At 69.0% G+C, this 55298-nt stretch carries 63 protein-coding genes (2 of these 63 cut by a window edge); 44 read left to right on the forward strand and 19 right to left on the reverse strand.

Annotation, left to right across the window (positions count from 1 at the left end; all coding sequences use genetic code 11):
• The 14 genes from fadD5 to ACZYYX_RS04370 form a co-directional block, all read left to right on the forward strand.
• Positions 1–640, forward strand: the final stretch of a protein-coding gene (gene fadD5 / locus ACZYYX_RS04305; protein ID WP_463813183.1) for a fatty-acid--CoA ligase FadD5. It extends 1010 nt beyond the left edge of the window; the window shows 640 of its 1650 coding nt (coding positions 1011–1650); its start codon lies beyond the left edge, outside the window; its stop codon occupies positions 638–640.
• A gap of 218 nt (positions 641–858) precedes the next feature.
• Positions 859–1656: an MlaE family ABC transporter permease gene (locus ACZYYX_RS04310; protein ID WP_335329831.1), complete on the forward strand. Its 798-nt coding sequence runs from the start codon at positions 859–861 to the stop codon at positions 1654–1656.
• 1 nt (position 1657) lies between these two features.
• Positions 1658–2527 carry an MlaE family ABC transporter permease gene (locus tag ACZYYX_RS04315; RefSeq protein ID WP_463813184.1) on the forward strand — a complete coding sequence of 290 codons (870 nt, stop codon included), beginning with the start codon at positions 1658–1660 and terminating at the stop codon, positions 2525–2527.
• A gap of 2 nt (positions 2528–2529) precedes the next feature.
• A complete protein-coding gene (locus tag ACZYYX_RS04320; protein WP_463813185.1) occupies positions 2530–3747 on the forward strand; it encodes an MCE family protein in 1218 nt (405 codons plus the stop codon).
• Positions 3744–4775 carry a virulence factor Mce family protein gene (locus ACZYYX_RS04325; protein WP_463813186.1) on the forward strand — a complete coding sequence of 344 codons (1032 nt, stop codon included), beginning with the start codon at positions 3744–3746 and terminating at the stop codon, positions 4773–4775. Before ACZYYX_RS04320 ends, ACZYYX_RS04325 begins: the two co-directional genes overlap by 4 nt.
• Positions 4772–6355: a virulence factor Mce family protein gene (locus ACZYYX_RS04330; RefSeq protein WP_463813187.1), complete on the forward strand. Its 1584-nt coding sequence runs from the start codon at positions 4772–4774 to the stop codon at positions 6353–6355. The genes ACZYYX_RS04325 and ACZYYX_RS04330 overlap by 4 nt, the downstream gene beginning before the upstream one ends.
• Before the next feature lie 16 nt (positions 6356–6371).
• A complete protein-coding gene (locus ACZYYX_RS04335; RefSeq protein WP_463813188.1) occupies positions 6372–8012 on the forward strand; it encodes a virulence factor Mce family protein in 1641 nt (546 codons plus the stop codon).
• A gap of 2 nt (positions 8013–8014) precedes the next feature.
• Positions 8015–9160 (forward strand): virulence factor Mce family protein, encoded by a 1146-nt coding sequence (locus ACZYYX_RS04340; RefSeq protein WP_463813189.1) that lies wholly within the window; start codon positions 8015–8017, stop codon positions 9158–9160.
• Positions 9161–9163: 3 nt separating this feature from the next.
• Positions 9164–10726 (forward strand): virulence factor Mce family protein, encoded by a 1563-nt coding sequence (locus ACZYYX_RS04345; RefSeq protein ID WP_463813190.1) that lies wholly within the window; start codon positions 9164–9166, stop codon positions 10724–10726.
• Positions 10696–11337 (forward strand): hypothetical protein, encoded by a 642-nt coding sequence (locus ACZYYX_RS04350; protein ID WP_463813192.1) that lies wholly within the window; start codon positions 10696–10698, stop codon positions 11335–11337. The genes ACZYYX_RS04345 and ACZYYX_RS04350 overlap by 31 nt, the downstream gene beginning before the upstream one ends.
• Positions 11334–12323 (forward strand): RDD family protein, encoded by a 990-nt coding sequence (locus ACZYYX_RS04355; protein WP_463813193.1) that lies wholly within the window; start codon positions 11334–11336, stop codon positions 12321–12323. The genes ACZYYX_RS04350 and ACZYYX_RS04355 overlap by 4 nt, the downstream gene beginning before the upstream one ends.
• Positions 12320–12871: a mammalian cell entry protein gene (locus ACZYYX_RS04360; protein WP_463813194.1), complete on the forward strand. Its 552-nt coding sequence runs from the start codon at positions 12320–12322 to the stop codon at positions 12869–12871. Before ACZYYX_RS04355 ends, ACZYYX_RS04360 begins: the two co-directional genes overlap by 4 nt.
• Positions 12838–13767, forward strand: coding sequence for a mammalian cell entry protein (locus ACZYYX_RS04365; protein ID WP_463813195.1), 930 nt, complete (start codon positions 12838–12840; stop codon positions 13765–13767). Before ACZYYX_RS04360 ends, ACZYYX_RS04365 begins: the two co-directional genes overlap by 34 nt.
• A 13-nt stretch (positions 13768–13780) precedes the next feature.
• Entirely contained in the window at positions 13781–14548 is a 768-nt protein-coding gene (locus tag ACZYYX_RS04370; protein ID WP_463813196.1) for a fructosamine kinase family protein, read from the forward strand.
• Here ACZYYX_RS04370 and ACZYYX_RS04375 read toward each other — a convergent pair.
• Positions 14541–15623 (reverse strand): phosphodiester glycosidase family protein, encoded by a 1083-nt coding sequence (locus tag ACZYYX_RS04375; protein ID WP_463813197.1) that lies wholly within the window; start codon positions 15621–15623, stop codon positions 14541–14543. The genes ACZYYX_RS04370 and ACZYYX_RS04375 overlap by 8 nt on opposite strands.
• A gap of 162 nt (positions 15624–15785) precedes the next feature.
• Here ACZYYX_RS04375 and ACZYYX_RS04380 point away from each other — a divergent pair, with 162 nt between their 5' ends.
• A complete protein-coding gene (locus tag ACZYYX_RS04380) occupies positions 15786–16241 on the forward strand; it encodes an SRPBCC family protein (RefSeq protein WP_463813198.1) in 456 nt (151 codons plus the stop codon).
• On the opposite strand, the gene ACZYYX_RS04385 is transcribed toward ACZYYX_RS04380, so the two are convergent.
• Both ACZYYX_RS04385 and ACZYYX_RS04390 read right to left on the reverse strand, forming a co-directional pair.
• Positions 16217–17530 carry a PQQ-dependent sugar dehydrogenase gene (locus ACZYYX_RS04385; protein WP_463813199.1) on the reverse strand — a complete coding sequence of 438 codons (1314 nt, stop codon included), beginning with the start codon at positions 17528–17530 and terminating at the stop codon, positions 16217–16219. The two genes, ACZYYX_RS04380 and ACZYYX_RS04385, sit on opposite strands and share 25 nt — an antisense overlap.
• A complete protein-coding gene (locus ACZYYX_RS04390) occupies positions 17508–18275 on the reverse strand; it encodes a pirin family protein (RefSeq protein WP_463813200.1) in 768 nt (255 codons plus the stop codon). Before ACZYYX_RS04390 ends, ACZYYX_RS04385 begins: the two co-directional genes overlap by 23 nt.
• A gap of 94 nt (positions 18276–18369) precedes the next feature.
• On the opposite strand from ACZYYX_RS04390, the gene ACZYYX_RS04395 reads away from it, so the two are divergent.
• Positions 18370–18810 carry a MarR family winged helix-turn-helix transcriptional regulator gene (locus ACZYYX_RS04395; protein WP_463813202.1) on the forward strand — a complete coding sequence of 147 codons (441 nt, stop codon included), beginning with the start codon at positions 18370–18372 and terminating at the stop codon, positions 18808–18810.
• A gap of 1 nt (position 18811) precedes the next feature.
• Here ACZYYX_RS04395 and ACZYYX_RS04400 read toward each other — a convergent pair whose 3' ends face one another.
• The 3 genes from ACZYYX_RS04400 to ACZYYX_RS04410 all read right to left on the reverse strand — a co-directional run bounded on the left by ACZYYX_RS04400 (position 18812) and on the right by ACZYYX_RS04410 (position 20669).
• The gene (locus tag ACZYYX_RS04400) at positions 18812–19135 is read right to left on the reverse strand and encodes an ArsR/SmtB family transcription factor (protein WP_463813204.1); all 324 of its coding nucleotides are present in this window, start codon (positions 19133–19135) and stop codon (positions 18812–18814) included.
• Complete coding sequence (locus ACZYYX_RS04405; RefSeq protein WP_463813206.1) at positions 19126–19605, reverse strand: SRPBCC family protein; 480 nt, start codon at positions 19603–19605, stop codon at positions 19126–19128. The genes ACZYYX_RS04400 and ACZYYX_RS04405 overlap by 10 nt, the downstream gene beginning before the upstream one ends.
• A gap of 71 nt (positions 19606–19676) precedes the next feature.
• Positions 19677–20669: a sigma-70 family RNA polymerase sigma factor gene (locus tag ACZYYX_RS04410; protein WP_463813207.1), complete on the reverse strand. Its 993-nt coding sequence runs from the start codon at positions 20667–20669 to the stop codon at positions 19677–19679.
• An 83-nt stretch (positions 20670–20752) separates the two neighbouring features.
• Here ACZYYX_RS04410 and ACZYYX_RS04415 point away from each other — a divergent pair, with 83 nt between their 5' ends.
• The 5 genes from ACZYYX_RS04415 (at position 20753) to ACZYYX_RS04435 (ending at position 24603) form a co-directional block, all read left to right on the forward strand.
• Positions 20753–21592, forward strand: a complete 840-nt coding sequence (locus ACZYYX_RS04415; RefSeq protein ID WP_463813208.1) for an alpha/beta hydrolase — start codon at positions 20753–20755, stop codon at positions 21590–21592.
• Positions 21593–21621: 29 nt separating this feature from the next.
• Positions 21622–22587, forward strand: coding sequence for an alpha/beta hydrolase family protein (locus tag ACZYYX_RS04420; RefSeq protein ID WP_463814800.1), 966 nt, complete (start codon positions 21622–21624; stop codon positions 22585–22587).
• A gap of 79 nt (positions 22588–22666) precedes the next feature.
• Entirely contained in the window at positions 22667–23419 is a 753-nt protein-coding gene (locus tag ACZYYX_RS04425; RefSeq protein ID WP_463813209.1) for a DUF2786 domain-containing protein, read from the forward strand.
• Positions 23416–23916, forward strand: coding sequence for a TIGR04338 family metallohydrolase (locus ACZYYX_RS04430; RefSeq protein WP_463813210.1), 501 nt, complete (start codon positions 23416–23418; stop codon positions 23914–23916). Before ACZYYX_RS04425 ends, ACZYYX_RS04430 begins: the two co-directional genes overlap by 4 nt.
• A 27-nt stretch (positions 23917–23943) precedes the next feature.
• The gene (locus ACZYYX_RS04435) at positions 23944–24603 is read left to right on the forward strand and encodes an O-methyltransferase (RefSeq protein WP_463813211.1); all 660 of its coding nucleotides are present in this window, start codon (positions 23944–23946) and stop codon (positions 24601–24603) included.
• Here the strand turns inward: ACZYYX_RS04435 and ACZYYX_RS04440 are convergent.
• From ACZYYX_RS04440 to ACZYYX_RS04465, 6 genes are read right to left on the reverse strand one after another with little or no spacing between them, the layout of a single operon-like run.
• A complete protein-coding gene (locus ACZYYX_RS04440; RefSeq protein ID WP_463813212.1) occupies positions 24600–25373 on the reverse strand; it encodes a TauD/TfdA dioxygenase family protein in 774 nt (257 codons plus the stop codon). The two genes, ACZYYX_RS04435 and ACZYYX_RS04440, sit on opposite strands and share 4 nt — an antisense overlap.
• Before the next feature lie 8 nt (positions 25374–25381).
• Positions 25382–26389, reverse strand: a complete 1008-nt coding sequence (locus tag ACZYYX_RS04445) for a D-alanine--D-alanine ligase family protein (RefSeq protein WP_463813213.1) — start codon at positions 26387–26389, stop codon at positions 25382–25384.
• Between the two features lies 1 nt (position 26390).
• Entirely contained in the window at positions 26391–27752 is a 1362-nt protein-coding gene (locus ACZYYX_RS04450; RefSeq protein ID WP_463813214.1) for an ATP-grasp domain-containing protein, read from the reverse strand.
• Positions 27753–27762: 10 nt separating this feature from the next.
• A complete protein-coding gene (locus ACZYYX_RS04455; protein ID WP_463813215.1) occupies positions 27763–28560 on the reverse strand; it encodes an O-methyltransferase in 798 nt (265 codons plus the stop codon).
• Positions 28553–29770: a sedoheptulose 7-phosphate cyclase gene (locus ACZYYX_RS04460; protein WP_463813216.1), complete on the reverse strand. Its 1218-nt coding sequence runs from the start codon at positions 29768–29770 to the stop codon at positions 28553–28555. Before ACZYYX_RS04460 ends, ACZYYX_RS04455 begins: the two co-directional genes overlap by 8 nt.
• A gap of 22 nt (positions 29771–29792) precedes the next feature.
• Positions 29793–30458, reverse strand: a complete 666-nt coding sequence (locus tag ACZYYX_RS04465; RefSeq protein ID WP_463813217.1) for an HAD family hydrolase — start codon at positions 30456–30458, stop codon at positions 29793–29795.
• A gap of 201 nt (positions 30459–30659) precedes the next feature.
• On the opposite strand from ACZYYX_RS04465, the gene ACZYYX_RS04470 reads away from it, so the two are divergent.
• The 13 genes from ACZYYX_RS04470 (at position 30660) to ACZYYX_RS04530 (ending at position 41873) form a co-directional block, all read left to right on the forward strand.
• Positions 30660–31232 carry a TetR/AcrR family transcriptional regulator gene (locus tag ACZYYX_RS04470; RefSeq protein WP_463813218.1) on the forward strand — a complete coding sequence of 191 codons (573 nt, stop codon included), beginning with the start codon at positions 30660–30662 and terminating at the stop codon, positions 31230–31232.
• Positions 31229–31996 (forward strand): DAPG hydrolase family protein, encoded by a 768-nt coding sequence (locus tag ACZYYX_RS04475; protein ID WP_463813220.1) that lies wholly within the window; start codon positions 31229–31231, stop codon positions 31994–31996. The genes ACZYYX_RS04470 and ACZYYX_RS04475 overlap by 4 nt, the downstream gene beginning before the upstream one ends.
• A gap of 24 nt (positions 31997–32020) precedes the next feature.
• Positions 32021–32404, forward strand: a complete 384-nt coding sequence (locus tag ACZYYX_RS04480) for an SRPBCC family protein (RefSeq protein ID WP_463813221.1) — start codon at positions 32021–32023, stop codon at positions 32402–32404.
• A 39-nt stretch (positions 32405–32443) separates the two neighbouring features.
• Complete coding sequence (locus tag ACZYYX_RS04485) at positions 32444–32725, forward strand: GlsB/YeaQ/YmgE family stress response membrane protein (RefSeq protein WP_463813222.1); 282 nt, start codon at positions 32444–32446, stop codon at positions 32723–32725.
• Complete coding sequence (locus tag ACZYYX_RS04490) at positions 32726–33166, forward strand: SRPBCC family protein (RefSeq protein WP_463813223.1); 441 nt, start codon at positions 32726–32728, stop codon at positions 33164–33166.
• 195 nt (positions 33167–33361) lie between these two features.
• Positions 33362–34963: a thiamine pyrophosphate-binding protein gene (locus tag ACZYYX_RS04495; RefSeq protein ID WP_463813224.1), complete on the forward strand. Its 1602-nt coding sequence runs from the start codon at positions 33362–33364 to the stop codon at positions 34961–34963.
• A gap of 9 nt (positions 34964–34972) precedes the next feature.
• Entirely contained in the window at positions 34973–36448 is a 1476-nt protein-coding gene (locus ACZYYX_RS04500; RefSeq protein WP_463813225.1) for a sodium:solute symporter family protein, read from the forward strand.
• A gap of 94 nt (positions 36449–36542) precedes the next feature.
• Entirely contained in the window at positions 36543–37565 is a 1023-nt protein-coding gene (locus tag ACZYYX_RS04505) for a substrate-binding domain-containing protein (RefSeq protein WP_463813227.1), read from the forward strand.
• Entirely contained in the window at positions 37562–38557 is a 996-nt protein-coding gene (locus ACZYYX_RS04510) for an ABC transporter permease (RefSeq protein ID WP_463813228.1), read from the forward strand. Before ACZYYX_RS04505 ends, ACZYYX_RS04510 begins: the two co-directional genes overlap by 4 nt.
• Complete coding sequence (locus tag ACZYYX_RS04515; RefSeq protein WP_463813230.1) at positions 38554–39342, forward strand: ATP-binding cassette domain-containing protein; 789 nt, start codon at positions 38554–38556, stop codon at positions 39340–39342. Before ACZYYX_RS04510 ends, ACZYYX_RS04515 begins: the two co-directional genes overlap by 4 nt.
• The gene (locus tag ACZYYX_RS04520; protein WP_463813231.1) at positions 39320–40228 is read left to right on the forward strand and encodes a PfkB family carbohydrate kinase; all 909 of its coding nucleotides are present in this window, start codon (positions 39320–39322) and stop codon (positions 40226–40228) included. Before ACZYYX_RS04515 ends, ACZYYX_RS04520 begins: the two co-directional genes overlap by 23 nt.
• The gene (locus ACZYYX_RS04525) at positions 40225–40875 is read left to right on the forward strand and encodes a nucleoside/nucleotide kinase family protein (protein ID WP_463813232.1); all 651 of its coding nucleotides are present in this window, start codon (positions 40225–40227) and stop codon (positions 40873–40875) included. The genes ACZYYX_RS04520 and ACZYYX_RS04525 overlap by 4 nt, the downstream gene beginning before the upstream one ends.
• Entirely contained in the window at positions 40872–41873 is a 1002-nt protein-coding gene (locus ACZYYX_RS04530) for a LacI family DNA-binding transcriptional regulator (RefSeq protein ID WP_463813233.1), read from the forward strand. The genes ACZYYX_RS04525 and ACZYYX_RS04530 overlap by 4 nt, the downstream gene beginning before the upstream one ends.
• On the opposite strand, the gene ACZYYX_RS04535 is transcribed toward ACZYYX_RS04530, so the two are convergent.
• Positions 41870–42484: a LysE family translocator gene (locus ACZYYX_RS04535; RefSeq protein ID WP_463813234.1), complete on the reverse strand. Its 615-nt coding sequence runs from the start codon at positions 42482–42484 to the stop codon at positions 41870–41872. The genes ACZYYX_RS04530 and ACZYYX_RS04535 overlap by 4 nt on opposite strands.
• A gap of 7 nt (positions 42485–42491) precedes the next feature.
• The gene (ilvD, locus tag ACZYYX_RS04540) at positions 42492–44204 is read right to left on the reverse strand and encodes a dihydroxy-acid dehydratase (RefSeq protein WP_463813235.1); all 1713 of its coding nucleotides are present in this window, start codon (positions 44202–44204) and stop codon (positions 42492–42494) included.
• 78 nt (positions 44205–44282) lie between these two features.
• Between ilvD and ACZYYX_RS04545 the strand changes: the two genes are divergently transcribed.
• Positions 44283–44846, forward strand: a complete 564-nt coding sequence (locus tag ACZYYX_RS04545; protein WP_463813236.1) for a DUF305 domain-containing protein — start codon at positions 44283–44285, stop codon at positions 44844–44846.
• Complete coding sequence (gene ricR / locus ACZYYX_RS04550; RefSeq protein WP_463813237.1) at positions 44843–45157, forward strand: copper-sensing transcriptional repressor RicR; 315 nt, start codon at positions 44843–44845, stop codon at positions 45155–45157. The genes ACZYYX_RS04545 and ricR overlap by 4 nt, the downstream gene beginning before the upstream one ends.
• On the opposite strand, the gene ACZYYX_RS04555 is transcribed toward ricR, so the two are convergent.
• From ACZYYX_RS04555 to ACZYYX_RS04570, 4 genes are all read right to left on the reverse strand, one after another.
• Entirely contained in the window at positions 45154–46419 is a 1266-nt protein-coding gene (locus tag ACZYYX_RS04555) for an HNH endonuclease signature motif containing protein (RefSeq protein ID WP_463813238.1), read from the reverse strand. The genes ricR and ACZYYX_RS04555 overlap by 4 nt on opposite strands.
• A 69-nt stretch (positions 46420–46488) precedes the next feature.
• Positions 46489–46794, reverse strand: coding sequence for a hypothetical protein (locus ACZYYX_RS04560; RefSeq protein WP_463813239.1), 306 nt, complete (start codon positions 46792–46794; stop codon positions 46489–46491).
• A 68-nt stretch (positions 46795–46862) separates the two neighbouring features.
• Positions 46863–48086, reverse strand: a complete 1224-nt coding sequence (locus ACZYYX_RS04565; RefSeq protein ID WP_463813240.1) for an esterase/lipase family protein — start codon at positions 48084–48086, stop codon at positions 46863–46865.
• Between the two features lie 71 nt (positions 48087–48157).
• Positions 48158–48457 (reverse strand): thiamine-binding protein, encoded by a 300-nt coding sequence (locus ACZYYX_RS04570; protein WP_463813242.1) that lies wholly within the window; start codon positions 48455–48457, stop codon positions 48158–48160.
• 174 nt (positions 48458–48631) lie between these two features.
• On the opposite strand from ACZYYX_RS04570, the gene ACZYYX_RS04575 reads away from it, so the two are divergent.
• The 8 genes from ACZYYX_RS04575 to ACZYYX_RS04610 all read left to right on the forward strand — a co-directional run bounded on the left by ACZYYX_RS04575 (position 48632) and on the right by ACZYYX_RS04610 (position 55074).
• A complete protein-coding gene (locus ACZYYX_RS04575) occupies positions 48632–49645 on the forward strand; it encodes a L,D-transpeptidase (protein WP_463813243.1) in 1014 nt (337 codons plus the stop codon).
• Positions 49646–49717: 72 nt separating this feature from the next.
• Positions 49718–50647, forward strand: a complete 930-nt coding sequence (locus ACZYYX_RS04580) for a DUF4129 domain-containing protein (protein WP_463813244.1) — start codon at positions 49718–49720, stop codon at positions 50645–50647.
• A complete protein-coding gene (locus ACZYYX_RS04585; RefSeq protein ID WP_463813245.1) occupies positions 50644–51126 on the forward strand; it encodes a hypothetical protein in 483 nt (160 codons plus the stop codon). Before ACZYYX_RS04580 ends, ACZYYX_RS04585 begins: the two co-directional genes overlap by 4 nt.
• Positions 51123–52088, forward strand: a complete 966-nt coding sequence (locus ACZYYX_RS04590) for an AAA family ATPase (protein WP_463813246.1) — start codon at positions 51123–51125, stop codon at positions 52086–52088. The genes ACZYYX_RS04585 and ACZYYX_RS04590 overlap by 4 nt, the downstream gene beginning before the upstream one ends.
• Positions 52085–53293, forward strand: a complete 1209-nt coding sequence (locus ACZYYX_RS04595) for a DUF58 domain-containing protein (protein WP_463813247.1) — start codon at positions 52085–52087, stop codon at positions 53291–53293. Before ACZYYX_RS04590 ends, ACZYYX_RS04595 begins: the two co-directional genes overlap by 4 nt.
• Complete coding sequence (locus ACZYYX_RS04600) at positions 53290–53715, forward strand: hypothetical protein (protein ID WP_463813248.1); 426 nt, start codon at positions 53290–53292, stop codon at positions 53713–53715. Before ACZYYX_RS04595 ends, ACZYYX_RS04600 begins: the two co-directional genes overlap by 4 nt.
• 65 nt (positions 53716–53780) lie before the next feature.
• On the forward strand, positions 53781–54197 hold the full coding sequence (locus ACZYYX_RS04605) for a thiol-disulfide oxidoreductase DCC family protein (RefSeq protein WP_463813249.1): 417 nt from the start codon (positions 53781–53783) through the stop codon (positions 54195–54197).
• A gap of 25 nt (positions 54198–54222) precedes the next feature.
• Complete coding sequence (locus ACZYYX_RS04610; protein ID WP_463813250.1) at positions 54223–55074, forward strand: Vgb family protein; 852 nt, start codon at positions 54223–54225, stop codon at positions 55072–55074.
• A gap of 4 nt (positions 55075–55078) precedes the next feature.
• Here ACZYYX_RS04610 and ACZYYX_RS04615 read toward each other — a convergent pair whose 3' ends face one another.
• Positions 55079–55298: the 3' portion of a M13 family metallopeptidase gene (locus ACZYYX_RS04615; protein ID WP_463813251.1), read on the reverse strand. It continues 1763 nt past the right edge of the window; the window shows 220 of its 1983 coding nt (coding positions 1764–1983); its start codon lies beyond the right edge, outside the window; the stop codon is at positions 55079–55081.

A 55298-nucleotide genomic window follows, 5' to 3' on the forward strand; every position in this document is an offset into this window, starting at 1 on the left:
GCGCAAGCTCGGTTCGGTGGGCAGGGTGATCCCGACGGTGTCGGCGCGTGTCGTCGACGACGAGATGAACGACGTCCCCGTGGGTCAGGTCGGCGAGATCGTCTACCGTGCCCCGACGCTGATGGCCGGCTACTGGAACAACCCGGAGGCCACCGCGGAAGCGTTCGCCGGGGGCTGGTTCCACTCCGGGGACCTGGTCCGTCAGGACGACGAGGGCTATGTGTGGGTCGTCGACCGCAAGAAGGACATGATCATCTCGGGCGGGGAGAACATCTACTGTGCCGAGGTGGAGAACGCGCTCGCCGCGCACCCGGACATCGCGGAGGCCGCTGTGATCGGCCGCCCGGATCCGAAGTGGGGAGAGGTACCGGTTGCTGTGGTCGCGCTGCGAGCTTCGCTGACGGCGGCGGGGGGTGCAGAGTTGTCGCTCGCCGATCTGGACGAGTTCCTCACCGAGCGGCTGGCGCGCTACAAGCACCCCCGAGTCCTCGAAATCGTCGCGGCACTGCCCCGCAACCCGGCGGGCAAAGTGCTCAAGACGGAGCTGCGGACCCGCTTCGGATCCACGCCAGCCGGAGGGCCCGGGATTGACGCCCACGAAAGTTCCACGCGGACAACGGTTTCGACGGGACAACGATGAAAGCGGCCGGAGGGGGAGCCAGTGCTAACGGTTGAGTGCGCAATCCCGCCGATGCGGTACGAAGCGTCCCCACCATCGGGTACAGTCCGGTGGTCCGTCTTACTACTGACCGGTAGTAGGACGTGTCTCACACGTTTTGGGTCGGGGCGGGAAGGGAGCGTGCGACAGGTGCTGCCGGTGCGCTACATCTCCGACGGTCGCGTCGCGGAGACTTCGCGGTGACGACCAATTCCAACCTGACGGGCTACGTGCGCGATCAGGTCAGGCCCGCGCTGACTGCGGTCGGCGGCTTCGTGCGTATGTGCGTGCTGGTCGGCAAAGCCCTGCTGCGGCCGCCGTTTCAGTGGCGCGAGTTCATCCTGCAGAGCTGGTTCCTGCTGCGGGTCGCGTTCCTGCCCACGGTCGCGGTGTCCATCCCGCTGACCGTGCTCCTCATCTTCACGCTGAACATCCTGCTCACCGAGTTCGGCGCGGCCGACATCTCCGGTGCCGGTGCGGCACTCGGCGCGGTCACTCAGCTCGGCCCGCTGGTGACGGTGCTGGTGGTCGCCGGCGCCGGATCGACCGCGATCTGCGCCGACTTGGGTGCACGCACCATCCGCGAGGAGATCGACGCCCTCGAGGTGCTGGGCATCGACCCCATCCACCGCCTGGTGGTGCCCCGCGTGATCGCTTCCACGTTCGTCGCGATGCTGCTCAACGGCGCGGTCATCACGATCGGTCTGGTCGGCGGATTCATCTTCGGTGTGTACCTGCAGAACGTCTCCGCGGGCGCCTACGTGTCGACGCTGACCCTGGTCACCGGGTTGCCCGAGGTGCTCATCTCGCTGATCAAGGCCCTGACGTTCGGCCTGATCGCCGGCTTGGTCGGTTGCTACCGCGGGCTGACGTGCGCCGGCGGCGCCAAGGGCGTCGGGACCGCGGTGAACGAGACCCTGGTGCTGTGCGTCATCGCGCTGTTCGCGGTGAACGTCGTGCTGACCACCATCGGCGTCAAATTCGGAACGGGGAGCTGACATGTCCACTGGCGCCGTCCTGCGCTCCAGGTTCCCCCGCGGGGTCGCGACTGCCCAGAAGGTGGCCGGCGCGCCCGCGCGCGGGTTGGACTCGATGGGTCACATCGCCTGGTTCGTGGTCACCGCTGTCGGCTCCATCGGGCACGCCATGCGCTACTACCGCAAAGAGATGCTGCGCCTGGTCGCGGAGATCGGCATGGGCACCGGCGCCATGGCCGTCATCGGCGGCACCGTCGCCATCGTCGGGTTCGTCACGCTGTCGGGGTCATCGCTGGTGGCCATCCAGGGCTTCGCCTCGCTGGGCAACATCGGTGTCGAGGCGTTCACCGGCTTCTTCGCGGCGCTGATCAACGTGCGCATCGCCGCCCCGGTCGTCGCCGGCCAGGCGCTGGCGGCCACCGTCGGCGCCGGCGCCACCGCCGAGCTGGGCGCCATGCGCATCAGCGAGGAGATCGACGCCCTCGAGGTGATGGGCATCAAGTCCATCTCGTACCTGGTGTCCACGCGCATCGTGGCGGGTTTCGTGGTCATCATCCCGCTGTACGCGATGGCGATCATCATGAGCTTCCTGTCGGCACAGGTCACGACGACACTGATCTACGGGCAGTCGACCGGAACCTACGAGCACTACTTCCGCACGTTCCTGCGCCCCGATGACGTGTTCTGGTCGTTCGTGCAGGCCGTGATCATCTCCGTCATCGTCATGCTCAACCACTGCTACTACGGCTTCTACGCCAGCGGCGGCCCCGTCGGCGTCGGCGAGGCCGTCGGCCGCTCGATGCGCGCCTCGCTGATCGCGATCGTCTGCGTGGTCCTGTTCGCTTCGTTGGCGCTCTACGGCGTCGACCCGAACTTCAACCTGACGGTGTAGCCATGACCGCACCGGTGAACAACCCACGCACGCCGCCCTACAAGCTGGCGGGCCTGGTGCTGGCGCTCATCACGATCGTGGTGCTGGTGCTGGTGTTCCTGCAGTTCCGCGGTGACTTCCTGCCGCGGACCCAGCTGACCATGATGGCGGCGCGGTCCGGTCTGTCCATGGACCCGGGTTCCAAGGTCACCTACAACGGCGTGGAGATCGGTCGGGTCGGGGAGGTCGAGCAGGTCACGGTCGGTGACGAGCCCCGGGCCAAGATCATCCTCGACGTCGACCCCAAGTACATCGACCTGATCCCGCAGAACGTCAACGCCGACATCAGCGCCACCACGGTGTTCGGCAACAAGTACGTGTCGTTCTCGTCGCCCAAAGACCCGTCCCCGCAACGGATCACCAGCTCCGACGTCATCGACGTGACCAAGGTGACCACCGAGTTCAACACCCTCTTCGAGACAGTGGTGTCGGTCGCCGGTCAGGTCGACCCGATCAAGCTCAACCAGACGCTGACCGCGACGGCGCAGGCCCTCGACGGGCTCGGCGACCGATTCGGCCAGTCGATCGTCAACGGCAATCAGATCCTCGGTGAGATCAACCCGCAGATGCCGCAGCTGCGTCGCGACAACCAGCTGCTCGCCGACCTCGGCGAGGTGTACGCCGACGCGGCCCCCGATCTGTTCGACGGGTTGCAGAACGCGGTGACCACCGCGCGCACCCTCAACGAGCAGCAGGGCAATGTCGATCAGGCGCTGATGGCTGCGGTCGGATTCGGCAACACCGGCGGCGACATCTTCGAGCGCGGGGGTCCCTACCTGCAGCGTGGTCTGAAGGATCTGGTGCCCACCTCGGCGCTGCTGGATAAGTACAGCCCCGCGTTGTTCTGCACGATCCGCAACTACCACGACGTCGAGCCGAAGGTCGCCGCATCGCTGGGCGGCAACGGCTACTCGCTGCGCACCCACTCCGAGCTGATCGGGTTGGGCGCCGGAAACGCCTACGTCTACCCCGACAACCTGCCGCGCGTGAACGCCAAGGGCGGACCCGAGGGCCGCCCCGGCTGCTGGCAGCCCATCACCCGCGACCTGTGGCCGTCGCCGTACCTGGTGATGGACACCGGAGCTTCGCTCGCGCCGTACAACCACCTGGAACTGGGCCAGCCGCTGCTCACCGAGTACGTGTGGGGCCGCCAAGTCGGGGAGCACACGATCAACCCATGAAAATCACCGGTACCGCGATCAAGCTGGGGGCGTTCTCCCTGGTGCTGCTGCTGTTCACCGCGCTCATCATCGTGGTGTTCGGCCAGATGCGCTTCGACCGCACCAACAGCTACTCGGCGGTCTTCACCAACACCAGTGGCCTGCGCTCCGGGCAGTTCGTCCGTGCCTCGGGTGTCGAGGTCGGCAAGGTCAAAGACGTCAAGCTGATCGACGGCGGCACCAAGGCCCGGGTGGACTTCGATGTGGACCGCTCGCTGGACCTGTTCGACGAGACGACCGCCTCGGTCCGCTACCTGAACCTCATCGGCGACCGCTACCTGGAGCTCAAGCGGGGCGACAGCAACACCCGGCTGCAGCCCGGCGGCACGATCCCCGTCGAGCGCACGGAGCCGGCGCTCGACCTCGACGCGCTCATCGGCGGTTTTCGTCCGGTGTTCCAGTCGCTGGATCCGGACAAGGTCAACACCATCGCGCAGTCGATCGTGACGGTCTTCCAAGGGCAGGGCGGAACCATCAACGACATCCTGGACCAGACGGCCTCGCTGACGTCCGCGCTGGCCGATCGCGACCAGGCGATCGGCGAGGTGATCAAGAACCTCAACACCGTGCTGGCCACCACCGTCAAGCACCAGCAGCAGTTCGACGACACGGTCAAGAACTTCGAGACCCTGATCACCGGGCTGAAAAATCGCGCAGACCCGATCGCCAAGTCCGTCGCCGACATCAGCGACGCCGCCGGGACGATCGCCGATCTGCTGGCCGACAACCGGCCGCTGCTGCAGCAGACCACCAGCAAGCTCGAGATCCTCCAGCAGCCGCTGGTCGATCAGAAGGACCAGCTCAACGACCTGCTGGTCCGGGTTCCGACCGCGCTGAAGATCATCGGCCGCGCCGGTGGCATCTACGGTGACTTCTTCAACTTCTACGCCTGCGACGTGACGCTCAAGCTCAACGGGCTCCAGCCCGGCGGGCCGGTGCGCACGGTCAAGGTGTGGAGCCAGCCCTCGGGTAGGTGCACACCGCAATGAGAGTCCTCGAGGGTTCCAATCGCGTCCGCAGCGGCTTGATGGGCGTCATCCTGCTGATCATCGTCATCGGCGTGGGGCAGAGCTTCACCAATGTGCCGATGCTGTTCGCGACACCCACGTACTACGCCGAGTTCTCCGATACCGGCGGCATCAACGCCGGCGACAAGGTCCGGATCGCCGGCGTCGACGTCGGCCTGGTGCGGTCCACGGAGATCTCCGGCGACAAGGTGGTGATCGGCTTCGGGTTGGGCGGCACCGAGATCGGCACCAAGAGTCGCGCCGCGATCCGCACCGACACGATCCTGGGCCGGCGCAACATCGAGATCGAGCCGCGCGGTGACGAGGCGTTGTCCGCCGACGGCACCTTGCCGCTGGGTCAGACCTCGACGCCGTACCAGATCTACGACGCGTTCTTCGACCTGAGCAACTCGGCGTCCGGGTGGGACACCAAGACCGTGCGTGACTCACTCAACGTGCTGTCGCAGACCATCGATCAGACCTACCCGCACCTGAGCGCTGCGCTCGACGGGGTGGCCCGGTTCTCCGACACCATCGGCAAGCGCGACGACCAGATCAAGACGCTGCTGAGCAACGCCAACCGGGTCGCCGGGGTGCTGGGCAACCGCAGCGAGCAGATCAACGCGCTCTTCGTGAACGCCCAGACGCTGCTCGCCGCGGTCAACGAGCGCAACTACGCGGTCAGCCAGCTGCTGGAGCGTGTGGGCAAGTTCTCCGCCCAGGTGAAGGGCTTCATCGACGACAACCCGAACCTCAACCATGTGCTCGAGCAGCTGCGCACGATCAGCGACGTGCTCAACGAGCGCAAGTTCGACCTCGTCGACGTGCTGACTACGCTGTCGAAGTTCACCGCTTCACTGGGTGAGGCGATCGCGTCGGGTCCTTACTTCAAGGTGATGCTGGCCAACCTGGCGCCGTACTGGATTCTGCAGCCGTACGTCGACGCGGCGTTCAAGAAGCGCGGCATCGACCCCGAGCAGTTCTGGCGCAATGCCGGCCTCCCCGCGTTCCGGTTCCCGGATCCGAATGGCACCGGCTTCCCCAACGGCGCACCGCCGCCCGCCCCGACCCCGCTCGAAGGCACTCCGGACAATCCGGGACCTGCTGTCGTGCCCGGCTCGCCGTGCTCGTACACCCCGCCCGCCGACGGACTGCCCCGGCCGGGGAACCCGCTGCCGTGCGCCGGTCTGAGCGTCGGCCCCTACGGCGACAACCCGTACGGCCCGAACTACGAGGGCCAGGGCCCCAACGTCGCGACCTCGGCACCCAATCCGAACGGGCCGCAGCCCGGTCCGGGTGTGCCGGCCGCCGCGATCCCGGGCCAGCTGTCGCCGAACGTGCCCGGGGCGATGCCTCCGCTTCCGGCTGCTCCGCCCGGAGCCCGCACGGTCCCGTTGGCGCCACAGCCGTCGCCGCCGGACTTCACGCCCGGTATCGCGCCGCTGCCGCCGGCCCTCAACGGTCCGCCGCCGCCACCTGGTCCGGGTCCGCAGCCGGCCCCGGCGGGCCAGCCGCTGCTGCCGGGTAATCCACCGTTCCTGCCGCCGGGCTCGCAAGGTTAAGGGGGTGCAGAGCTAGATGTCGACGATCTTCAACGTGCGAAACATGAAGGTGCCGGGCGTGTCCCGAACGGCACTGGTGATCGGCACCGTGGTGCTGATCGCCGCGATCGTGGCCGCATTCTTCGGTTTCAAGGCCTACCAGCGGTTGACGAAGAACACCGTGACCGCCTACTTCACCCAGACCCTCGCGCTGTACCCGGGCGACAAGGTGCAGATCATGGGTGTGCAGGTCGGCAAGATCGAGAAGATCGAGCCCGACGGCGACAAGATGAGGGTGACCTTCAACTACGACAAGAAGTTCAAGGTCCCTGCCAACGCCACCGCCTCGATCCTGAACCCGAGCCTGGTCGCCTCTCGCACCATCCAGCTCGCCCCGCCCTACACGGGTGGCCCCGTGATGGAGAACGGCGCCGTCATCAACGTGGACCGCACCCAGGTGCCGGTCGAGTACGACGATCTGCGCGACTCCCTGGACAAGCTGCTCACCGACCTCGGTCCCACTCCCGCACAGCCCAAGGGACCGTTCGGCGACATCATCGAGTCCGCGGCCGACGGCTTCGCCGGCAAGGGCGAGCAGCTGAACAAGACACTCAAGGGTCTGTCGGACGCGCTGTTCGCGCTCAACGAGGGCCGCGGCGATCTGTTCAGCGTCGTCAAGAGCCTCGCGCTGTTCGTCAACGCGCTGTACAAGAGCGACCAGCAGTTCGTGGCCCTCAACAACGATCTCGCCAAGTTCACCAACGCGTTCACCAACACCGACCGCGAGGTGGCTGACGCTCTGCAGGACCTCAACCAGTTGCTCACCACCACAAGGGATTTCATCGGCAAGAACGGCGAGGTGCTCGCCCACGATGTCGACAACCTCGCCGAGGTGACCAACGCGATCCTTCAGCCCGAGCCCCGTGACGGCCTGGAGACCGGCCTGCACGTGTTCCCGAACCTGGGCGCCAACGTCGTGAACATTTCCTCACCGAACTCGGGCGGTGTCATCGGTATGCCGGTGATCAACAACTTCGCCAACCCGATGCAGTTCATCTGCAGTGCCATCCAGGCCGGCAGCCGGTTGGGTTACCAGGACTCCTCCGAGTTGTGCGCGCAGTACCTCGGGCCGATCCTGGACGCGATCAAGTTCAACTACCTGCCCTTCGGCGCGAACCAGCTGCAGGCGGCTGCGACGTTGCCCAAGCAGATCGCCTACTCCGAGCCGCGGTTGCAGCCGCCGCCGGGATACAAGGACACCACCGTGCCCGGCATCTTCTCCAGGGACACGCTGTTCTCCCACGGCAACCACGAGCCAGGCTGGGTCGTCGCACCCGGTATGCAGGGCGTCGAGGTGCAGCCGTTCACGCAGAACATGCTCACCCCGGAGTCGCTCGCCGAGCTCATGGGTGGCCCGGACATCGTGGCGCCGCCGGCTCCGCCGGCGTTCGGCGTGAACAACGGCCGCCTGCCCGGCCCGCCGAACGCGTACAACGAGAACAATCCGCTGCCGCCGCCGTGGTATCCGCAGCCGGGTCCCCCGCCGGCACCCGCACCGGGCGTCATCCCGGGCGATCCGCTGGGGGCGATCGCACCGGCTGGGCCGGCAGCGCCGGCGGCCGGTCCCGCGCCTGCCGCCCCGTCGGGTCCGTTGTTGCCGGCAGAGTCGGGAGGCTGACCGTGGGACGCTTGGCGACATTGAGCCGACGCGCGGTGGCGCTCGGCGCGGCAGCCGTGGTGCTGACCTCGTGCGGTTCGTGGAAGGGCATCGCGAACGTGCCGCTGCCCGGTGGGCCCGGTACCGGTCCCGACCACACCACGATCTACGTCCAGATGCCGGACACGTTGGCGCTCAACGTCAACAGCCGGGTGCGGGTGGCCGACGTGTACGTCGGACGCGTGCGGTCGATCGAGTTGAAGAACTGGGTCGCCACGTTGACCCTTGATCTGGACTCGACGGTGCAGTTGCCCAAGAACACGCTGGCCAAGATCGGCCAGACGAGCTTGCTGGGTTCGCAGCACGTCCAGCTCGATGCGCCGCCGGACCCGTCGCCGGAGAAGCTCAAGACCGGCGACACCATCCCGCTGAAGAACGCGTCGTCCTTCCCGACGACCGAGCGGGTGCTGGCCAGCATCGCGTCGATCCTGACCGGCGGCGGCGTGTCGAACCTGGAGACCATCCAGACCGAGATCTTCAACGTCCTCAACGGCCGGTCCGACCAGATCCGGGAGTTCCTGGGCAAGCTCGACACATTCACCGACGAGCTGAACCAGCAGCGCGACGACATCACCCGGGCCATCGATTCGACGAACCGGTTGCTCTCGATCGTCGAGCAGCGCAACGACACTCTCGACCAGGTGCTGACCGAGTTCCCGCCGCTGATCAAGCACTTCGCCGACACGCGTGATCTGTTCGCCGACGCGGTGCAGGCCCTGGGCCGGATCAGCAACGCCGCCGATGATGCGCTGTCGCCGGCCAGCGGTGACCTGAACACCAACCTGGCCAATCTGCAGCGTCCGCTGCGGGAGCTGGGCAAGGCCGGGCCGTACCTGCTCGGTGCGCTGAAGCTCATCTTCACCGCACCGTTCAGCATCGAGAACGTGCCGAAGGTGGTTCGCGGTGACTACATCAACGTCTCGATCCTGGTGGATCTGACGCTGTCGGCCATCGACAACGGGTTCCTGTCAGGTACCGGCGTCTCCGGGATGCTGCGGGCACTCGAGCAGTCGTGGGGCCGCGACCCGAAGACGATGATCCCGGATGTGCGGTTCACCCCGAACCCGCACGACGCGCCGGGTGGACCGCTGGTGGAAAGGGGTGAGTGAGCAGTGCTGACCCGTTTCATCAAGATCCAGTTGGTCATCTTCACGGTGCTGACCGTGGCGGCGGTTGCCGTGCTGGGGTTGTACTACCTGCGCCTGCCGAGCCTGGCCGGCGTGGGGCAGTACACGCTCTACGCCCAACTGCCGCGCTCGGGCGGGCTGTATGCCACCGGCAACGTGACCTACCGCGGCACCCAGATCGGCAAGGTCACCGAGGTCGAGCCCACCGAGAACGGTGCTCGGGCCACGCTGAGCATCGGCAACGACGTCAAGATCCCGGTGGACGTGACGGCCGAGGTGCATTCGGTGTCGGCGATCGGCGAGCAGTATCTCGATCTCGTGCCCGCTGCCGACTCCAAGCAGTACCTCAGCCCGGGGCAGACGATCACGAAGAGCACGGTTCCGGCGGAGGTGGGGCCCGCGCTGGACGCGGCCAATCGCGGCCTGGCCGTGCTGCCGAAGGAGAAGATCGATTCCCTGCTGACCGAGACGTCGGCCGCGGTCGGCGGTCTCGGTCCCTCGCTGCAGCGTCTCGTCGAGTCGACGACGAACCTCGCCGAAGGCTTCCGCGACAACCTGCCGCAGGTCAACGACATCATCGCCAACTCGGCGCCGATCCTGAACAGCCAGGTGCAGTCGGGTGACGCGATTGCACAGTGGTCGCGCAACCTGAACATCATCGCGGGCCAGACCGCCGAGCAGGACGGTGCGCTGCGTAGCGGTCTGCAGCAGGCGGCGCCGACGCTGGATCAGGTGAACGCGTTGTTCTCCGACGTGCGGGACTCGCTGCCGCAGACGCTGGCCAACCTGTCGGTCGTCATCGACATGCTCAAGCGCTACAACAAGGGCCTCGAGCAGGCGCTGGTGGTCCTGCCCCAAGGTGCGTCGCTGACGCAGGCGGGCACGATCTTCGAGAACGAGGGTCTGCTGCACTTCGGTCTGTCGATCAACCTGCCGCCGCCGTGTATGACCGGCTTCCTGCCGGCTTCGGAATGGCGTTCGCCCGCCGACACGTCGATGGCGCCGCTGCCGTCGGGCACCTACTGCAAGATCCCGAAGGACTACCAGGGCAACGTCGTTCGCGGCGCTCGCAACTACCCGTGTGCGGATGTGCCGGGTAAGCGTGCCGCCTCACCGAAGGAATGCCACAGCAACGAGCCGTACGTGCCGCTGGGCACCAACCCGTGGTACGGCGACCCGAATCAGGTGCTGTCCTGCCCCGCCCCTGGTGCGCGCTGCGACCAGGGCGTGGACCCGGGTCGGGTGATACCGGCGCCGTCGGTGAACAACGGCATGAACCCGTTGCCGGCCGACCGGCTGCCCCCGCCGATGAGCGCCTCACCGGTCAGTGATCCGATCAGCCCACCGGGCTCGGGTACCGTCAGCTGCAGCGGGCAACAGCCCAACCCGTGCATCTACACTCCCGCGCAGGGGCCGCCCGGCAGCACCGCCGCGTACAGCCCCCAGAGCGGCGAGGTGGTCGGGCCCGACGGGGTGCGATACAACGTGAAGAACTCGAGTAACCCAGGAGATGACGGATGGAAGGAGATGCTGGCTCCAGCCGGCTGAACCCCCCCATCGACACCCCCGAGGACGGCGCCGCCGAGGAGACGACGGTCGCCGAAGAGTCCGTCGACGCGTCCGTGCCCGACCAGGTCCCGCCGGAGGATCCGCGTCGGCCGTCGCGGCTCAGCACGCGCTGGGTCGCCGCCCTGACCGCGGCGCTCGTTGTCCTTGCCGGCGGAGCTGTGGCCGGTGGCTACTACGCGTTGAAGGCCAACCAGCGCGCCGCGTCGATCGCCCGCAGCGACGACGCCGCACTGGCCGCTGCCAAGGAGTGTGTGGCTGCCACCAACGCGCCGGATACCGCGGCGATGACCGTCGCGCAGTCCAAGATCCTCGAGTGCTCGACCGGTGACTTCGGCGTCCAGGCCGGCCTGTTCGGCAGCGTGATCGCCGAGGCGTACCAGGCGGCCAATGCGAAGGTCGCCGTCGACGACCTGCGCGCCGCGGTCGAGCGGCACAACCCGGACGGGTCGATCAATGTGCTCGTCGCGGTCCGGGTGAAGATCACCAACTCGCAGGCCGCGAATCAGCAGGTCGGCTACCGGTTGCGCGCCACGATGGCGTTCGACGAGGGCCGCTACCGCATCGCCAAGCTCGACCAGGTCACGTCGTGACGACCGTCCTGCCGATCACCGACTCGACGTCCGACAGCGAGGTGCCGGAGGTCGACCGGGCGTCGTGGTCGGCGCGCGCGGGTGCACTGCTCGTCGACGTCCTGCCGGGTGCGGCCGTGATCGCGACGATGGCGCTACTGGCTCTGGCGTCGCCCGCCGACGGCTGGGCGCGCTGGTCTTTCACCGGTGCGGCCGGGGTGGCGCTGTTCGCGACGGCGGTCAACCGTCTTGTCCTTCCCGTGGCGACCGGCTGGACGATGGGCCGCGCGCTGTGCGGGATCGCGGTACGCGGACGGGCCGAATCCGGTGACGGCGCCGTCGTGGGCATCGGCCGATTGGCCGTGCGCGAACTCGCCCACCTGCTCGACACGCTGGCGGTGTTCGTCGGCTGGCTGTGGCCGCTGTGGGATCGCCGGCGGCGGACCTTCGCCGACATGCTGGCCCGCACTGAGGTCGTCGTCGTCGAGCGGCCGGCGCGCAACATGCGGCGGCTCGTCGCGATGGTGTTGATCGTGGTGGCACTGGTGTGCGCGGCGGCAGCCGGCTTGGGCTACCTCACGGTGTACCGGCACGAGCGTGCCGTCGATGCGGCACGCGTCCAGATCGACGAGCAGGGCCCGCGCATCGTCGAGCAGATGCTCACCTACAGCGCCGACACCATGGCCGCTGACTTCGCCCGGGCGCAGTCGCTGACCACCGACACCTACCGCGAGCAGCTCACCGCGCAGCAGCAGGCCGCCCAGAAGGCGGGGATCAAGTCCAACGAGTACTGGGCGGTGAGCCATGCGGTGCTGACCGATCCGCCGGTCACGCCCGATACGGCGTCCATGCTGCTGGCAATGCAGGGCCAGCGCGGTGACGATCCGAAAAATCTGAAGTTCATCACGGCGACGGTGCGCGTCGACTTCGACCGCACCGACGGCCAGTGGCGGGTGGCGAACCTGACCGTGTTGAAGAAGCCCCAGATGAATCCGGCCGGCCAGTGAGCCCGCGGCGCAAGGTCGACGACACCGCGACCGACTACTTCGGCAGCGAGCCCCGCAAGCCGAAGCGCTGGGGGCTGCCGGTGGTGGGGGCGGTGGTGGCGCTGGTGGTCGCCGCGGCGATCACGGCAAGCACTCTGATGCTGATCCGGCACGAACACGATCGGTCCGAAGCCGTTCAGGAGGCATCGGCGCTGGGGTACGCCCGCGAGTTCATGACGGAGTACATGACCCTGGACCCCTTCAACGCCAACGCCTACGCGGACCGGATCGCCGCGCAGGCGACCGGCGAGTTCGCCAAGGGTTTCAAAGAAAAGCAGAACGAGATCCTGCTGCAGGTGGCCCGCGGAGAACCGACCACCGGCACGGTGCTCGCCGCGGGGGTGCAGCGCTGGAACGACGACGGCAGCGCCGACGTGCTGATCGCGACGAAGGCGACGTCGACGACGCCCGACGGCAAGACGACGATCGAAAGTGGCAGCCGCTGGATCGCCACGACGATCAAGGAAGGACAGCAGTGGAAGATCAGCAACCTGATTCAGGTGATCTGACCACCGACGAGTCGGCGACTCCCAGCGATCCCGCGACCCCGCCGCGCCGCCGCCGGTTCTTCCGGCGGACCCGCGCGGCAGCGCCCGCCGCGGAGCAGCCCGAGGAGACGGTCGAGCGGCTGAAGCCCGACTCGTCCGCGGTGGAGACACCGCTCGACCAGCCGACCGATCAGCCGAAGAAGCCCGTGGGTAAGGCAGCGCGCACCCCGAAGCCAGACGTGAGTGCCGACCCCGACACCGCCACCGACACCGTCACCGAGCCGGACGCTGAGGCCGGGGACGCACCCGAGGAGGCCGCAGAGGCAACCGGCGGGGACGCAACCGACGGGGCCGCACCCGCAGCCGAGATCCGGATGGTCGAGCACCGTCCCGCAGGGCGCGGACTGGTCGCGGCCGCGGTCGTCGCCTCGGTGCTGTTCGTCGGCGGAGGTGCGTTCGCGGGCGCGATGGTGCAGCCGTACCTCGCGCAGCGGGCTCTGAATACCACCAAGCTCGAGATCGCGCGCACCGCGACCGCAGCGATCACTGCGTTGTGGACCTACACCCCCGACGACATGCCTGCCCTGGCCGACCGCGCATCACGGTTCCTCGGCGGCGACTTCGCCGGCGACTACCGCAAGTACATCGACGCGATCGTCGAGCCGAACAAGCAGGCGCAGGTCACCAACACGACCGAGGTGGTCGGTGCGGCCGTGGAGAGTGTCTCGCCCGCGCTCACGCCGACGGACGCCACGGCGATCGTGTACACCAACTCGATCTCGACGAGCCCCGTCACCAAGAACATCCCGTCGCTGCGCTATCTGTCCTACCGCCTGACGATGAAGCGCGACGGCGGGGAGTGGCTGATCACCCGGATGTCGACGGTCACGTCGTTCGACCTCACCCCGCAGCTGTAGGGACGCGTTTCGCGTGTTCCACGTGAAACGTCACCCGAATGCTCCGCCGGGGTTCTTTCGCTGTGAAGCTGTTGGGCTGCAATGGCTTTCGGATGCCGACGGGGGTGTTCCCACCGCGAGGGTGGTCGCCGTGGACGAGCACTCGTTGACGCTGGAGCGCCTCGCGTCGGTGGCACCTGAGCGTGCGGCCGCGCGGACATTCGGCGCGCGGTTGGCACACACCCACGCCGCAGGCGCCGACGGCTTCGGGGCGTCACCGCCCGCATGGGCCGCGCCGTCAGGCTTCTTCGGTCCTCTTGACCAGCCGTTGCCGATGACCTACAGCCACGACAGCTCGTGGGGACGTTTCCACGCCGAACATCGACTCACGCCGATGCTCGAGCGGGCGCGGCCCAGCCAGGATGTCCGCCAGGCGGTCGAGGCAGTGGTGTCACGTTGTGTAGCAGGTGTTTTCGACGATCCTGATGAGCAGCCGTGCCGGCTGCACGGTGACCTGTGGAGCGGCAACGTGATGTGGACCGCCGACGGTGTGGTGCTGATCGACCCCGCGGCGCACGGCGGGCACCGGGAGACCGACCTCGCGATGCTGGCGCTCTTCGGCTGTCCGCACCTGGACGAGATCGTCGCGGGCTACCAGGAGGTCCGCCCGCTGACCGCGGGGTGGCGTGACAGGGTCGGGCTGCACCAGCTCTATCCGTTGCTCGCGCACGTCGTGCTGTTCGGTTCCGGCTACGAGCGGCAGACGTTGGCGGCCGCCCGCAGCGCACTGGCGGCTAGTTGAAGGCCAGCCACGCCGGCTGCGCCCGTTCGTGCGAATCGCACAGCACCGCCATCGTGTCGCAGGAGCCCTGTGGCGAACCCGCGCCAGCCCACATGCCGCCGGTGTCGCGGCGCAGCACGATGGCCGACGAACCGCCACCGTCGAGCAGGACCGCGGTGTCGCTGCCGAGCCCTCGGAACAGGTCCTGGATCTGGTCAGGCGTGTAGTTGCCGCCGGAGAACACGTACATCTCGTCGCGGTCGCGTACGTAGGCGATCGCGGTGCGCGCCGCGCTCGGGCCGGGGTCGTTCATCTGGCCGGTGTCGCCGGGGGCGAGCAGGTGCATACCGGCGACCGCAACGAAACGGGTGCCCTTGTCAATCAGGCCGGCGATCACGGGGGAGGCCGCGTCGAAGTCGGTGTCGCTCGTCGGCGGTACCACGAACGGTGCACCCTGGACCGGCAGGATCATCGTCGAGAGCGCCATCCAGTTCTCGTTGCCGCCCGAGAGTCCCTGCTTGCCGGCGTAGGCCAGCGTGCCCGTCACTGCGGCGTTGGTCCGGCCGAGATTGCGGGTGTTGTCGACGTAGGCGCCCAGCGGCGAGCTGCAGCCCGTCGACTTCCACGAACCGCCCTGCTGGCCGCGCACGTCGAAGAAGTTCGCGTTGATCGCGATCGTCGGTTGGCCGAGTACCTGCCATGCCTGCAGCGGCGAGTAGGTCTCGGAGGCCTGCAGAAGACCCTCGGCGGTTCGGGCGCGGGGGTCACGCTCGCAGCGGGCCTGGAACCCCGTGTGGGAGTCGGCCAGCAGTCGCGGCGCCAACCTCGACGAGGCGCCCTTGATGATCATCAGCCGGCCGCCGTTCCCCATCTCGTACCAGCGGCCCGCGGCGTCGAGCATGGGCGCCGGCGCACCGGACCCGAAGTTGTACACCAGATACGAGCCCTTGGTGGTGGCGATCGCGGCGGCGAGCAGCTCGCGAGCGCTGGCTGCGGCGGCCCCCGGCGCGCTGACCCCGGCGGCCACCAGGGCGCACACCACCGCTGCGGCCGCGCCGCACAGTCGTCGCCGGATGTTTGCGGTAGGAGTCGACATCGACGGCTCCTTCGAGGGGTGGATCGACCTGGGCTGGTCAGCACGTCAACAATAATCCCAGCAGAAACGGTGTCAACTTTCGTCACAGCGGTATCACAGATTGATGCCGCGAAGATTGCTGCAACGGTTTGCTGCGTAGCTCCCAGCGGGTACCTGTGGACCATGCCCACCGTGACCCGTACGTTCACCGTGAGTCCGCCGCCGCCGGTCGTCGTCGACTACCTCAAGGATTTCGCGCACGCCGAACAGTGGGACCCGGGCACTCAACGCTGCGAGCGCATCGACAGCGGTCCGGTCGCCGAGGGCGCCTACTGGCACAACGTCTCGAAGATCCTGGGCAGGACCGCCGAGCTGACCTACACTCTCGACGAACTCACCGACCACAAGGTCGTCTTCGTCGGCGAGAATGGCTCGTCCACCTCGGTCGACACCATCACCGTCGAGCGCGACGGTGCGGGATCGGTGATCACCTACGAGGCGGAACTGCAGATGCACGGCACGGCCAAGCTGCTCAATCCGGTGATGAAGCTGGCGTTCGAGAAGTTGGCCGGCGAGACCGAGAAGCGACTGGCGGCCGTGCTCAACAGCCTCGATCAGCGCGACGGCGCCAGCCGGTAGATCGCGTCTGCGGCGTCGTCGGTGATGTAGACCGCGCCGTCCGGGCCCACCACGGCGGCGACCGGTCGGCCCCACCGTGATCCGTTCTCGCCCTGGAAACCGCCCACGAGCGTCTGCTGGTTCTCGAGACGGCCGTCACGCCACGGATAGAACGACACCTCGGGCTCGCGCGGCGGCTGGCGGTTCCACGAGCCGTGCACGCCGATCAGCGCGCCCTGCGCGTAGGGCGCGGGCAGAACGCCGTCGACGAAGCTCATGCCCAGCGGAGCCGAGTGCGCTCCCATGCTCTGCTCGACGGGTGGCAGCGCCGCGCAGTCCATCTCGGTGCCGTCCGGATTCGTCTGGACGTCTCGGATGAAGGGCAGGTCGGCGGGTCCAGAAGCGGCTGGGCCGGGATTGCAATAGGGCCAACCCAATTCGCGGCCCGGCGTCAGTCGCGCGATCTGCTCGCGAGGGTTCTCGCCGACGTAGGCGGGATCGACCTGGCCGGTGCTCGGGTCGGCGATGTTGTCGCGGCCGTTGTTCGCCGTCCACACGGCGCCGTCGGGTGCGACGGCCAGGCCGGTGCCGTTGCGTACACCGGTCGCGAACGGCGTGGGGGGGCCGCCGCCGGGCGGGACCCGCATGATGGTCGCCCGCGGCGGGGTGGCGGTGCGGTCGTCGGCCGAGATGTTGCCGGTCGATCCGATCGAGAAGTACACCGCGCCGTCCGGTCCGACCGCCACGCTCTTGAGGGCGTGCGAGTACGCGCCGCGCAGATCCGGACTCTTGGCGTCGGGCAGCCCGCCCGCGATGACGCGCGGGTTCGTCGCCCTGCCGGCCGCGTAGTCGTAGGCGTCGATCTGATCGCTCTGCGCCACGTACAGCGTCGAGCCCGCGATCGCCAGGCCGTGCGGTTGGTCGAGTCCGTCGAGCAGCACCGTCTGCGTCGCACCGGCACCATCCGGGGTGAACCGCAGCACCGAGCCCGCGCTCGGAACCGACACCAGAAGCGTGCCGTCGGGCGCCCAGGCCGCCAGCCGGGGCCGCGGGGTCCGCGCCCAGACCGACAGCTGCCACCCCGTCGGCACCCGGACTTGGCGCGGCTGGTCGAACGGTGCTTCGGCCATGCCGGGTGGGATGGTCACGTCGACGGTGCTCGTGCCTGTTGCGGGCGGCGCCGACGTCGCCGTCGGCCCGGATGACGCCGAGGGTGACGGTGCGGGTTCCGACGCGCTGCTGCATCCGGCGATGAGTGTGGCCGTGACGAGCAGCGTGCCGACGTGGCTAGGCCGCGGCGAGACCGGCATGCATCTCCCAGACGAGGATCTCGGCGGCATCGGTCGCGGTGACGCGCTGGCCACCGGAGGCGGTGAATCGCACGGCGTCGCCCTCGTGCAGCGGCCCCGCCCCCTCGAGCACCACCTCGCCGCGGGGCACGAACAGGTGCAGGTAGGGGGCGTCGGGCAGTTCCACGCTCTGCCCCGGCTGGAGCCGGGCGCCGTGTAGCGCGGCGTACCGGTTGGAGATCGTGATGGCCGCTGCGTCGCTGTGGTCGGGCATGCCCGACGCGATGGTCACGAGACCGCCACGCAGCAATTCGTCGTCGATCTCGAGTTGCTGGTAGCCCGGGGTGATGCCCGACTCGTCGGGGACGACCCACATCTGCACGAAATGCACTGGCTCACTGTGGGTTTGGTCGCCGGTCAGCGTCCATGAATCGTTCTTCTCGGAGTGCAGGATGCCTCGCCCCGCCGACATGCGCTGCGCCAGACCGGGGTAGATGACGCCCGAGTGGCCGGTGGAGTCCTGATGCACCAGCGAGCCTTGGAGCACCCAGGTGACGATCTCCATGTCGCGGTGCGGATGGGTGTCAAAACCGGTGCCGGGCTTGACGATGTCGTCGTTGTTGACCAGCAGCAACCCGTGGTGGGTGTTGTCGGGGTCGTAGTGGCCGCCGAACGAGAACGAGTGCTTGGAGTCCAGCCAGGCGATCTTCGTGGCGGCGCGGTCGGCGGCACGGCGGATGTCGACGCCGTCGGGGGTGGTGCTCATGGGAATCACTCCTTGAAGAGTCCTGGCCAGCCTAGGTGGCTGCTCTGCGTCCGACAACATGCATGACACATCATGTATTCCGTACAGTGGGGTGATGGAGTGGCTGACCCCTGAGCAGCAGCGCATCTGGCGCGACTATCTCGCGATGACCAGCCGCCTGCACACCGCGATGCACCGTCAGCTGCAGTCCGACTGCGAGCTCTCGCTGTCCGATTACGACGTGCTGGTCGCGCTGTCCGAACGCGGGCCGTTGCGCATCACCGAACTGGGGGAGCTGATCGGGTGGGAGCAGAGCCGGCTCTCCCACCAATTGCGCCGGATGCGCGGGCGCGGACTCGTTGAACGCCAGGGTGACGACGACGACCGCCGGGCGGCCACCGTCGAGATCACTGCCGAGGGCCGGTCGGCGCTGGAGGTTGCGGCGCCGGGACACGTCGACCTGGTGCGCACCGTCGTGTTCGACGGCCTCTCGCCTGCCCAGCAGCGTGCGTTCGGGGCCGCGATCGGCCGGGTGCTCGAGCGTCTTGCGCGCTGAACTACTCCTCGACCAATGCCCGCAGCCGGTCGATGCGCCGGTCCCACCGCTGCGACAGGGTGGCCAGAAGATCCTGCGCCGCGAGCAGTGATCTGGTGTCCACGGACCAGATGCGTTCCCGCCCGCGTTTCACGCTGCGCACCACGCCGGCTGACTCGAGCAACGTCAAGTGCTTCGTGGCGGCCTGCCGGGTCACCGGAACCGCCTGCGTGACCGTCGACGTCGACGACGGCCCGGTGTCGCAGAGCCAGATGATCATGCGCAGCCGGTGGGGATCGCCCAGCGCATCGAACAGCGGCGCCGCGCTGGTGAGGCTCACGCCCACTGCGGAGCCGCCAGGTACTGCCCGACGAGGCGCAGCTGCGTGGCCCAACCGCCACTGTTGTCGCTGAAAGCCGCGGCACGACGGGATTCGGGGAGGGCGTCGAAACCCGACTCCACGATCTCGAGCAGGACACCGTCCTCGGCTTCGGTGAGCGTGAACTCCACCAGCGTGGTCAGATCGGCGAACTCGGGCTCGGGCAACGGGTTCCAGCGGAACGCGAAATAGCGTGGCGGCGTGACCGTCACGACGTGCAGCGGAAACGTCATTCCGGCGAATTCCTTCTGCTGCGCGGCGACCTCGTCGTCGACTGCGGTCGGTGTCATCATCCCGGTCACCGTTTCTCCCGCGACGAACGGCCCGTCCACCGTCATGCCGAACCAGGTGCCGAACTCGCCGGAGTCGCTGATCGCTCGCCACACCCGGTCCAGGGGGGCTCGCAGCACGGCACTCTTCTCGATGCGATCGGTCATGATATGCAACCTCCTCGTTGCCTATCACGCTAGAGCGCCGTGGTGACATGCGCAACCTTTTGGTTGCTTTTCTACAGCTGTGCCGGCAGACCGAAACGCTCGAACAGCGATGTCTCCATGAACGCCACAACATGCGAGATCCCGGCGGTGCGCGCATCGAGCACGTGCAGCTGGAACGCCTCGTGCACACCGGTCTGCGGATTGCGCATGTACAGCGCCGCGACCGGTTGACCGTTGGCCGTGGTGCGCAGGAACCGCATGTCGCCCGGCCCCTCGGCGGGGCAGTGGAACTTCGACAGCGCGACGATGTCGGCCGGACCGTCGTACCAGCCGTCGAAGGGCGGCATCTCCCACACGGCATCGGCGGTGAACAACTCCACCAGCCGGTCGATGTCATAGGTCTCGAACGCCGAGATGTAGCGGTCGAGCAGGTCGGCCGTCTGCGGGGAGTCGGGCGGCAGCGCTGCGTCGTCCCGCGCGGGGGCGACCTCGTCGAGCTGTGCCCGGGCGCGCTGCAACAGGCTGTTGACCGCCGCGGTGGACACCCCGATCGCGTCGGCGACCTCGGCCGCCCGCCACTGCAGCACCTCGCGCAGCACCAGGACCGCGCGCTGCCGGGCCGGCAGGTGCTGCAGCGCCGCGATGAACGCCAGCCGCACGGATTCGCGGGATTCGACGATGACCGAGGGGTCCGACGGATCGGCCCCCGGTGCGTCGGGCAGCGGCTCGAGCCAGGCGATCTCGTGGCGCTCGTGCAGCTCGCCGAGCGGGTCGGACGCCGGCTGGCCCAGCCCGCTGGGCAGCGGCCGGCGGTTGCGGCCCTCCAGCGCGGTCAGGCAGGTGTTGGTCGCGATGCGGTACAGCCACGTGCGCACCGATGACTTGCCTTCGAAGTTCTTGTAGGCCTTCCACGCCCGCAGGTACGTCTCCTGGACCAGGTCCTCGGCGTCATGCAGCGAGCCGGTCATCCGGTAGCAGTGCGCGAGCAGCTCACGCCGGTACCGCTGGGCATCGGCGAGAAAGGCGTTCTCGGCGCTGCTGTCATCGACAGCCAACACGGTCACGGTGCCCGAGCTTAATGAGTGCCACCGACGAAGTCAGCCATGCTCGGCTGCCGGGGCGGCGGGCGCTCGCTAGTCTGCCGTGCATGCCCGTGACGAGAACCGAACGCAGCTTCGACGGAGTCGGTGGCGTGCGCATCGTCTACGACACGTGGACGCCGGACCGGACTCCCCGCGGTGTGGTGATCCTCGCCCACGGATACGCCGAACACGCCCGTCGCTACGACCACGTGGCGGCCCGGTTCGGCGAGGCCGGGCTGCTGACCTACGCGCTGGACCACCGCGGGCACGGCCGCTCCGGAGGCAAGCGGGTGCTGCTGCACGACATGTCCGAATACACCGCCGACTTCCACACGCTGGTCGGGATCGCCGGCACCGAACATCCCGGCCTGCCGCGCATCGTGCTGGGCCACAGCATGGGCGGTGGGATCGTGTTCAGCTACGGCGTCGAGCATCCTGACGACTACACCGCGATGGTGCTCTCCGGACCCGCCGTCGCCGCCCAGTCCGTACTGCCCGCGGCCAAGGTGGCGGCGGCCAAGCTGCTGGGCCGGCTCGCGCCCGGGCTGCCGGTGGAGAAGCTGCCCGCCGACGCGGTGTCGCGCGACCCCGACGTCGTCGCCGCATACGAGGCCGACCCGCTGGTCCACCACGGCCGGCTGCCCGCGGGCATCGGCCGTGCGTTGATCCTCGTAGGGGAGACGATGCCCCGGCGGGCCGCCGCGATCACCGCGCCGATTCTCGTGGTGCACGGCGACGCCGACCGCCTCATTCCGGTACAGGGCAGCAGGACGCTGGTCGAGTGTGTGGGCTCGGCCGACGTGCACCTCAAGGAGTACCCGGGGCTCTATCACGAGGTGTTCAACGAGCCGGAAAAGGCGCTGGTGCTCGACGACGTGACCACCTGGATCGAGTCGCAGCTGTGAGGCGGGTGGTTGCGCTGCTGCTGGGCGCGATGCTGCTGTGCGCCCCGGCGTGCTCGTCGAAGTCCGACGCTCCCGCGCCGGCGTGGGTCGACGAGGACGTGTCTTTCGACGCCGACGGGCTGACGATCTACGGCACCTACCGGCACCGCAGCGGTGAGGAGAAGGGACCCGCGGCGCTGCTGATATCGGAGAGCGGCAACACCGACCGCAACGGCGACAACCAGGTCGCCGGCCCCATCGGCAACATGCGGCAGCTGGCCGAGCTGCTCTCCGAGCACGGCGTCGCGACGCTGCGCTACGACAAGGTCGGCACCGGCAGGACCGGGATCGGACCGTACAAGGACCATCCCGACGACGTCGTCAGCAGCGTCTACACGACCGGCGCCAAGGCGGCGCTGCGGTTCCTCGCCGGGCAGTCCGACGCCGATGCCGGCCGGCTGTCGGTGTACGGGCTGGGGGAGGGCAGCATCCACGCGCTGACGCTGGCCGGGGACACCGCACCCGACGCGCCGAAGGTGCACTCGCTGGGGTTGTTGCAGCCGCTGCCCGGGCGATATCTCGACATCATCACCACCCGCGTCTCGGCGGGCGGTTCGCCCGAGACGGTCGCGGCGTGGAAGGCCGCCGTGGCGCAGATCCGCACGCAGGGCACGGTGCCCGCCACACTGCCGGACGGGCTGAACGCGATCGTGAACCCGGGCAACATCAAGGCGGTGATCGACGCCGACCGGATCGATCCGCTGGCGCTGGCGGCCGCGGTGCCTGCGGGCACACCGGTGCTGCTCACCTGCTCGGACTCCGACAACCAGGCCAACTGCACCAACGCCCGGCCGCTGATCGACGCGCTGAGCCGGACCGCGCTGACGGTCACCGAACTCAAGGGTGTCAACCACGTCCTGCGTGACGATCCGACCGACAACATCGCCAACTACGCGAAGAAGGATCCGCTCTCACCGCAGCTGGTGTCCGCACTCGACAGCTTCGCCACGCGCTAGCTGTGGATGAAAACGGTTGTGGGGATGGGCGACACTGGTCGGTGATGACTGTCAGCGGTCCGGCCTAGGTTTTCCAGACATGAGTACCGACGAGAAGATGCTGGCCCGGATCGCGGCACTGCTGCGCCAGGCCGAGGGCACCGACAACACCCACGAGGCCGAGGCGTTCATGGCCGCCGCGCAGCGGTTGGCCACCGCCACGTCGATCGACCTGGCGGTCGCACGATCGCACAGCGCCGAGCGCACCGCGGCGCAGACGCCGGTGCAGCGGACCATCACGATCGGCGAGCCCGGAGCCCGCGGGCTGCGCACCTATGTGCAGTTGTTCGTGCTCATCGCCGCCGCCAACGACGTCAAGTGCGACATCGCCTCGAACTCGACGTTCGTCTACGCCTACGGGTTCGCCGAGGACATCGACGCGACCCATGCGCTGTACACCAGCCTGGTGCTGCAGATGGTGCGCGCGTCGAAGGACTACATCGCCTCCGGCGCGCACCGCCCGACGCCGACCATCACCGCGCGCATCAACTTCCAGCTCGCGTTCGGGGCGCGGGTGGGGCAGCGGCTGTCCGAGGCGCGGGAGCAAGCTCAGCAGGAGGCCACCCGCGGCCCGCAGAGCAATCCGGGGACCGCGATCGCGTTGCGCGACAAGGACCTCGAGCTCAAGGACTACTACCGGCAGTCGTCGCGGGCGCGCGGGACGTGGCGGGCCACCAGCGCGACGGCGGGCTACTCGTCGGCGGCGCGGCGCGCCGGTGACCGGGCGGGGCGTCGCGCCCGGTTGGGTGGGGAGACCGAGCTGGCAGGAGCGCGCACGGCGCTGGAGAGGTGAGCCGGGACACCCAGCGCGCGAAAGTCTATGCCGCAGAACAGTTCGTGCGGACGATGTTCGATCGGGCGGCCGAGCGCAACAACCGGGTGGTGGACTTCTTCGGCACGCAGCTGACGTTGCCGCCGGAAGCGCGGTTCGCGTCCGTGGAATCGGTGCAGGCCTATGTCGACGACGTCCTGTCGCTGCCCGCGGTGCGGGCGGCGTGGCCGGGCGCGAGAGCGTTGCGGGTCCGTCCCCGCCGCGGGGCGACGGCGGCGCACTTCGAACGCGACGGAGCGATCATCGCGGTTCCTGTCCAGGACGACCAGGACCGGACCCGTTGGGCGCTGAGGGAATTGGTGGTGCTGCACGAGATCGCCCACCATCTGTGCGACGCCGAGCCCGCCCACGGCCCGGAGTTCGTCGCGACGCTGCGTGAGCTGGCCGCCGCGGTGATGGGTCCCGAGGTCGCCCACGTGCTGCGGGTCGTGGGTGCGAAAGAGGGTGTCCGGGGCTGAGGCGGTGCGGGCGGTAGGTTCGCAGGCGTGACGGATCCGGATTGGGTGTCTCTCGACGAACTGTTCACCGAGCTGCTGCACAGCGAGGACGATGCGCTGCGGGCGGCTCGTGAGGCGGGGGTGGCGGCGGGCATGCCGGCGATCGAGGTGTCCCCGCAGCATGCGCGCCTGCTGTCGCTGTGGGTCCAGGTGGCCCGGGCCCAGCGGGTGCTGGAGATCGGCACGCTCGCGGGCTACAGCACGATCGCGCTGGCGCGGGCCGTCGGCGCGCAGGGCTCGGTCGTCAGCCTGGAGTTCGAGCCCGCGCACGCCGAAGTGGCGCGGGCCAACCTCGAGCATGCGGGGGTGGCAGATCGCGTGGAGGTGATCGTGGGCGCGGCGCTGGACACCCTGCCGACGCTGGCCGACCGGCCGCCGTTCGATCTCGTGTTCATCGACGCCGACAAGGAGAACAATGTCGCCTATGTCGAGTGGGCGATGCGGCTCGGCCGGCCCGGCACCGTGATCATCGTCGACAACATCGCCCGGTCTGGCCGCGTGCTGGACCCCCGACCCGAGGACCTGCAGGCCCGCGCCGTGCGGGACATGCTGACGATGATGGGCGAGCATCCCCAGCTCGACACCGCCGCGATCCAGACGGTCGGCACCAAGGGCTGGGACGGCTTCGCGGTCGCTGTGGTGCGTTAACCCCAGCTCGCCCGGTCCCGCACGGTGCCCCGGTGCATCACCCGGTCGCCGACGACGCCGTCGTGGTCGGCCTTGTGCATCACGCAGCGGTTGTCCCACATCACGACGTCGTGCGGCCGCCATGCATGCCGAAAGACGTTGTCCGGCTGGGTGGAATGCGTGAGCAACTCGTCGATCAGCGCGGCCGCGGCCTCCGGGGCGAGCCCGCTCACCGCGCGGCACCGGTCCCGCGTCGACAGGTACAGCGCGGTCCGGCCCGTCAACGGGTGACGCATCGCCAGCGGGTGTCGCGCCTCGGTCTCGGCATCCCCGTCGAGCTCCAGACCCGTGACGACGTGCGTGACCACGCGGTTGCGGATCTGCGCCTGCAGCTGACGCGGCAGCGTGGCGTACGCGGTGTACTGGTTGGTGAACAGCGTCTGCCCGCCGCGCTCGGGGACGGTCACCGCGCGCAGCGCCGTGTACGCGGGCGGGGTGCGCAGGTAGCTGGTGTCGACGTGGAACGACGAGCGGGGCGCGCGGGTGCGCCCGACGTTCGTGATGACGTTGAGCAGCGGGGCGCCCGGCACCGGTGTCTCACCGGTCGTGAACGCCAGGGTGCCGAAGCTCTCGAGGAACTGTACGAATGCGTCGTCATCGACCTGCTGGTCGGGCAGCACGAGCACGCCGTGCACCGCCAGCAGAGCACGCAGATGTGAGACGACGGTGGGGTTGAACGGTCCCACCTCCACCCCGCGCACCTGTGCGCCGACGGGGTCTCGCGTGCTCACCTCGAGACTCACGCCGCCGCGATCCTCGCCTCGCCGCACAGGGTGTCGAACAGCTCGAGAACTGAATAGCCCTGGGCCGCAGCCATCTTCGCGATCACGCTCGAGGGCGCGAAGGAACAGTACGGTCCCGCTTCCAGGAACCACGGCTGGCCGTCGGGGTCGATGCGGAAGTCGAAGAGTCCGTAGTGCCGGCAACCCAACGCCGCGAAGCACGTCCGCGCCGCGTCGAACACGGCCGCCTCGACCGGATCCCCGGGTGCCACGATCCACGCCCGGCCCCCGTCGCCGGCCGTCAGTCGCAGCTCACCGCCGTCGGAGCGGCCCAGCTTGTCCGCGGGCACCCGGATCGGGGCGTTGAGTGCGTACTCCTCCAGCGGCAGGCACACCAGGCGGCCGTCGATGTCGAGCACGCCGCACCGCACTTCGCGGCCGAGCGGGATGAAGGTCTCGGCCAGCACGTCGGCGCTGTGCGCGGCGGCCCGGGCGACGGCGCCGGCGAGCTCGCCGCGTTCGGTCACCAGCGACACCCCGACCGAGTTGTCGGAGCGGGCGGGTTTGACGACGAGCGGCAGCGGCAGATCCACCCGGTCGGCTTCGGTCACGAGCCGCCCCTCGGGCACTGCCACGCCCCGGGCCGCGACAAGGGCGCGCGCGATCGCCTTGTCAGCGGTGTTGGCCATCACCTCGGCGGTGTTGCCCAGGAAGGGGAGGCCGAGCACGTCCAGCAGCGCCCGATAGGAGGTCATGCCGGGCAGACAGAACATCTGCGGTAGAACGACATCGGGCCGCATCTCGGCGAGCCGTGCGATGCCGGCTGTCGGTGGCAGCGGTTCCGCGGCGGCCAGACTGCCGGCATCGAGGGCGTCGGGGAACTGCCAGCTCCCGCTGGGGGCTACGTAGGCGAAGCGCACCTCGTGCGTGGGCGAGAGCGCCTCGGCGCTGGCGCGCGCATACAGCCGCGACAGTTCGGCGTTGAATTCGTCGACGGGAGAGCCCACCAGTTGAACGAGGCGCATGTCAATCCCCGCCGTTCTCGACGAGCTTGCCGATGTTGAAGTCGATGCGGCGCCACCCGCGGCGCTGACGCAGATTGCTGACCAGCAGCGCCGGGATCTGCAGGTGGTAGACGCCGAGATAGGGCAGCGGATCCCACGCCGCGAAGATCGCGTCACGGCCGCGGGCGATCACCCACAGGCGACGCAGCCGGTCGGGCCCGCGCAGCAGCCGCCACAGTTCGTGGTAGATCCAGTAGGTCGGTGTCGAGCCGGGCAGCGGGGTGATCGTCGGATGCCCGTCGGTGAGGTAGGCGTGCGCCACATCCGGATGATCGTGGAACATCGTGATCGCGCTGTGGGTTCGCGGATTGCATTCGATGGCGTAGGGCCGGCCGTCGGCGCCGGAGATGAAGTCGAACGAGATCTGCCCGCTGACACCGGTCGCCGCGGCGAAATGTTCCACCCAGGAACGGATTTCGGGTTTGTCCGCGAAGCCGTAATTCAGCTGCACCGCCGAGGATTCGCAGCAGCCGTACACGGTGACGGTGCCGCCCCGCAACGTCGCATGCGTGCAGTACTCCTGGCCGTCGACGTACTCCTGCAACAGCCACGGATCGCTGGGTGAGATGCCGAGCGAGCGGGCGAACTCGGCGTTGCGCTCGGGCGTCTCACGCCGGAGCCGGGTCAGGTCGGTGCGGCCGACCGGGTTGTAGGCGAGCCGCTTGAGGACGTACGACCGGCCCGGTACGAAGTCGAACCGCTCGATGTCGGTCGCGTCGGTGATCAGCTGGCACTCCGGCACGGACAGGCCCAGCGAGGAACACAGCGTGCTGAAGTCCCGCTTGTCGTCCAGTGTCGCGATCAGCGCGGCCGAGCCGTGCAGCACCTCGCATCGATCGCCGACGAGGTCGTGCACGGCGGCCTCGGGCACGCTGGCCGCAGGGCTGGACACCGGCACGAAGACGTCGACACCTTCGCGAGCGATGATGTCCGCCAACGCCGTTGGATAGCGCGGGTCGGTCGCCTCAGGTGTGCAGTAGAACGCGTCGACCGCGCGGGAGAAGCGATGTCCGGTGAGGCGGTACTTGGCCGACTCGACGAGTACCACGCGGTGGCCGGCCAGATGGAACGCCCGCGCCACGTGCAGGGCCTTTGTCATCTTGCCGCCGCTGACGAGCACCGTGCGCCGAGTGCCGGCGGTGCGCACCGCCGGGCGGGGAGCGCGGCGAGCCAGCGCACCGGCGGTGATCGCCACGTCGACGGGCAGGGTGGCGGCCAGTCCGGCGAGGACGGAGAGGGTGCGGGCGGCGTCACGTGGTCGGGCGTGACGCCGCACCGCACCCGCCGGGGCGGCCCGGTCTGTGGGGTGCGCGGCCAGGGTCATCGCGGCACCATCATCGTCCTAGCGGCCGCATCAGCGTGAGCCCGTCGCGCACGGGGATCAGCACCTGCTCGACCCGGGGGTCGGCGGCGAGCGCCCGGGTGAATTCGGCAATGGCTGCGCCGTTCTCGGTGGTGACGGCAGTCCACGGTTGACCCTGCATCAGCGTGTTGTCGACGGCGATCACCGCATCGGGGGCCAGTAGCGTGGAGTCCAGCAACAGATCCACGTATGCCTGGTAGCCGCCTTTGTCGGCGTCGATGAACACGAAGTCGAACGCTTCCTCGCCGGCACCGGCCAGCCGGCGCAGCGTGTCGAGCGCCGGCCCGGGCTCGATGCGGATGCGATGTCCGACGTCGGATCGGCCGAACCCTGCTTGCGCGACTGCTGCTGCGTCGGCGTCGATCTCGCACGCCACCACCGTGCCGTCGTCGGGCAGAGCCTCGGCCATCGCCAACGCTGAATACCCCGTGAACATCCCGATTTCGAGGACCCTCACCGCCGAAGACATCCGGACCAGGAACTTCAGCAGCTGTCCCTCGACGTGCCCGGACAGCATCTCCTGCTCGAGGCCGTCGTGCCACGGCTGGGTGCTGGTGTCGCGGGCCAGTTCGGCCAGCGCCGGTGACTCCCCGGTGGTGGCCGCGGCCACATAGGGGTCCAACCCCGCCGCCAGATCGCGAGCCCGTGAAAGGCGTTCGAGGACAGTGTGATCGAGCGTACCGCTCAACTCCTCACACAGCTCGGTGAGCTGCGCGGCGAGGATCGATGTCGGCGTGACGGGCCGGGGTGCGGCGACCGTGTCAGGCATCGACGGTGGCGTAAGTGAAGGCGTCGACGCCGTCTCCTCCGCGGTCGAGGCCCGAACACAGCTTCTTGTGCAGTGTGAGCGTGTCGACCAGTTCGTCGACGGTCACGTCGTTGAGGAAGCGGCAACTGCCGATCGGGTCGGGCACCGCGGCCCGCAGGATGCCGTCGCGCGTGCGAAGAATCGCCGCTGTCGCGGTCTCGAGCAGCTCGGGCGTCAGGTACGGCGAGTCCAGCGACAGCCCGAGCGCGCTCATCGTCGTCAGCACCCGGTCCCGCTCACCCGCGGTGAGCAATCCGCGCCGCTCGGCGAGCGTCACCGACAGTGCCATGTCGATGTTGATCGCGTGGCCGTGGAAGAACGGGGTCGGCGGGGTCAGCTCCAGTGTGGGACTCCACGTGTGCCCGAACGCGATCACCCGGTCCAGGTCGATCTCGTGCAGGTTGGGTGCCTCGAGCTCGAGCATCGTGGCGATCGCCTCATAGGTCAGCCGGTGCGCGACGGCACGCAGCCGCTCGTCGCCGCCGAGGTGGCCGAAGCGGGTCGAGAGCAGCTCGGGACCGAACCGCTCCAGCATGTCGAAGATCTCGGCGTTGCCGACCACCGAGATCTTGATCAGCTCGGCCATGCCGTTGCGGATCTGGTCCTCGGGCAGTGTCTTGAGGAAGGAGAAATCGAGGAACACCTGGCGTGATGCGTGGTAAGCGCCGAGCCGGTTCTTGTGGTGCCCGTGGTTGACCGCGACCTTGATCGACACGCTCGCGTCGATGAGACCGATCAGCGTGGTCGGGATGCGCAGGTACGGGGTGTTGCGGCGGTAGCTCGCGCACGCGAAGCCGGCGACGTCGGTGGTTAACCCGCCGCCGACGACCAGCACGGGTTCGGTTCGCACCAAACCGAATTCGTCGAACGCGGTGACGATGCGCTCGAACGTCTCCAGTGACTTCGCGGTCTCGTGGATGTGCACCCCGATGACCGTCAGATCGATGCCGTAGTGGGCGAAGTAGGCGTCGATGCTGTCGCGGTAGAGGTCGTAGACCACCTCGTCGATCACCATCAGGGTGCGGCCGTAGGGCAGGTAGGCCTCGGCCAGGTCCCGGTTGGTCACGTCGAAGACGCCGTCGACATAGGTGAGGTCATACGAGATGCGCTCGTAGCCTTCGACGTGAAAGTTGCGCTCGGAGGCGGTGACTCGGGCGGTGAGGTCGCTCATGGGAGGTCTTCCGTTCGGGTGCTCAGGCGGCGGCCAGGGAGACGACGCGGTCGGCGTCGAGTTGGTCGGCGGTGTCGGTGGCGTCGTCGAACTCGGCGCCGGCGGTGTTGGCGTTGGGGAAGGCGATGCAGCGCAGCCCGGCGGCGCGGGCCGCGCGTACGCCGCCGACGTTGTCCTCGATCGCAACGGCGTCGGCGGGGTCCAGACCGAGCCAGTCCAGCGCCAGGATGTAGGCCGCGGGTGCGGGTTTGGTCTCCTCGACGTGCTCGTCGTAGACGATCACGTCGAACGTGGACGCGTCGATCTGGGGATCCAGCGCGGCCAGCAGGGCGTCGACGTTGGCCTTCGAGGTCGTGGTGACGAACCCGAGCTTGTATCCCGCCGACTTGGCGTGCTCGATGGTCTCGCGTACCCCGGGCCGCAGGATCAGCGTGACGTCGGCGAGGAGCTGTTGGAACAGCTGCGACTTCGTGGCGTGCACGGCGGCGGCGTCGACGTCGTCACCGCGCTCGGCCGCGAAGTCGGCGATGCGCTGCGCACCGCCGTTGCCGCCGAGCATGCTGCGGTACTCGTCCTGCGACCAATTCCAATCCAGACCGTGCTGGGCGAATGCGTCGTTGAAGGCCTGACGCTGCAGTTCCGAGGTGTCGGCGAGCGTGCTGATCGATCCGAAAAGTATGGCGGGCATGGGAATTCCCTTCGCGCTGAGAGAGTTTCGAGCATGGCTCCCCGGGCGCCCGGTGCTGGACGCTGATCGGAGGAAAGACTGTCGATCGACCGATTCTGGATCTACAGTTCATTAGTACACAGACCAGTCACTAATGAAAACCCTGTCCATCGATTCAGATTCTGACGCGTTGGTGACACACCCACGACGGAAGGTGCCACCGTGCCCAGCAGTACGGACATCCCAGACGAGGACGCGCGGGTGTCCCGGACACGCGCCGATGTCGGCCGTGCGGCCTTGGAGGTACTGCGATCCGACGGATTCGACGACCTGTCCCACGCCCGGGTGGCCGAGCGGGCCGGCTATTCCAAGACCACGCTCTACGCGCATTGGCCATCGCGGCTCGACCTGCTGCGACTCGCCCTCGACGCGCTCGGCCGGCTGCCCCACCACCAGCCCACCGGAGATCTGCGGGCCGACCTGATCGCCGAACTGACGGCGTTCCGGGCGTCCTTGGCCGACGTGCGCCTGGACCGGGTGCTGTGCGGCCTGGCCGACGGGGCCGCGGGGGCGGAGGCGGCGCTGTTGCGTGACCGGATCACCGTCGAGGCTCAGCGTGGACTGCGGGCGCTCCTGGCGCAGCGCTTCGCCGGGGCACGGCTGCACGCGGCGCTGTCCATGCTCTCCGGCGCCGTCGCCTGCTCGTCGCTGATGGTCGGAGCGCCACCTGACGACGCCGCGTTGGCCGACGCGGTGGACATGCTGCTCGGAACGGGTGAAGACTCCGTGCGGTGACGGGCTATCTGGGCTACCGGGCGAACGACGCGGACACCGCGTGGGGTGAGTTCTTCGATCCGCGGATGAGTCCACTGCCCGGCCACGTCGTCGACGCGCTGCACCACGGCCCCCAGGCGGCCCCACTCCTGCTCGACTTCGACGGTGTGGCAGAGCTTCTCGACGAGGGGTACCACGCGACCGAGACCGGATACGGATGGTCGCCCACCGGCGGGACGCGCGTCGCGGTCCGCACCGACATGCCCGGGGTGACCCCGGCAATGTGGGACTGGTGGTTCGGTTGGCACGGCAGCGATGGACGTCGGTACAAGCTGTGGCACCCGCGTGCGCACGTGTCTGCGCGCTGGGCCGACGGCGGCGGTGACGGCGGCTACGTCGGGCGGACCTCTCTGGTCGAGGAGTACCTCGGGTCGGCGTTCACCCACGCGGCGATCCGCTTCGTCGCCCCCGAGAAGCTGGGCCTGTCCGCAGACCCGTCGACCGTGACGGTGTGCGCGCGGCTCGGTTCTGCCGATCTGCCCGTCGACATCGGCTGGCTGGTGCACCAGGTGCGGCCGGTCGGCGACGGTGCCGAGATGCGGTCGCGGTTCTGGCTGGGGGGCCCGCACGTCCAGGTGCGTCGAGCAAACAGGCTCGTGCACAACGCCGTTCGGCCCTTCGCACACCGGCAGCTGCCTGACCCGCGGGACCTGCTGGTGCACTGTGCGCAGGAGATGAACCACCTCGCCGGCTTCCTCCCCGTTCTGTACGAGCGGTTCGCCTGACGCCGCGCGGGTACTCCGTACCCCGTGTGGACAGTGAGCAGACGGATTCCCGCGCCCGCCGACACGGTGTGGCAACTCCTGGTCGACCTCGACGCCTGGCCGGTCTGGGGGCCGACCGTCGCCGGCGCCGAACTGGACCGCGGCGGCTTCGAAGTCGGCGCGACCGGCCGGGTCTGGACACCCGTCGGTGTTCCCCTGCCCTTCACCATCACCGAACTCGTCCCGGGCAGGACGTGGGCGTGGCGCGTGGCCGGAGTGCCGGCGACCCGCCACGGCGTCGAACCGGCGGGGGGCGGCTGCCGAGCATGGATGAGTGCACCCGTGTGGGCACCCGCCTATCTACCGGTGCTCGCTGTGGGTCTGCGTCGCATCGGCGAGATGGCGGTTGATTCTGGCGCGGACGGGTAACCGTGCGGCCGTCGGGACATTGCTAACAAGGAGCACATCGTGATCGGAACAATCATCGGCGCCATCGTCGTGGGTCTCATCGTCGGGGCGTTGGCCCGGCTCGTGATGCCCGGGAAGCAGAACATCGGCGTCCTCATGACGATCGTGCTCGGTGCGCTCGGCTCGTTCCTCGGGGCGTGGGTCTCCTACAAGCTCGGTTACTCCAACCAGAACGGTGGCTTCAAGATCATCCCGTTCCTGGTCGGCGTCATCTTCGCGATCGTGCTGATCGCGGCCTACCTCGGCATCACCGGCAAGCGCCGCACCGGACCCCGCGTCTAGATGGCCGTCACCGAAACGCGCGAGACCGTCATCGAAGCGTCTCCCGCGGAGATCATGGACGTGCTGTACGACCTCGAGTCGCTCACCGAGTGGTCCTCGTCGCATCAGTCGGTCGAGATCCTCGAACGTGACGAGGAGGGCCGGCCCAAACGATCTCGACAGGTGGTGAAGATCGTCGGGGTCAGCGACGAGCAGGTGCTCGACTACTCGGTGCACGACGACGGGGTCAGTTGGACGCTGGTCAGTTCCCAGCAGCAGCGGGCGCAAGAGGGCCGCTACACGCTGACCCCCGATGGGGACAGCACCCGCGTGAGGTTCGAACTGACCGTCGACCCCACCGTGCCCCTGCCCGGCTTCCTGATCAAACGGGGAGCGAAGGGTCTGATGGAGACGGCCACCGACGGTCTGCGGAAGAGGGTGCTCGCCGTCAAAGGTGGGTGAAGATTTTTCGGAGCGCCACAGCGCGCACTTCACGCGCCATCGACGGGATTGGCAGCTGCATTGCGCCACAATCTCCGCGTGAGCCGGTAGATCGTGATCGAGTCCCTGATCGCGACGACCGAACTGCTTGCGGGAGGGTAGGCGCGGCTTTAGCGTGAGCCGCACCGCATCCCCTCACCCCGACAAGGACCCGCGATGGACCGCAACGGTGGCGATGTCGTCGTCGAGACGTTGACGGCACTCGGTGTGTCCCACGTGTTCGGGATTCCCGGGCAGAACGCGCTGGGGTTGTTCGACGCCATCCGCAGGAGCGACCTGACGTTCGTCAGCTCTCGGGTGGAGAACAACTCGGCGTTCGGCGCTGACGGGTACGCGCGCGCCACCGGCGACGTCGGGGTCCTGTTCCTCTCGACCGGACCGGGGGCGCTGACCGCGCTCGGAGCGCTCCAGGAGGCGTACGCAACCGGGGTGCCCGTGCTGGTGATCGCGAGCCAGGTGCCTCGGGCGTACATGGGGCTGCGCCGCGGCGCCCTGCACCAACTCGACGACCAGGCGCTCAGCGCGCGCAACGTCACCAAAAGCACTGCGGTGGCCATGAACTCGGCACAGTTGCCGAGTCTCCTGGCCGACGCCTGGTCGCTGGCTCAGTCGGCGCCCGCCGGGCCGACGTGGGTCGAGGTTCCGCAGGACGTGCTGCTCGACGCCGCCGCCGTGCCGCCGGTGACCTCGGTGTCCACCTCGGTCAGCGCCCGCGCTCCCCGGGAGGATGTCGTCGCCGCGGCGGCGGCGCTGCTGGACTCGGCGCAGCGGCCCGTGATCCTCGCCGGGGGTGGCGTCCGCCGCTCACCGGGCGGCCCGCAGGCCCTGGTCGCTCTCGCCGAACTGCTCGACGCCCCGGTGGTGTCGACCGTCGGCGGAAAGGGGGCGATCCGGTTCGACCATGCCCTCTCCGCCGCGTCGTGGATCGAGGACCGGTTCACCACCGAACTGCTCGCCGGGGCCGACGTACTGGTGGCGGTCGGGACCGCGATGGGCGAGGTGACCAGCAACTACTGGAGTCTGCAGCCGTCGGGCACGGTCATCCACGTCGATGCCGAGGAGCGCGTACTGGGGGCCAATCACCCGGCGTTGGCCGTGCATGCTGACGCCGCACGAGCCCTGACCGAGATCGCCGGGCGGGTGACACCGCGCCAGACGACGACGGGTGCCGACATCGCTGCCGCCCTGCGGGCGGCCGTCGAGGAGCGTCTCGCCGCGCAGGACGTCGCCGCCGAACTGGCGTTGATGCGTGCCCTGCGATCCGCCGCTCCCGCTGCGGCACAGACATTTTGGGACATGACCATCGCTGCGTACTGGGCGTGGTCGGCGTGGGATCCGCGCGACGGGCAGTTCCACTCCGCCCAGGGCGCCGGCGGGTTGGGCTTCGCCTTCCCGGCCGCGCTGGCGGCCGCAATCGGCACCGGGCACCGGACGCTGGCCGTGTCCGGCGACGGTGGGGCGATGTACTCGATCGCCGAACTGGCCACCGCCCGTCAGCACGATGCGGACGTCACGTGGTTGATCGTCGACGACGGCGGCTACGGCATCTTGCGTGAGTACATGACCGAGGAGTTCGGCCAGGCCACCGCCACCGAACTGGCTCGGCCCGACTTCGCGTCGCTCGCAACCAGTTTCGGTGTTCCGGCGCACACGGCCACGCTGGCCGACGTCGGTGACGTCGTGGCACGCACCTTCGAGACGCGCGGGCCTGCCGTCGTCGTACTCCGCGCAACGCTGCGGATGTTCTCAGTCACCTAGGAGGTCACCATGGGCAAGCCGCTCGACATCGCGATCATCGTCGTCTACCTCCTCGCCATGCTGGCCTTCGGCTTCTGGGGCAAGACCAGGACCAAGGACTCGGCCGACTTCCTCGTCGCCGGACGGCGCCTCGGTCCCACGCTCTACACGGGCACGATGGCGGCGGTGGTGCTCGGCGGCGCGTCCACCGTCGGTGGTGTCGGTCTCGGCTACAAGTGGGGTCTGTCGGGTATGTGGCTGGTCGTCGCGATCGCCGTCGGGCTGCTGGCGCTGAGCCTGCTGTTCGCCGGCCGCATCCAACGGCTCAAGGTGTACACCGTCGCGCAGATGCTGCGGTTGCGCTACGACGTCGACGCGACGTCGGCATCCGGCATCGTGATGGCGGCCTACACCTTGATGCTGTCGGTGACGTCGACGATCGCCTACGCGACGGTGTTCAACGTGTTGTTCGGAACCGACCGCACGGTCTCGGTCCTGATCGGTGGCCTCACCGTGATGCTGTACTCGTCGATCGGCGGGATGTGGTCGATCACGCTGACCGACATGGTGCAGTTCGTCCTCAAGACCATCGGCATCTTCGCCCTGCTGCTGCCGTTCACCCTCAGCAAGGCCGGCGGCTTCGCCGGGATCCGGGAGCGCGCGGGTGACGCTGCGTTCGACCTCGGCCACATCGGAATGCCCACCATCATCACGTTTTTCGTCGTGTACAGCTTCGGCATGCTCATCGGCCAGGACATCTGGCAGCGGGTGTTCACCGCCCGCTCGCCGCAGGTAGCGAAGTGGGGTGGCACCACCGCCGCGCTGTACTGCGTGCTGTACGGGATCGCGGGTGCGCTGATCGGGACGGCGGCCTCGACCTTCCTACCCGACGTGGAAACCTCCGACGACGTCTACGCTCAGATCGCGGAAACCATTCTGCCCGTGGGCATCAGCGGCATCGTGCTGGCCGCGGCAGTGGCGGCGATGATGTCGACCGCCTCGGGTGCGCTGATCGCCACCGCCACCGTCGCCCGCACCGATGTGAAACCGCTGCTGGCACGGACGTTCGGGCGCACTGCGGAGACAGCTCCGGACGCCGAGCGGGATGTGCACACCGACCGCCGCTACGTGGTGGCCCTGGGCATCGTGGTCATCGTGATCGCCGCGCTGCTCGACGACGTGGTGGCCGCGCTGACCATCGCCTACGACATCCTCGTCGGCGGACTGCTGGTCGCCATCCTCGGTGGCTTCCTGTGGCGGCGGGCGACCGGTACCGGCGCGCTGTGGTCCATGGCGGTCGGTACGGTCGTCACCCTGGGCACGATGGCGGTGGTCGGTGACGTGCTGGCCAACGAGCCGATCTATTACGGCCTTGCTGCCAGCCTCGTCGTGTACGTGGTTGCCAGCCTCGCCACCCCGAAGACGTCGCCGGAGGTGCTGGCCGAGTGGGATGCCCGGCTGGCGGGCCGCGAGCGGGCGGACGCGGCGAGAACCGGTTTGGAGTAATTTCGCGAAAGCGCATGCGCAAGCGCTTGCCTTCCACTTAGGCTCCCGTCCAACCGCGGCGCGTCGGGCGCCGCCCGGGGACAAGGGAGTCCACATGGTCGGCACCGTTGGCAGGCGCAAGAGCGCGGCGTTCGCGATCGGATCGGTGGTGATGGCCGGTTCACTGGTGTTGGGGCTGAGCGGGTGTAGCGGCGGCTCCGGATCGGACAGCGTCAAGGTCGGCCTGATCACCAAGACCGACTCCAACCCGTACTTCGTGAAACTCCGCGAGGCCGCGCAGGCGCAGGCAGACAAGGACGGCGCCCAGCTGGTCGCCCTGGCGGGTGCGTTCGACGGCGACAACGAAGGCCAGGTCACCGCGATCGAGAACATGGTCGGCCAGGGCGTCAAAGGCATTCTGATCACGCCGAACTCGTCGACCGGCGTGCTCGACGCGATCAAGCGGGCCCGCGATGCGGGCGTCATCGTCATCGCGCTCGACACGGCGACCGATCCCGAGGACGCGGTCGACGCCACCTTCGCCACCGACAACAAAGCCGCGGGCGTCAGCCAGGGCAAGTGGGTGAAGGCGGCCCTCGGCAACGCCGCCCCGCAGGTCGTGATGCTCGACGGCACACCCGGCGGCACCGTGGACACGTTCCGCCACGACGGCTTCCTCGAGGGCTTCGGCATCACGAACAACTCGCCCGAGATCGTCGGGCAGGAGAACACCAACGGCGATCAGACCAAGGCGCAGACCGCGATGGAGAACATCCTGCAGCGCGCGCCGCAGATCAACGCGCTGTACACGATCAACGAGCCGGCAGCCGCCGGCGCCTACCAGGCCATCCAGTCGGCCGGCCGGGCCGCGCAGATCACCATCGGCTCGATCGACGGCAGCTGCACCGGTGTGGCCGACGTCAAGGCCGGCAAGATCGGCGCGACGGTCATGCAGTTCCCGGCGAAGATGGCCGAGCTCGGCGTGCAGGCCGTCGTCAAGTTCGCCAAGGACGGCACCAAGCCCAGCGGCTTCAACGACACGGGTTCCGAACTCATCACCGACAAGCCCATGCCGGGCCTGCCGTCGAAGGACACCGCCTGGGGTGAGCAGAACTGCTGGGGTACCGCCGGGTCATGACGAGCGGCGTTGCACCACAAACGAAGCCGTCGTTGTCGAGTCGGCTGACGGTATCGAACCTCCTGCGTGAACCCCTGCTCGGCCCGCTGGTCGCGCTCGTCCTGGCGATCATCATCTTCAGCGTCATCTCGGACTCGTTCCTCGAGCCGCAGAACGTGTCGCTGATCCTGCAGCAGTCGGTGGTCGTGGGCATCCTGGCGGTCGGGCAGACGCTGATCATCCTGACCTCCGGCATCGACCTGTCGATCGGGGCGGTGGCCGTCTTCGGGACCATCGTGATGGCCCAGAGTGCCGGTGCGAACGGGCCGGTCGTCGCCCTGGGGTCCACCTTGGCTGTCTGCGTGGTGTTCGGCGCGCTCAACGGTGGGCTCGTCACCGCCTTGCGGTTGCCGCCGTTCATCGTCACCCTCGGGACGTTCACGGCGATCCAGGCCGCCACCCGGCTGCTCGCCGGCTCGGAGACCTACCGCGTCACGCCGGGACCGCTGACGTTCCTGGGCACGTCGTTCCGGATCGGGACGTTCTCGACGACGTTCGGTGTCGTCGCGATGCTGCTGGTCTACCTCGTGACGTGGTACGCGCTGTCCCAAACCGCGTGGGGCAAGCACGTGTACGCGGTCGGCGGTAACCCGCAGGCATCCGATCTGTCCGGCATCAAATCCGGCCGGGTGCTGCTGTCGGTGTACGTCACCACCGGCGTGATCGCCGCGATCGCGGCGTGGGCTGCGCTGGGCCGCATCCCCAACGCGGACCCGAACGCGTACCAGAACGCCAACCTCGAGACCATCACCGCGGTGGTCATCGGGGGGACGAGCCTGTTCGGCGGTCGCGGCGGCGTCGGCGGCACGCTGGTAGGCACGCTGATCGTCGGCGTGCTGCGTAACGGGCTCACCCAGGCGGGCGTCGACAACCTCTACCAGAACATCGCCACCGGGGTCCTGGTGATCGTCGCGGTGGCTCTGGATCAGTTCACCCGCAGGAGATCACGATGACCACCACGACGAACCCAGCTCTGGAAGCGCACGGCCTCGTCAAGAAGTACGGAAACGTGACCGCGATCAACGGTGCCGATTTCGAGCTACGCGCCGGGGAGGTGCTCGCCGTCATCGGTGACAACGGTGCGGGTAAGAGCAGCCTGATCAAAGCTCTTGCCGGCGCGGTGATTCCGGACTCGGGTCAGATCCTGATGAACGGGCAACCGGTGTCGTTCAAGAACACCCGAGACGCACGTGCCGCCGGAATCGAGACGGTGTACCAGGATCTCGCGGTGGTGCCGGCCCTCGACATCGCCTCGAATCTGTACCTCGGCCGAGAGGTCCGGCGAAAAGGCGTCGCGGGCAGCGTCTTCCGTCGCCTCGACATGCCGCGCATGCGTCAGGACGCCTCCCGCCACCTGTCTGATCTGAAGATCGGCATCAAGGCGGTCAGCCAGGCCGTCGAGACGCTGTCCGGTGGGCAACGTCAGGGTGTCGCGGTGGCTCGTGCGGCGGCGTTCGGCCGCGGGGTGATCATCATGGACGAGCCGACCGCCGCACTCGGTGTGCGGGAGTCGGGGCAGGTGATCGACCTGATCAAATCCATTCGGGACCGCGGTATTCCGGTGGTGCTCATCAGCCACGACATGCCGCATGTCTTCGAGGTGGCCGATCGCATCCACATCCACCGGCTGGGGCAGCGTGCCGGCGTCGTCGACCCCAAGCAGCGGTCGATGTCCGAGGTGGTGGCACTGATGACCGGCGCGGAGGAGCCGACCGATGAGGAACGCGCCGGCCTCTGAGCCGCGGGGGATCTTCGTCGGCCTGGCGACCCTCGACGTCATCCACCGCATCACCGAGCCGCCCGCGGTGAACCAGAAGATCACCGCAGCAGCGCAATTCGTCGCAGCCGGCGGTCCGGCCGCGAACGCGGCGGTGACGTTCGCCGCGCTCGGCGGTGACGCGGTCCTGGTCACCGCACTGGGAACCGATCCGGTCGCCGACCTCGTCCGCAGCGACCTGGTGGCCTACGGCGTCGAGGTGATCGACGCCGCGGCGGGAACAGCTCGCCCGGTCCCGGTGTCCAGTGTGTCGGTCGTGGACGCGACCGGGGACCGCTCGGTGGTCTCCCTCGACGCGGTCGCCTCCGACGCAGCCGCACCGGCGGCCCTCGACGACCTCGTCGCCGGCGCCGACGTCGTGCTGGTCGACGGGCACCACCCGGTCATCGGGGTCGCTGCGGCACGCGCGGCTGCCGCTGCGCAGGTGCCCTGCGTCGTCGACGCGGGCCGGTGGAAATCGGTGATGAGCGTCCTCGTCGCGCATGCACCGGACATGGTGTGCTCCGGCGACTTTCGCACCCCCGGCGCCGAGAGCGCCGAGGCGACCGCCGCCGCGCTTCTCGGCGACGGTGTGCCCACTGTCGTCATCACCGGCGGCGCTGCGCCGGTCCGGTGGTGGTCGGACGGTGAGTCCGGCACCGTCGCGGTGCCGCAGGTGCAGGCCCGCGACACCCTGGGCGCCGGGGACGCGTTCCACGGCGCATACTGCTACTTCGGTGCGGCCGGTGCAGTCCGCCTGACCGAGCGCATCGAAGCCGCGGCGCGAGTCGCCGCGCTGCGGTGCTCGGTGATCGGACCGCGGGCCTGGCTGGCCGAACTCTCCCACGATCGAAGGCGGCAAGGGTGACCATCGAGCAGGACGTCGACACCGCCACCGTCGAGCAGCTGATCGCCTGGGCGCGGGCGCTGGTCACGCCCGGTACCCGGCGCATCCTCGGGCTGACCGGCGCGCCGGGGGCCGGAAAGTCCACCGTCGCAGAACAACTGGTCGACGCGCTCGGCCCCCGCGATGCGGTGCTGGTGCCGATGGACGGCTTCCACCTGGCCAACGAGGTGCTGCTCGACCTGGGCCGGCGCGATCGCAAGGGCGCGCACGACACGTTCGACGACGGCGGCTACGCGCGGCTGCTCGACGCGCTGCGCACACAGCGCGACGGTGACGCCGTGATCTATGCCCCGCGGTTCCGGCGCGAGATCGAGGAACCGATCGGCTCGTCGATCCCGGTGCACGCGTCGATCCCGCTGGTGGTCACCGAGGGCAACTATCTGCTGCTGGACTCCGGTGCCTGGCCGGATGCCCGCGCCTGCGTCGACGAGGTGTGGTTCCTGGCCCCGGACACCGGGATTCGGCACGAGCGGCTGGTGCGCCGGCACGAGGCGTTCGGAAAGTCGCCGCAGGAGGCGGAGTTCTGGGCACTGGGATCCGACGAGCGCAACGCCCAGCTGATCGAGTCGACAGCCGGCCGGGCCGATCGCATTCTGCGGTTGCCATGACCACGATGGGCGACGTCGCGCGCTTGGCCGGAGTCTCCGCGTCCACGGTCTCGCACGTGATCAACGGGACCCGTCGGGTGGACACCCGCACGCGGCTGCGGGTCGAGGCGGCGATCGCCGAGACCGGCTACCGCCGCAACGGCGTGGCCCGCTCGCTGGCGGCCGGGCGCACCCACACGGTGGGGCTGTCGATCTCGGCGCTGACCAACCCGTACTTCGGCAACCTCGTGCACGCGGTCGAGACGGCGCTCTCGGAAGCGGGTTACGTGCTGATCGTCGGCGACTCGCACGACAACGCGGAATCAGAGAAGCGGGTCACCGACTCCCTGCTGGACCGGCAGGCCGACGGGATGATCGTCGCCCCTGCGGCCGGCTCGGAGCGGACGACGTTGCCGGCGATCGTGCGCACCGGCACGCCGCTGGTCCTCATCGACCGTGCCGTCGACATCGACTGCGATCAGGTGGGGGCCGAGAACGTCGAGTCGGCGCGCGCCCTCACCGAGCACCTGCTCGAGCACGGGCACCGACGGATCGCCGTGGTGCGCGGCATCGCCGGAATCTCCTCCACTGTCGAGCGATTCGACGGGTACGCCGCCGCCCTGGCCGCCCACGACATCCCCCTCGACCCCGCCCTGGTGATCGACGGTGAGTCGAGCACCGACGTCGCCGAACGTGAGGTGCGCGCCGCGATGGGCGTCGAGAACCGGCCCACCGCGCTGGTCTCGATGAACAACGCGATGACCATCGGCGCCCTCAAGGCGCTGCGCAGCCTCGACCTGGCGATCCCGTCCGACGTCGCGTTCGCCTGCTATGACGACTTCGAATGGTCGGATCTGTTCGAGCCAAAGCTGACCGCGGCGGCGCAGGACATCGAGACCATCGGCGCCACCGCGGCTCAACTGCTGCTGCGGCGCGTGCGTGAACCCCACGGTGTGACACAACGCATTCGGGTGCCGACGTCGTTCCATCGCCGCAACTCGTGCGGCTGCCGGGGCTAGCGGGAGGCGAGCGCCATCCGCGCGGCCAGCGCCACGTACGTCGCGGCGAACGTCTTGCGCAGCCCCCTCACGACGCGCGGGCGGCTGATCACGTGGCTGCGCACCGCCGCGGCGAACACGCCGTAGGCCGCGAACACCACCAGCGTCATCGCCATGAAAACCGCTGACAGCACGAGCATCTCGCCGACGACAGAACCGGCGGCGGGGTCGACGAACTGAGGCAGGAAGGCGAAGAAGAACAGCGTCAGCTTCGGATTGAGCGTGTTGACCGCGATCGCGGTGCCGATGATGCGCCACGATCCCGGCGGGGCGGCGGGTGCGTCGGCGGCGACCAGGTCGGAGTCGTCACGCCAGGTGACCCACGCCAGGTACAGCAGATAGGCCACCCCGAGGTACTTCACGGTCTGGAACGCGATGGCGCTGCTGTGCATGATCGCGGCGAGCCCGCTCACCGCGGCCAGCATATGCGGCACGATGCCCAGCGTGCACCCGACCGCGGCCAGCAGCGACGCCCGCGTGCCGTGCGAGAGGCCGCTGGCCACGGTGTAGAGCGCGCCGGTGCCCGGCGTGATCACCACGATCAGGCTGGTCAGCAGGAACGCCGCAGTCATCGCGAATTTAGCTGCAGACCGCGCCGACGGCCGCCGAGCCGACCAGCTTGGTGTACTTGGCCAGCACGCCGGTCTTGTACACCGGGGGCAGCGGAGTGAATCCGGCCTTGCGCGAATCGAATTCGGCCTCGTCCACCAGGATGTCCAACGTCCCGTTGGCCACGTCGAGGCGGATGCGGTCACCGTCGCGGACGAATGCGATCGGGCCGCCGTCCACGGCCTCCGGCGCGATGTGGCCCACGCACAGCCCCGTTGTGCCACCGGAGAACCGGCCGTCGGTCATCAGCAGCACGTCCTTGCCCAACCCCGCGCCCTTGATCGCGCCCGTGATCGCCAGCATCTCCCGCATGCCGGGTCCGCCCTTGGGGCCTTCGTAGCGGATCACCACGACGTCGCCGTGGGTGATCGTGCCGTCCTCCAGCGCATCGAGCGCGGCGCGCTCGCGCTCGAAAACCCGTGCGGTGCCCTCGAACACGTCGGAGTCGAAGCCGGCGGACTTCACCACCGCGCCCTCCGGTGCCAACGAGCCGTGCAGGATCGTGATACCGCCGGTGGGGTGGATCGGATTGTTCATCGCCCGCAGCACCTTGCCGTCCGGATCCGGCGGCTCGATGTGGGCCAGGTTCTCGGCCATGGTCTGACCGGTGACGGTGAGGCAATCCCCGTGCAGCAGACCGGCATCGAGTAGCGCCTTCATCACCACGGGCACGCCGCCGATCTCGTCGACGTGCTTCATCACGTGGCGGCCGAACGGCTTCACGTCGGCCAGGTGGGGCACCTTGTTCCCGATGCGGGTGAAATCGGCGAGCGTCAACTCGACCTGGGCCTCCCACGCGATGGCCAGCAGGTGCAGCACCGCGTTGGTGGACCCGCCGAACGCCATGACGACGGCGATCGCGTTCTCGAACGCCTCCTTGGTCAGGATGTCGCGTGCGGTGATGCCGCGGCGCAGCATCTCGACGACGGCGGCGCCGGACCTGCGCGCGTAGTCCTCGCGCCGGGTGTCGACGGCCAGCGGGGAGGCGCTGCCCGGCAGCGACAGGCCGAGCGCTTCGGCGGCAGACGCCATCGTGTTGGCGGTGTACATGCCGCCGCAGGCACCCTCGCCGGGACAGATGGCACGCTCGATGATGTCGACGTCCTCGCGGGACATCAACCCGCGGGCGCAGGCGCCGACGGCCTCGAAGGCGTCGATGATCGTGACTTCGCGCTCGGATCCGTCGGTCATCTTCGCGACGCCGGGCATGATCGAGCCGTTGTAGAGGAAGACGTTGGCGAGGTCCAGCCGCGCGGCCGCCATCAGCATGCCGGGGATGGACTTGTCGCAGCCGGCCAGCAGCACGGTGCCGTCGAGGCGCTCGGCCTGCACGACGGTCTCGACGCTGTCGGCGATGACCTCGCGGGAGACGAGCGAGAAGTGCATGCCCTCGTGGCCCATCGAGATCCCGTCGGACACCGAGATGGTGCCGAATTCCAGCGGGTAGCCGCCCGCCTCGTGGACCCCGGCCTTGACCGCTTGCGCCAACCGCTGCAGCGACATGTTGCACGGGGTGATCTCGTTCCACGACGAGCCGACCCCGATCTGGGGCTTGGCCCAGTCGTCGTCGCCCATGCCCACGGCGCGCAGCATCCCGCGGGCGGCCGTCTTCTCCAGCCCGTCGGTGACGTCGCGGCTGCGGGGCTTGATGTCCGGGGTCGCCGGGGTGTGCGAGTTGGGCATGCCGACGATTATGCGCCTGGCGTTTGCCCCGGCAAAACCAATATGGATACCCCCGTGGGGTACGGGTAGGGTGGCGGCATGTCGAAGGTCCGCCAAGCGCTCGCGGCAGTGGCTGCCGCTGCCGCGCTGGCCGGCTGCGGTGGGCCCGCTGCGGCACCGGGAACGCGGTCGACGACGGATACCCCCGTCATCGCCGGCGAGGCCGCCGGATACAACGCCGCCGACGTCACGTTCGCCGACGAGATGATCGACCGGCACCGGGCCGCGATCGCGCTCGCGGATGCGGTCCCGCGGCGCTCCACCAACGCCGACGTGATCGGTCTGGCCCAGCGCATCGGAACGCAGCAGCAGCTCCAGATCAATGCCCTCAACGTCTTCCTCGTCCAGTGGGACCAACGGCCGAAGATGGCCGCCGGCCAGGCTCCGGCAGTGCTGGCGCAGCTGGAACCGCTGCAGGGCACGGCCTTCGATCGTCTGTGGCTGCAGTCGATGATCGACCAACACCGGGGATCGATCGCCGTGGCCAACGCCGAGATCGCGGGCGGCAAGAACGTCGACGTGGTGTCGATGGCGAAGACGATGGTGTCGACGCAGACGGCCGAACTCAACCAGATGACCACGATGCTGGAGGGCAGCCCGTGAGCAATGACAGCCATGCCGAGGACACCGATTCGCACGGGTACTCGGCGCAGAAGGAGAACTACGCCAAGCGGCTGCGCCGCATCGAGGGCCAGGTCCGAGGCATCGCCAAGATGATCGACGAGGACAAGTACTGCATCGACGTCCTCACCCAGATCAGCGCCGTCAACAGCGCCCTGCAGTCGGTGGCGCTGGGCCTGCTCGACGAGCACCTCGGCCACTGCGTCTCGCACGCCGTCGCCGCCGGGGGCGAGGAGGCCGACGCGAAGCTCGCCGAAGCCTCCGCCGCGATCGCGCGGCTGGTGCGCTCCTAGCTGTACCCAGACGGCTGACCGGGCGGCTCGTAGGGCTGGTACCACCACCAGTTCGCGCGTTCCCCGGTCGGACCGCGACATGGTGCGACATCCGGCGGTGGTTGGGTTGGCGGTCGTGCCAGCGACGCTGAGGTCAACGCTCGACCGACAGAGTCGGTGACGATGAGTTGGTCGGCGGGTCCGGTGATCGTGATCAGGCCACGGTGATGGGCCCGGTGGTGATACGGGCAGACCAGGGCGAGGTTCCACAGCTCGGTGGGGCCGCCGTCCTCCCAGTGCACCAGGTGATGGGCGTGCAGTGCGCGGGTCGCCCCGCACCCGGGGACCACGCAGACACGGTCGCGATGCTCGAGCGCCCGCCGTAGGCGCCGGTTCACCGTCCGGGTCGAACGCCCGGCCCCGATCACCTGCCCGTCGCGGTGAAACCACACCTCGCAGGTGGCATCACAGGCCAGGTACCGGCGGTCGCCGTCGGGCAGAACGGGCCCCAAGTGCAGGGCCGCGACTCGGCTGGCTACATCGACGTGCACGACCACGGTGGTGCGTTGCCCGTGCGGGCGGGCGATCGCTTCGGCGTCCCAGCTGGCGTCGACCAACCGCAGGAACGCCGCGGCGTTGCCGGGCATCGACGCCCGCCCATCAGGGTCGGTGGCCGTCCATTCGGAGATCAGCGCGTCACGGTGCGATGCCAGCGCCGCGTCGAAGGCGGCGTTTTCGACGTGTGGCAGCGCGATGTGCCAGTACGTGTACTGCTCATCGGAGGTCGTAGTGATCGAGACCTGCGGCCCCGGATCGACGACGGGCACGCCGTCCTCATCCTCTGCCTCGTCGTCGGGCCGCGGTTCCGGGATGGGTTTGGGTTGCATCTTCAACGCAGTGCGCAACTGGGTGACCGTCGCGGATTGCGCCATGGTGGCGAAGTGCTCGTCCGAGCCCGGCAGGCCATGCTCAGCGATCACCCCGACCTGATCAACGGAGAACCGGCCCTCCCGCAACCCCTCGATGCACTGCGGGAATTCGTCGTAGCGCGCCGCGATCGCCGCGATCGTCTGCCCCCGCGACGGCGACACCCCCGCCTTCCACGCCAGCCACCCCACGGTCGAGCGGGCTCCGGCCGCGGCCCACAGCTCGTCGCGGTCGATCTCGGCAGCGATCGCCACGATCCGCGCATCGATCGCATTGCGCTGCCCCGTCAGCTCCGCCAATTCCTCATGCAGCACCGACAACCGCTCATCGATGGCCAAGGAACTGCTCGGAGACATGACCCCAATCTCCCAGCGGCCACTGACAATTCACCCCGAGCCTGGGGATGAAAACGGCTCTGGGGATGACTACGCCGGCGGCACGTCCTCCGGCCGCTCGACGGCGATGTCGGTGCCGCGCGTGCGTAGCCTGCGGTGCTCGGCGTAGAGCCAGCCCACGCCGGACACCAGCCCGGCCGCTGACACCGCCGCGGCCACCAGTGCCAATCCGCTTCTGCCGACGGCGAACCCGCAGAGCGAGAGCGCGAACGCGATCAAACCGACCGCGATCATCGTGTGGCCCGGCCAGTTGGCCGCGTCCTTGAGTGTTTCGCCGGCCACCGGACCCAACGGCGCGGCCCGGTCGGGCGATGCGTGCTTGTCGTGTGTGTCCATATCTGTGAGTCGATGTGCGACAGGGGGTTCCGAACGTCGTTGTGCTGTGGTTTCGCTCACGCCCCAGCTCACTTGCGCGAAAGCCACTCGTGAAGACGCTGATAGATCTCCGGATGGTTGAGCAGATCGAAGTGGTGCAGACCGGTCAGCACCAGGCCGGCGTCGTCCTCGAAAGGCAGGCGGCGCTTGCGGCCGCGGCCCGATGCGCTGGCCGGACGCACCAGGTGATCGCCGACCACCATGCCGAGCGCGGTCGGTGCCGCCGAGGTCGCGACGAAGTGGTAGCGGGCCTGGGGGAGGAACGGCACCTCCCGGCACCGATCGCGCAGGAACTCGTCGGGGTCCGCCTCGGCCCAGTCGTCGTCGAGGACGGAGCCGAACCGCAGGTCCTTGATGCCGTCGCTGCGCAGATTGAGCAGCTCGGCGATCGCCCGTGTCTCACGCAGCCGGATCATCAGCCAGCTCGCGGCATTGACGCCTTTCTCCAGGTCAGCGCCGAGATGCGGAGAACCCAGGCACACCACCTGGCGGGTGGCCCGGCACCACCGGCGATTGCGCTCGTTGGCGTAGTGGCAGGCCGAGCGAGCCACCAGCCCGCCCATCGAATGGCCGATCAACGCGATGCGGCTGACCGGAACCGGCCACACCTCGAGGAGCCGGGTCAGCAGGTCGTCGAGAGAGCGCCCGTTGGTGGAGATGTGCAGACCGGTGTTGTAGCGGATCGCGATCGGCGTGTAGCCCAGATCCTCGTGCAGGCGTTCGCCATACCAGGTCGACGGCGCGCCGGTGGTCGGGCGCGGCGGACGGCGCCACGACGACTCCGTCTGGCAGAGCCCGTGGAGGAACACCGCGAGCTTGTCGGTGGGTTCGGGGAATGCGTCGTTGATCGCGCCGGGGGTCAACGCCACCGCGCGTCCGTCCACGCGGATCGCCATCGGAGCGGCGAACTCGTTGCCGCGCTCGGCCAGCTCGTCACCGTAGATGCCGTTGAGTGCGGCGATGGCCTCGGCGACACCCCTGCGCTCGTCGAGCGGCTGGTCGTCGTCGAAGGCGAGCCCCGCTGCGGCGAGCTCGGCGACTTTCGGAGGGACCCGCGCACCCGTCACGTCCAGTGCGTCGTAGACCGCGCCGGCGATCGCATCGTGAACGATCTCCACCGGCCGCGCCGCGGGACCGATGGAGCTGAACACGCGGCTTGCGATACCGGTGTGCACGCCGCGGACCAGTGTGTTCAGCACGCTCAGGCCCTCAGCCGCCACCTCGCCGAGGGACTGCATGTCCTTGGTGCGCATGCCGGAACCCCCTTCGGTGAACAGTTGTACTTACTCCAGGGTAAGGTTCTGACGCCGACGAGGCAACGTGCTCACTGACCGAGGGCGTCCTCGATGCGCGCCACCTTCGCGGTGAGCTGCCCGGTGTAACCCGGCCGGATATCGGCCTTGAGGACCAGGCTGACGCGCGGGGACACCGCGGCGACAGCATCGACGGCCTGTTTGACCACGGCCATCACCTCGTCCCACTCGCCCTCGATGTTGGTGAACATGGCGTTGGTCTCGTTGGGCAGACCCGAGGCGCGCACCACCCGCACCGCTTCGGCGACCGCGTCGCCCACTCCACCTTTCTGGTCCCCCGCCAGGGGGCTGATGCTGAATGCGACGATCATCCGTCGAGCCTACGGTCGCACCCGCGTAACACTCGGCGCCGCGGCGACGATCATCAGTGCAGGTCAGGGCCACCACGATGGCGGCTGCCCGGGATACGTCAGCCCGCTGGCCAGGAGAATCGTTCCCGACGCTGTGCCACACTGGGTGCAGTCGCGGGACTTGGAGGTACTTGCATGCGGCAGGCAAACAGGAGTCGGTTGATCGCCGTGTTGTCGGTGATGACCGTGGTCGCCGGCATGGTGCTCAGCGCCCCGGCGGCACTCGCGCAGCCCGACGTGGCGCCGCCGCCGGCGCCTGCAGATCCGTTCGCGCCGCCGCCCAACCCGCTGGCGTTCCCGAACCCGTTCGCGCCGCCACCCGCGCCTGCCGTGACTCCCACCGCGGCCGACCCGTTCGCCGTGATCCCCGGTGACCCGATGCCGATCCCGGAGGGAACGCCCGCCGGGCAGAACCCGACGCCGTTCGTCGGTCAGCCGCCCTTCGTGCCGCCGTCGTTCAACCCCACCAACGGCTCGATCGTGGGTGCGGCCAAGCCGATCTACATCAACTTCCAGCGGCCCATCGCCAACCGGCAGATGGCCCAGGACGCCGTCCACATCTCCTCGGTACCGCCGGTGCCCGGCCGCTTCTACTGGACCAGTGACACGCAGCTGCGTTGGCGCCCCCAGGACTTCTGGCCGGCCGGCACCGTCGTGAACATCGACGCCGCAGGGACGAAGTCCAGCTTCACGGTGCCCGAGCAACTGGTCGCGACCGTCGACGACACCACCCACACGATGACGGTCGTGCGCAACGGCGTCGTCGAGAAGACGTTCCCGGTGTCGATGGGCAAGACCGACGGCAAGCACGAGACCAAGAACGGCACCTATTACGTGCTGGAGAAGTTCGCCGACATCATCATGGATTCCTCGACCTACGGCGTGCCCGTCGACTCGGCCGAGGGCTACAAACTCAAGGTGCAGGACGCCGTGCGCATCGACAACAGCGGCATCTTCGTGCACAGCGCGCCGTGGTCGGTGGGCGACCAAGGGAAACGCAACGTCAGCCACGGCTGCATCAACCTCAGCGCCGCGAATGCCCAGTGGTTCTACGACAACTTCGGCAGCGGTGATCCCGTCGTCGTCAAGAACTCCAAGGGCGGGCTGTACAACCAGCCCGACGGTGGGTCCGATTGGCAGATGTTCTGACGAACTGAGCTGGACCGGCCGGCTAGCGGTCACCCCCGTGCCACGATGGTGTGAGGCGAAGGGTGGGCGCGGATGCCCGGTGACGGCAAGGCAGTGGTCCGCACCGTCGGCGTGCTCCTGCTGACGCTGTTCGCCATCGCCGCGCTGCGCGGAATTCTCCCCGGGGCACCGCCCCCGACGCCCGACGACGATCCCGACGGATCGGGCTCCCAGGTCGCCGTCGTGATCATGCTGGCTGTGTCGGTGACGGCGCTGGCTGTGTCGGTGCTCGCGCGGGCCCGAACACCGCGCCCCCACCACGCCGACAGCGAGCCGCCACGGCGCGATGCCGGCGCCGGCGGCGCCATCTCGTGGCGGATGCTGCTGATCGCCGGGGCCGTGCTGCTGGCCTGGCTGCTGATCGTCCTGCTGCTGATGCGGTGGGCGTCGACGATCGACCCGTCGGACCCCGGAGCGCCATCGCCTCCCACGGCCGCGCCCGACGCGCCGGCGGACGGTTCTGGGGCCGGCCCCGAGCGCGGGGCAGATGGCAGCATGTTCGACCTGCTGATGGGTGCGGCCGTCGTGCTGGTCGCGCTGTCCGTGCTGGCGACGCTGCTCGCGCGCCTGAGGCGGACCACCCCGGCGCCGATTGCCGGTGACGGGCCCACGACGGGCTCACCGCCACCGCCCGCCCCGGATCTGGCCCGCGCGGCCGAGCGGGGACTCGCCGAGGTCGGCGACCGCAGCCGCGATCCGCGGGAGGCGATCATCGCCTGCTACGTCGCGATGGAGCAGGAGCTGGAGAAATCGCCGGGCACCGTCCCGCAGGCCTCGGACACCCCGGCCGAGGTGCTCGCCCGCGCGGTCGCCCGCCGCGCCGTGCATGCGGGCAGCGCCGCGCAGCTGGTGGATCTGTTCGAGGAGGCGCGCTTCTCTCCCCACGTGATGAACGAGGGACACCGCGACGAGGCCGTGCGCGCGTTGCAGGTGGTGCAGCGAGAGTTGCAGGGCGCCTCGTGACCCGCGTCGTCGCGGCCGCCGTGGCGCTGGTCGTCGCGGTGGAGGTCTGTGCGTTCGCGCTCGCCGACCGCGATCTGGTGATCGCCGTGACCGGCGCTGCATTGGTGGCCGCGCTGGTGTGGATCCGCTGGCACCTCACCCGACGCACTGACACCGAGCTCGACGCTGCCGCCGATACCGCGACGATCTCGTTGCAGCGCTGGCATTCTCGCACCGAGACGCTGATCTCATGGGCCGACTCGTCGCGCGCCGACTGGGATCGGAGACTGCGGCCGATGCTGGCGCGCCAGTTCGAACTCGCGGCGGGCAACCGGAAACGCAAGGACGCCGACAGCATCGATGCGACCGGGCGGATGCTGTTCGGCGAGCGGCTCTGGCCGTGGGTGGACCCGAACAACATCTCGCGCACCGGCGCCACCGAGCCAGGGCCTGGGCGCGACGTCCTCGACGAGATCCTGAATCGGCTGGCCCGACTGTGAACGCGCCGTTGGCCACCACGACGGCGGCGTGCGAGGCCGTGCTCGACGAGATCGGCCGGGCCGTCGTCGGTAAACGGGAGGCGCTGACGCTGATCCTCATCACCGTGCTCGCCCGCGGCCACGTTCTCGTCGAGGATCTGCCCGGTCTGGGAAAGACGTTGATCGCCAAGTCTTTTGCCGCCGCCCTCGGGCTGCGGTTCACCCGCGTGCAGTTCACGCCGGACCTGCTGCCCGCGGATCTTCTGGGTTCGACGATCTACGACATGCAGTCGGGCCGGTTCGAATTCCGGGGCGGCCCCGTCTTCACCAACCTGCTCCTCGGCGACGAGATCAACCGGACCCCACCCAAGACGCAGGCAGCGCTGCTGGAGGCGATGGCCGAACGCCAGGTCAGCATCGACGGGGTCACCCACCCGCTGCCCGAGCCGTTCCTGGTGCTGGCCACCGACAACCCGATCGAATACGAAGGCACCTACCCGCTACCCGAAGCCCAGCTGGATCGCTTCGCGCTGCGGCTGGAGCTGAAATACCTGTCGGCACAGGACGAGACGACGATGCTGCGGCGCCGGCTGGAGCGGGGCTCGGCGCCTCCCGAGGTGACCGAGGTGGTGACCGCGCAGGAACTCATCGCGATGCAGGAGTCGGTCGAGCTGGTCACCGTGCACGACGACGTCCTCGGCTACGTCGTCGCGCTGGCCACAGCGAGCCGGCACCACCCGCAGGTCGCCGTCGGTGCGAGCCCCCGCGCGGAGCTGGATCTGGTGCAGCTGGCCCGCGCCCGCGCGCTGCTCGCCGGCCGCGATTTCGTGATCCCGGAGGACGTCAAGGCGCTGGCCGTGCCGGTGATGGCGCACCGCATCAGCCTGCGGCCGGAGATGTGGGTGCGCAAGGTTGCCGGCGCCGACGTCGTCGACGACCTGTTGCGCCGCACGCCCGTTCCGCGCGCCAGGGGCACCTCGTGACAGTCGTCGAGTTGCGTTGGCGTGCTTCGGCGTTGACGCGATCGGCGACGACGTGTACGGCGCTTGCGTTCGGTGTCGCCGTGCTGACCGGCCGCTGGGATCTGATCGCCTTCGGCGCACCGCTGGTGGCGGTGCTCTGCTCTCTGGCATGGCAACGACCCGTGCCGACGGTGTCGGTGAGCGGAGAACCGGCTCAGCAGAGGTGTTTTGAAGGTGAGCAGGTGCTGGTCACGGTCGGCGCCCACGCCGACGACAGCAGTACCGTCGCCGTCACGGCCGTTGCCCCGCCCGGGATGACCGTCGACGCCTCGGGTGCGACGGTCACGGTGCAGGCGCCGCGGTGGGGGCGCTATCCCATCGAGGCGAGGGTGCGCGTCCTCGGCCGCGGCGGGCTGCTCGAAGGAGCCGGCTCCGCGCCCGCCGCACAGGTCTGCGTGTTCCCGGTGGCGCCGCCGCAGTCGACCGCGATCCCACGCACCGAACTGTTGGACCGCCTGGGCACCCACCTGACCCGGCACACCGGCCCCGGCGTCGAGTACGCCGACATCCGGCCCTACGTGCCCGGCGACCAGCTGCGCACCGTCAACTGGCCCGTCAGCGCCCGGCGCGGCGCCCTGCACATCACCGAGCGGCTCACCGACCGGGCCGCCGACGTGGTGGTGCTCTTCGACACGTATCCGCAACCGCCGGGGCCGGCCACCGCTACGACCGAGCGGACCGCGCGCGGCGCCGCGCAGGTGGTGCAGAGCGCGCTGCGCTACGGCGACCGGGCCGGGCTCGTCGCGCTCGGCGGCCGCACCACCCGCTGGCTAGGGGCCGACATCGGCGCCCGCCAGTTCTACCGCATCCTCGATACGATGCTCGGCGCCACCGGCAGCACCTATGAATCGGGCACCGGCACCCTCGCGCCGCGCCCCGCGCTGCCCGCCGGCGCGATCGTCGTCGCGTTCTCCACCATGCTCGACACCGAGTTCGCGCTCGCACTGATCGACCTGCGCCGGCGAGGCCATCCGGTGGTGGCGGTCGACGTGCTGCAGGGCTGCCCCGTCGAGGGTGAGATCGATCCGCTCGTCGATCGGGTGTGGGCGATGCAGCGCGCCTTCATGTATCGCGACATGGCCACCGTCGGGGTCGACATCGTGGCGTGGCCTGACGAGGCCACCCTGGACCAGGCGATGGCTCTGCTCCCGGAGCGGCGGCGATGAACAAGGTGTTGCTGCCCTTGGCTTTTGCCGCGGTGATGATCGGCGCAGCGGTCGGTGACGGGGCGGGGTGGGCGCTGGTCGCGGCCGGCGCTGCCGCCGTCGCCGTCGCCGTCGCGATCTGGTGGCGACCCGCAGCCACGGTCGCCGTCGCGGCGACCGTCCTGACCGTCGTGCTGGCCGGCACCCCGCCACTGGCCGCGGCGCTCTCCGGCCTTGCGGCCACCGCCTACCTGGTCACCCGGCACGACGCGGCGACCGTACCGACGATGGCATTCGCGGTCGGATTCGCCGCGGCCGCCACCCTCGTTGTCGCGGTACCGATCGAACTGCCCTGGATTCCGCTGGCCGCGCCCCTGGTCCTGCTGGCCGCGTACCTGCTCGCGGTGCGGCCGTTCATCGCGCCCGATCGACCGAGCATCTGATATCTCACATTCGGCATCATTGCCGCGCGGGCGGGAACCCTGATGTCGGCGCGAGGAGGTATGCGATGGACGCCAATACGCCGGTTCTGCTGTACGACGGCATCTGCGGATTCTGCAACGGTGCCGTACAGACCATCCTGCGGCTCGACCGCGACGGCGATCTGCGGTTCGCTGCGCTCGACAGCGATTTCGGCGCCGGCGTCCTCGCCCGCCATCCGTTCCTGGCCGACGTGGACTCTGTGGTGTTCGTGGACAACCCTGGCAGGCCCGACGAGAGCGTCTCCGTGAGATCGGCCGCCGCGCTGGCTGTGGCGAAATACCTCGGCGGGCCGTGGCGGGCGCTGCTGCTCGCCAGAGCCATCCCGGCGCCCGTCCGCGACCGGCTCTATGACGGCTTCGCCCGTGTCCGGTACCGCATCTTCGGCACCCACGACACGTGTCCCATCCCGGCGCCGGAGGTGCGGGCTCGCTTCCTGTTCTGAGCGTGCCGTGCCGTACGGTCGTGGCGTGAGCCGCGCCCTGGACATCGCTGTTCCCGGCGGCCCGTACGCGCTCGCGCAGGGAGCGGACGGCGCCATCTGGGTGACACTCGTGCACAGCGGCGAGATCGCGCGCATCGCCCCCGATGGTGACCTCGACGTCCACCCGGTGCATCCGCAGAGCAAGCCGTCGATCATCGTGGCGGCGCCGGACGGCGGCATCTGGTTCACTCGCAGCGGTGACGACCGGATCGGGCGGATCGGGATGGACGGCACCCAGCGCGAGATCGAATTGCCCGGTGGTAGCGCACCGTTCGGTCTCTGCGTCGGGCCCGACGGGGCGCTGTGGTTCACGACGATGACGTCGGGCACGGTGTGCCGGATCGGCGCGGACGACGGGGTGGAGGTGGTGGCCGCCCCCGGCGGCGCCCCGTCGATGATCACCGCGGGTCCCGACGACGCGATGTGGTTCACCCTCAATCAGAAGAGCGCCATCGGGCGGGTGGACATGGCAGGAAACATCAGCGTCCGGCCGACGCCGACCCCGGCGGCAGGGCCCGTCGGCATCACGGCGACGCACGACGATGCGGTGTGGTTCACCGAGATTCGGGCAGACAAGCTGGGCCGCATCCCGATGAACGAGGCGATTCAGGAACTCGAACTACCGGGCAAGCCTCACGCCGTGGTGGCCGATCGAGCCGACGGGGTCTGGGTCAGCCTCTGGGAGAGCGACCAGGTCGCCCGCGTCGGCGCCGACGGCGAGGTCGTGACGATCGACCTGCCCGCAGGCAGCGAACCGCACGGACTCGCCATGGCCGCCGACGGTGCGCTGTGGGTGGCCCTCGAGGCGGGGTACGTCCTGCGGCTGCCCGTCAGCTGACCGATCAGTTCCAGATCCGCACGCGCCGTTCGGGTTCCAGGTACAGCTCGTCGCTCTCGCTGACGTCGAACGCCTCATAGAAGGCGTCCATGTTGCGCACCACGCCGTTGCACCGGAACTCCGGCGGCGAATGCGGATCGATGGCCAGACGCCGGATCGCCTCGGCCTCGCGGGACTTGGTGCGCCACACCTGGGCCCAGCCGAAGAACACGCGCTGCTCGCCG

This window comes from Mycobacterium sp. IDUB_1, from assembly GCF_055419625.1.

What these genes read in the sequence shown, in the direction of transcription:
- ACZYYX_RS04320 (WP_463813185.1), top strand. Translation starts at nt 2,530, where the DNA reads ATGACCGCACCGGTGAACAACCCACGCACGCCGCCCTACAAGCTGGCG.
- ACZYYX_RS04600 (WP_463813248.1), top strand. Translation starts at nt 53,290, where the DNA reads ATGAACAAGGTGTTGCTGCCCTTGGCTTTTGCCGCGGTGATGATCGGC.
- ACZYYX_RS04415 (WP_463813208.1), top strand. Translation starts at nt 20,753, where the DNA reads ATGCCCGTGACGAGAACCGAACGCAGCTTCGACGGAGTCGGTGGCGTG.
- ACZYYX_RS04380 (WP_463813198.1), top strand. Translation starts at nt 15,786, where the DNA reads ATGCCCACCGTGACCCGTACGTTCACCGTGAGTCCGCCGCCGCCGGTC.
- ACZYYX_RS04510 (WP_463813228.1), top strand. Translation starts at nt 37,562, where the DNA reads ATGACGAGCGGCGTTGCACCACAAACGAAGCCGTCGTTGTCGAGTCGG.
- ACZYYX_RS04580 (WP_463813244.1), top strand. Translation starts at nt 49,718, where the DNA reads ATGCCCGGTGACGGCAAGGCAGTGGTCCGCACCGTCGGCGTGCTCCTG.
- ACZYYX_RS04555 (WP_463813238.1), bottom strand. Translation starts at nt 46,419, where the DNA reads ATGTCTCCGAGCAGTTCCTTGGCCATCGATGAGCGGTTGTCGGTGCTG.
- ACZYYX_RS04575 (WP_463813243.1), top strand. Translation starts at nt 48,632, where the DNA reads ATGCGGCAGGCAAACAGGAGTCGGTTGATCGCCGTGTTGTCGGTGATG.
- ACZYYX_RS04605 (WP_463813249.1), top strand. Translation starts at nt 53,781, where the DNA reads ATGGACGCCAATACGCCGGTTCTGCTGTACGACGGCATCTGCGGATTC.
- ACZYYX_RS04330 (WP_463813187.1), top strand. Translation starts at nt 4,772, where the DNA reads ATGAGAGTCCTCGAGGGTTCCAATCGCGTCCGCAGCGGCTTGATGGGC.
- ACZYYX_RS04495 (WP_463813224.1), top strand. Translation starts at nt 33,362, where the DNA reads ATGGACCGCAACGGTGGCGATGTCGTCGTCGAGACGTTGACGGCACTC.
- ACZYYX_RS04490 (WP_463813223.1), top strand. Translation starts at nt 32,726, where the DNA reads ATGGCCGTCACCGAAACGCGCGAGACCGTCATCGAAGCGTCTCCCGCG.
- ACZYYX_RS04455 (WP_463813215.1), bottom strand. Translation starts at nt 28,560, where the DNA reads ATGCCTGACACGGTCGCCGCACCCCGGCCCGTCACGCCGACATCGATC.
- ACZYYX_RS04395 (WP_463813202.1), top strand. Translation starts at nt 18,370, where the DNA reads ATGGAGTGGCTGACCCCTGAGCAGCAGCGCATCTGGCGCGACTATCTC.
- ACZYYX_RS04505 (WP_463813227.1), top strand. Translation starts at nt 36,543, where the DNA reads ATGGTCGGCACCGTTGGCAGGCGCAAGAGCGCGGCGTTCGCGATCGGA.
- ACZYYX_RS04390 (WP_463813200.1), bottom strand. Translation starts at nt 18,275, where the DNA reads ATGAGCACCACCCCCGACGGCGTCGACATCCGCCGTGCCGCCGACCGC.
- ACZYYX_RS04350 (WP_463813192.1), top strand. Translation starts at nt 10,696, where the DNA reads ATGGAAGGAGATGCTGGCTCCAGCCGGCTGAACCCCCCCATCGACACC.
- ACZYYX_RS04465 (WP_463813217.1), bottom strand. Translation starts at nt 30,458, where the DNA reads ATGCCCGCCATACTTTTCGGATCGATCAGCACGCTCGCCGACACCTCG.
- ACZYYX_RS04515 (WP_463813230.1), top strand. Translation starts at nt 38,554, where the DNA reads ATGACCACCACGACGAACCCAGCTCTGGAAGCGCACGGCCTCGTCAAG.
- ACZYYX_RS04520 (WP_463813231.1), top strand. Translation starts at nt 39,320, where the DNA reads ATGAGGAACGCGCCGGCCTCTGAGCCGCGGGGGATCTTCGTCGGCCTG.
- ACZYYX_RS04450 (WP_463813214.1), bottom strand. Translation starts at nt 27,752, where the DNA reads ATGACCCTGGCCGCGCACCCCACAGACCGGGCCGCCCCGGCGGGTGCG.
- ACZYYX_RS04420 (WP_463814800.1), top strand. Translation starts at nt 21,622, where the DNA reads ATGCTGCTGTGCGCCCCGGCGTGCTCGTCGAAGTCCGACGCTCCCGCG.
- ACZYYX_RS04560 (WP_463813239.1), bottom strand. Translation starts at nt 46,794, where the DNA reads ATGGACACACACGACAAGCACGCATCGCCCGACCGGGCCGCGCCGTTG.
- ACZYYX_RS04405 (WP_463813206.1), bottom strand. Translation starts at nt 19,605, where the DNA reads ATGACCGATCGCATCGAGAAGAGTGCCGTGCTGCGAGCCCCCCTGGAC.
- ACZYYX_RS04315 (WP_463813184.1), top strand. Translation starts at nt 1,658, where the DNA reads ATGTCCACTGGCGCCGTCCTGCGCTCCAGGTTCCCCCGCGGGGTCGCG.
- ACZYYX_RS04500 (WP_463813225.1), top strand. Translation starts at nt 34,973, where the DNA reads ATGGGCAAGCCGCTCGACATCGCGATCATCGTCGTCTACCTCCTCGCC.
- ACZYYX_RS04325 (WP_463813186.1), top strand. Translation starts at nt 3,744, where the DNA reads ATGAAAATCACCGGTACCGCGATCAAGCTGGGGGCGTTCTCCCTGGTG.
- ACZYYX_RS04385 (WP_463813199.1), bottom strand. Translation starts at nt 17,530, where the DNA reads ATGCCGGTCTCGCCGCGGCCTAGCCACGTCGGCACGCTGCTCGTCACG.
- ACZYYX_RS04530 (WP_463813233.1), top strand. Translation starts at nt 40,872, where the DNA reads ATGACCACGATGGGCGACGTCGCGCGCTTGGCCGGAGTCTCCGCGTCC.
- ACZYYX_RS04425 (WP_463813209.1), top strand. Translation starts at nt 22,667, where the DNA reads ATGAGTACCGACGAGAAGATGCTGGCCCGGATCGCGGCACTGCTGCGC.
- ACZYYX_RS04535 (WP_463813234.1), bottom strand. Translation starts at nt 42,484, where the DNA reads ATGACTGCGGCGTTCCTGCTGACCAGCCTGATCGTGGTGATCACGCCG.
- ACZYYX_RS04545 (WP_463813236.1), top strand. Translation starts at nt 44,283, where the DNA reads ATGTCGAAGGTCCGCCAAGCGCTCGCGGCAGTGGCTGCCGCTGCCGCG.
- ACZYYX_RS04570 (WP_463813242.1), bottom strand. Translation starts at nt 48,457, where the DNA reads ATGATCGTCGCATTCAGCATCAGCCCCCTGGCGGGGGACCAGAAAGGT.
- ACZYYX_RS04335 (WP_463813188.1), top strand. Translation starts at nt 6,372, where the DNA reads ATGTCGACGATCTTCAACGTGCGAAACATGAAGGTGCCGGGCGTGTCC.
- ilvD (WP_463813235.1), bottom strand. Translation starts at nt 44,204, where the DNA reads ATGCCCAACTCGCACACCCCGGCGACCCCGGACATCAAGCCCCGCAGC.
- ACZYYX_RS04565 (WP_463813240.1), bottom strand. Translation starts at nt 48,086, where the DNA reads ATGCGCACCAAGGACATGCAGTCCCTCGGCGAGGTGGCGGCTGAGGGC.
- ACZYYX_RS04375 (WP_463813197.1), bottom strand. Translation starts at nt 15,623, where the DNA reads ATGTCGACTCCTACCGCAAACATCCGGCGACGACTGTGCGGCGCGGCC.
- ACZYYX_RS04445 (WP_463813213.1), bottom strand. Translation starts at nt 26,389, where the DNA reads ATGCGCCTCGTTCAACTGGTGGGCTCTCCCGTCGACGAATTCAACGCC.
- ACZYYX_RS04460 (WP_463813216.1), bottom strand. Translation starts at nt 29,770, where the DNA reads ATGAGCGACCTCACCGCCCGAGTCACCGCCTCCGAGCGCAACTTTCAC.